The sequence below is a fragment of the Asanoa sp. NPDC049573 genome (assembly GCF_040676615.1).
In the GTDB taxonomy this organism is placed as follows: Bacteria; Actinomycetota; Actinomycetes; order Mycobacteriales; family Micromonosporaceae; genus Asanoa.
The window spans coordinates 285,130-340,003 of sequence record NZ_JBFAPI010000008.1; the positions used below are offsets into that span (position 1 = coordinate 285,130).

General features: G+C 69.3%; 54 protein-coding genes and 3 pseudogenes (1 of these 57 cut by a window edge). 24 read left to right on the top strand and 33 right to left on the bottom strand.

Annotation, left to right across the window (positions count from 1 at the left end; genetic code table 11):
- The 3 genes from AB0J74_RS20565 to AB0J74_RS20575 form a co-directional block, all read right to left on the bottom strand.
- Positions 1 to 236: the 5' portion of a DUF1062 domain-containing protein gene (locus AB0J74_RS20565; RefSeq protein ID WP_363450104.1), read on the bottom strand. 535 nt of this gene lie to the left of the window's left edge; only the first 236 of its 771 coding nucleotides appear in the window; its start codon is at positions 234 to 236; the stop codon falls past the left edge of the window.
- A gap of 663 nt (positions 237 to 899) precedes the next feature.
- Positions 900 to 1,295: a hypothetical protein gene (locus tag AB0J74_RS20570; RefSeq protein ID WP_363450106.1), complete on the bottom strand. Its 396-nt coding sequence runs from the start codon at positions 1,293 to 1,295 to the stop codon at positions 900 to 902.
- On the bottom strand, positions 1,292 to 1,744 hold the full coding sequence (locus AB0J74_RS20575) for a hypothetical protein (RefSeq protein ID WP_363450108.1): 453 nt from the start codon (positions 1,742 to 1,744) through the stop codon (positions 1,292 to 1,294). Before AB0J74_RS20575 ends, AB0J74_RS20570 begins: the two co-directional genes overlap by 4 nt.
- A 250-nt stretch (positions 1,745 to 1,994) precedes the next feature.
- Here AB0J74_RS20575 and AB0J74_RS20580 point away from each other — a divergent pair, with 250 nt between their 5' ends.
- Complete coding sequence (locus AB0J74_RS20580) at positions 1,995 to 2,378, top strand: hypothetical protein (protein ID WP_363450110.1); 384 nt, start codon at positions 1,995 to 1,997, stop codon at positions 2,376 to 2,378.
- Between the two features lie 125 nt (positions 2,379 to 2,503).
- Here the strand turns inward: AB0J74_RS20580 and AB0J74_RS20585 are convergent, their stop codons facing one another.
- The gene (locus AB0J74_RS20585; RefSeq protein ID WP_363450112.1) at positions 2,504 to 4,531 is read right to left on the bottom strand and encodes an FG-GAP-like repeat-containing protein; all 2,028 of its coding nucleotides are present in this window, start codon (positions 4,529 to 4,531) and stop codon (positions 2,504 to 2,506) included.
- Between the two features lie 120 nt (positions 4,532 to 4,651).
- Complete coding sequence (locus tag AB0J74_RS20590) at positions 4,652 to 5,572, bottom strand: LysR family transcriptional regulator (protein ID WP_363450114.1); 921 nt, start codon at positions 5,570 to 5,572, stop codon at positions 4,652 to 4,654.
- A 102-nt stretch (positions 5,573 to 5,674) separates the two neighbouring features.
- Between AB0J74_RS20590 and AB0J74_RS20595 the strand changes: the two genes are divergently transcribed.
- Positions 5,675 to 6,556 (top strand): NmrA family NAD(P)-binding protein, encoded by an 882-nt coding sequence (locus AB0J74_RS20595; protein ID WP_363450116.1) that lies wholly within the window; start codon positions 5,675 to 5,677, stop codon positions 6,554 to 6,556.
- A gap of 117 nt (positions 6,557 to 6,673) precedes the next feature.
- Here AB0J74_RS20595 and AB0J74_RS20600 read toward each other — a convergent pair whose 3' ends face one another.
- Positions 6,674 to 7,942 carry a glycosyltransferase family 2 protein gene (locus AB0J74_RS20600; RefSeq protein WP_363450118.1) on the bottom strand — a complete coding sequence of 423 codons (1,269 nt, stop codon included), beginning with the start codon at positions 7,940 to 7,942 and terminating at the stop codon, positions 6,674 to 6,676.
- A gap of 522 nt (positions 7,943 to 8,464) precedes the next feature.
- On the opposite strand from AB0J74_RS20600, the gene AB0J74_RS20605 reads away from it, so the two are divergent.
- Positions 8,465 to 9,586: a carboxypeptidase-like regulatory domain-containing protein gene (locus tag AB0J74_RS20605; RefSeq protein ID WP_363450120.1), complete on the top strand. Its 1,122-nt coding sequence runs from the start codon at positions 8,465 to 8,467 to the stop codon at positions 9,584 to 9,586.
- A 268-nt stretch (positions 9,587 to 9,854) separates the two neighbouring features.
- A complete protein-coding gene (locus AB0J74_RS20610; protein WP_363450122.1) occupies positions 9,855 to 10,319 on the top strand; it encodes a DIP1984 family protein in 465 nt (154 codons plus the stop codon).
- A 343-nt stretch (positions 10,320 to 10,662) separates the two neighbouring features.
- Here the strand turns inward: AB0J74_RS20610 and AB0J74_RS20615 are convergent, their stop codons facing one another.
- Positions 10,663 to 11,385: a DinB family protein gene (locus AB0J74_RS20615; protein ID WP_363450124.1), complete on the bottom strand. Its 723-nt coding sequence runs from the start codon at positions 11,383 to 11,385 to the stop codon at positions 10,663 to 10,665.
- A gap of 131 nt (positions 11,386 to 11,516) precedes the next feature.
- Here AB0J74_RS20615 and AB0J74_RS20620 point away from each other — a divergent pair, with 131 nt between their 5' ends.
- A complete protein-coding gene (locus AB0J74_RS20620) occupies positions 11,517 to 11,900 on the top strand; it encodes a VOC family protein (protein ID WP_363450126.1) in 384 nt (127 codons plus the stop codon).
- Here the strand turns inward: AB0J74_RS20620 and AB0J74_RS20625 are convergent.
- Entirely contained in the window at positions 11,872 to 12,960 is a 1,089-nt protein-coding gene (locus AB0J74_RS20625; RefSeq protein ID WP_363450128.1) for a hypothetical protein, read from the bottom strand. The genes AB0J74_RS20620 and AB0J74_RS20625 overlap by 29 nt on opposite strands.
- A 453-nt stretch (positions 12,961 to 13,413) precedes the next feature.
- On the opposite strand from AB0J74_RS20625, the gene AB0J74_RS20630 reads away from it, so the two are divergent.
- Positions 13,414 to 14,190, top strand: coding sequence for a histidine kinase (locus AB0J74_RS20630; protein ID WP_363450130.1), 777 nt, complete (start codon positions 13,414 to 13,416; stop codon positions 14,188 to 14,190).
- Positions 14,187 to 14,825 (top strand): response regulator transcription factor, encoded by a 639-nt coding sequence (locus AB0J74_RS20635; protein ID WP_363450132.1) that lies wholly within the window; start codon positions 14,187 to 14,189, stop codon positions 14,823 to 14,825. The genes AB0J74_RS20630 and AB0J74_RS20635 overlap by 4 nt, the downstream gene beginning before the upstream one ends.
- A 31-nt stretch (positions 14,826 to 14,856) precedes the next feature.
- On the opposite strand, the gene AB0J74_RS20640 is transcribed toward AB0J74_RS20635, so the two are convergent.
- The 3 genes from AB0J74_RS20640 to AB0J74_RS20650 form a co-directional block, all read right to left on the bottom strand.
- Positions 14,857 to 17,430, bottom strand: coding sequence for a helix-turn-helix domain-containing protein (locus AB0J74_RS20640; RefSeq protein WP_363450134.1), 2,574 nt, complete (start codon positions 17,428 to 17,430; stop codon positions 14,857 to 14,859).
- 89 nt (positions 17,431 to 17,519) lie between these two features.
- A complete protein-coding gene (locus tag AB0J74_RS20645) occupies positions 17,520 to 18,518 on the bottom strand; it encodes a hypothetical protein (RefSeq protein WP_363450136.1) in 999 nt (332 codons plus the stop codon).
- 210 nt (positions 18,519 to 18,728) lie between these two features.
- Positions 18,729 to 19,460 carry a hypothetical protein gene (locus tag AB0J74_RS20650; RefSeq protein WP_363450138.1) on the bottom strand — a complete coding sequence of 244 codons (732 nt, stop codon included), beginning with the start codon at positions 19,458 to 19,460 and terminating at the stop codon, positions 18,729 to 18,731.
- 563 nt (positions 19,461 to 20,023) lie between these two features.
- On the opposite strand from AB0J74_RS20650, the gene AB0J74_RS20655 reads away from it, so the two are divergent.
- Positions 20,024 to 20,770: a class I SAM-dependent methyltransferase gene (locus tag AB0J74_RS20655; RefSeq protein WP_363450140.1), complete on the top strand. Its 747-nt coding sequence runs from the start codon at positions 20,024 to 20,026 to the stop codon at positions 20,768 to 20,770.
- Positions 20,767 to 21,459 carry a demethylmenaquinone methyltransferase gene (locus AB0J74_RS20660; protein WP_363450142.1) on the top strand — a complete coding sequence of 231 codons (693 nt, stop codon included), beginning with the start codon at positions 20,767 to 20,769 and terminating at the stop codon, positions 21,457 to 21,459. Before AB0J74_RS20655 ends, AB0J74_RS20660 begins: the two co-directional genes overlap by 4 nt.
- A 34-nt stretch (positions 21,460 to 21,493) precedes the next feature.
- Here AB0J74_RS20660 and AB0J74_RS20665 read toward each other — a convergent pair.
- Positions 21,494 to 22,463 (bottom strand): annotated as a pseudogene (locus AB0J74_RS20665) (aldo/keto reductase).
- A gap of 144 nt (positions 22,464 to 22,607) precedes the next feature.
- Here AB0J74_RS20665 and AB0J74_RS20670 point away from each other — a divergent pair.
- Both AB0J74_RS20670 and AB0J74_RS20675 read left to right on the top strand, forming a co-directional pair.
- Positions 22,608 to 22,898, top strand: coding sequence for a hypothetical protein (locus AB0J74_RS20670; RefSeq protein ID WP_363450144.1), 291 nt, complete (start codon positions 22,608 to 22,610; stop codon positions 22,896 to 22,898).
- A gap of 882 nt (positions 22,899 to 23,780) precedes the next feature.
- On the top strand, positions 23,781 to 24,266 hold the full coding sequence (locus AB0J74_RS20675; protein ID WP_363450146.1) for a hypothetical protein: 486 nt from the start codon (positions 23,781 to 23,783) through the stop codon (positions 24,264 to 24,266).
- A 15-nt stretch (positions 24,267 to 24,281) separates the two neighbouring features.
- Here the strand turns inward: AB0J74_RS20675 and AB0J74_RS20680 are convergent, their stop codons facing one another.
- The 3 genes from AB0J74_RS20680 to AB0J74_RS20690 form a co-directional block, all read right to left on the bottom strand.
- Positions 24,282 to 25,223: an NADP-dependent oxidoreductase gene (locus AB0J74_RS20680; protein WP_363450148.1), complete on the bottom strand. Its 942-nt coding sequence runs from the start codon at positions 25,221 to 25,223 to the stop codon at positions 24,282 to 24,284.
- A 29-nt stretch (positions 25,224 to 25,252) separates the two neighbouring features.
- Positions 25,253 to 25,669, bottom strand: a complete 417-nt coding sequence (locus AB0J74_RS20685) for a GNAT family N-acetyltransferase (protein WP_363450150.1) — start codon at positions 25,667 to 25,669, stop codon at positions 25,253 to 25,255.
- 85 nt (positions 25,670 to 25,754) lie between these two features.
- Positions 25,755 to 26,192 carry a nuclear transport factor 2 family protein gene (locus AB0J74_RS20690; protein ID WP_363450152.1) on the bottom strand — a complete coding sequence of 146 codons (438 nt, stop codon included), beginning with the start codon at positions 26,190 to 26,192 and terminating at the stop codon, positions 25,755 to 25,757.
- A 528-nt stretch (positions 26,193 to 26,720) separates the two neighbouring features.
- Here AB0J74_RS20690 and AB0J74_RS20695 point away from each other — a divergent pair.
- Complete coding sequence (locus tag AB0J74_RS20695) at positions 26,721 to 27,377, top strand: TetR/AcrR family transcriptional regulator (protein ID WP_363450154.1); 657 nt, start codon at positions 26,721 to 26,723, stop codon at positions 27,375 to 27,377.
- Between the two features lie 277 nt (positions 27,378 to 27,654).
- Positions 27,655 to 28,083, top strand: coding sequence for an OsmC family protein (locus AB0J74_RS20700; RefSeq protein ID WP_363450156.1), 429 nt, complete (start codon positions 27,655 to 27,657; stop codon positions 28,081 to 28,083).
- A 795-nt stretch (positions 28,084 to 28,878) separates the two neighbouring features.
- On the opposite strand, the gene AB0J74_RS20705 is transcribed toward AB0J74_RS20700, so the two are convergent.
- On the bottom strand, positions 28,879 to 29,382 hold the full coding sequence (locus tag AB0J74_RS20705; protein ID WP_363450158.1) for a hypothetical protein: 504 nt from the start codon (positions 29,380 to 29,382) through the stop codon (positions 28,879 to 28,881).
- Positions 29,383 to 29,562: 180 nt separating this feature from the next.
- Between AB0J74_RS20705 and AB0J74_RS20710 the strand changes: the two genes are divergently transcribed.
- Positions 29,563 to 30,192, top strand: coding sequence for an RICIN domain-containing protein (locus AB0J74_RS20710; protein ID WP_363450160.1), 630 nt, complete (start codon positions 29,563 to 29,565; stop codon positions 30,190 to 30,192).
- A gap of 178 nt (positions 30,193 to 30,370) precedes the next feature.
- On the top strand, positions 30,371 to 30,946 hold the full coding sequence (locus tag AB0J74_RS20715; RefSeq protein WP_363450162.1) for a dihydrofolate reductase family protein: 576 nt from the start codon (positions 30,371 to 30,373) through the stop codon (positions 30,944 to 30,946).
- A 13-nt stretch (positions 30,947 to 30,959) separates the two neighbouring features.
- Here AB0J74_RS20715 and AB0J74_RS20720 read toward each other — a convergent pair whose 3' ends face one another.
- The 3 genes from AB0J74_RS20720 to AB0J74_RS20730 form a co-directional block, all read right to left on the bottom strand.
- Positions 30,960 to 31,451, bottom strand: a complete 492-nt coding sequence (locus AB0J74_RS20720) for a hypothetical protein (RefSeq protein WP_363450164.1) — start codon at positions 31,449 to 31,451, stop codon at positions 30,960 to 30,962.
- 64 nt (positions 31,452 to 31,515) lie between these two features.
- Positions 31,516 to 31,965: a DUF4440 domain-containing protein gene (locus AB0J74_RS20725; protein WP_363450166.1), complete on the bottom strand. Its 450-nt coding sequence runs from the start codon at positions 31,963 to 31,965 to the stop codon at positions 31,516 to 31,518.
- Between the two features lie 117 nt (positions 31,966 to 32,082).
- Entirely contained in the window at positions 32,083 to 33,213 is a 1,131-nt protein-coding gene (locus tag AB0J74_RS20730) for an alpha/beta hydrolase-fold protein (protein ID WP_363450168.1), read from the bottom strand.
- A 67-nt stretch (positions 33,214 to 33,280) separates the two neighbouring features.
- On the opposite strand from AB0J74_RS20730, the gene AB0J74_RS20735 reads away from it, so the two are divergent.
- Positions 33,281 to 33,844: a helix-turn-helix domain-containing protein gene (locus AB0J74_RS20735; protein WP_363450170.1), complete on the top strand. Its 564-nt coding sequence runs from the start codon at positions 33,281 to 33,283 to the stop codon at positions 33,842 to 33,844.
- 367 nt (positions 33,845 to 34,211) lie between these two features.
- The gene (locus AB0J74_RS20740) at positions 34,212 to 34,343 is read left to right on the top strand and encodes a hypothetical protein (protein ID WP_363450172.1); all 132 of its coding nucleotides are present in this window, start codon (positions 34,212 to 34,214) and stop codon (positions 34,341 to 34,343) included.
- A gap of 8 nt (positions 34,344 to 34,351) precedes the next feature.
- On the opposite strand, the gene AB0J74_RS20745 is transcribed toward AB0J74_RS20740, so the two are convergent.
- Entirely contained in the window at positions 34,352 to 34,966 is a 615-nt protein-coding gene (locus tag AB0J74_RS20745; RefSeq protein ID WP_363450174.1) for a dihydrofolate reductase family protein, read from the bottom strand.
- Between the two features lie 137 nt (positions 34,967 to 35,103).
- A complete protein-coding gene (locus AB0J74_RS20750) occupies positions 35,104 to 36,057 on the bottom strand; it encodes a LysR family transcriptional regulator (RefSeq protein WP_363450176.1) in 954 nt (317 codons plus the stop codon).
- An 88-nt stretch (positions 36,058 to 36,145) separates the two neighbouring features.
- On the opposite strand from AB0J74_RS20750, the gene AB0J74_RS20755 reads away from it, so the two are divergent.
- On the top strand, positions 36,146 to 37,120 hold the full coding sequence (locus AB0J74_RS20755) for a pyridoxal-phosphate dependent enzyme (protein WP_363450178.1): 975 nt from the start codon (positions 36,146 to 36,148) through the stop codon (positions 37,118 to 37,120).
- Between the two features lie 218 nt (positions 37,121 to 37,338).
- Here the strand turns inward: AB0J74_RS20755 and AB0J74_RS20760 are convergent, their stop codons facing one another.
- Entirely contained in the window at positions 37,339 to 39,273 is a 1,935-nt protein-coding gene (locus AB0J74_RS20760; protein ID WP_363450180.1) for a BTAD domain-containing putative transcriptional regulator, read from the bottom strand.
- Between the two features lie 576 nt (positions 39,274 to 39,849).
- On the opposite strand from AB0J74_RS20760, the gene AB0J74_RS20765 reads away from it, so the two are divergent.
- A complete protein-coding gene (locus tag AB0J74_RS20765; protein WP_363450182.1) occupies positions 39,850 to 41,811 on the top strand; it encodes a tetratricopeptide repeat protein in 1,962 nt (653 codons plus the stop codon).
- Between the two features lie 119 nt (positions 41,812 to 41,930).
- Here the strand turns inward: AB0J74_RS20765 and AB0J74_RS20770 are convergent, their stop codons facing one another.
- On the bottom strand, positions 41,931 to 42,752 hold the full coding sequence (locus AB0J74_RS20770; protein WP_363450184.1) for a hypothetical protein: 822 nt from the start codon (positions 42,750 to 42,752) through the stop codon (positions 41,931 to 41,933).
- A gap of 156 nt (positions 42,753 to 42,908) precedes the next feature.
- Entirely contained in the window at positions 42,909 to 43,664 is a 756-nt protein-coding gene (locus AB0J74_RS20775; RefSeq protein WP_363450186.1) for a class I SAM-dependent methyltransferase, read from the bottom strand.
- Between the two features lie 55 nt (positions 43,665 to 43,719).
- Between AB0J74_RS20775 and AB0J74_RS20780 the strand changes: the two genes are divergently transcribed.
- Positions 43,720 to 44,655, top strand: a complete 936-nt coding sequence (locus AB0J74_RS20780) for a MerR family transcriptional regulator (RefSeq protein ID WP_363450188.1) — start codon at positions 43,720 to 43,722, stop codon at positions 44,653 to 44,655.
- Here the strand turns inward: AB0J74_RS20780 and AB0J74_RS20785 are convergent.
- A complete protein-coding gene (locus tag AB0J74_RS20785; protein ID WP_363450190.1) occupies positions 44,609 to 45,073 on the bottom strand; it encodes a hypothetical protein in 465 nt (154 codons plus the stop codon). The genes AB0J74_RS20780 and AB0J74_RS20785 overlap by 47 nt on opposite strands.
- A 69-nt stretch (positions 45,074 to 45,142) precedes the next feature.
- On the opposite strand from AB0J74_RS20785, the gene AB0J74_RS20790 reads away from it, so the two are divergent.
- The gene (locus tag AB0J74_RS20790) at positions 45,143 to 45,439 is read left to right on the top strand and encodes a hypothetical protein (protein WP_363450192.1); all 297 of its coding nucleotides are present in this window, start codon (positions 45,143 to 45,145) and stop codon (positions 45,437 to 45,439) included.
- On the opposite strand, the gene AB0J74_RS20795 is transcribed toward AB0J74_RS20790, so the two are convergent.
- The gene (locus tag AB0J74_RS20795) at positions 45,436 to 45,729 is read right to left on the bottom strand and encodes a transcriptional regulator (protein WP_363450194.1); all 294 of its coding nucleotides are present in this window, start codon (positions 45,727 to 45,729) and stop codon (positions 45,436 to 45,438) included. The two genes, AB0J74_RS20790 and AB0J74_RS20795, sit on opposite strands and share 4 nt — an antisense overlap.
- Entirely contained in the window at positions 45,726 to 46,190 is a 465-nt protein-coding gene (locus AB0J74_RS20800; RefSeq protein WP_363450196.1) for a hypothetical protein, read from the bottom strand. The genes AB0J74_RS20795 and AB0J74_RS20800 overlap by 4 nt, the downstream gene beginning before the upstream one ends.
- Before the next feature lie 101 nt (positions 46,191 to 46,291).
- On the opposite strand from AB0J74_RS20800, the gene AB0J74_RS20805 reads away from it, so the two are divergent.
- Complete coding sequence (locus tag AB0J74_RS20805; RefSeq protein WP_363450198.1) at positions 46,292 to 47,554, top strand: hypothetical protein; 1,263 nt, start codon at positions 46,292 to 46,294, stop codon at positions 47,552 to 47,554.
- Here AB0J74_RS20805 and AB0J74_RS20810 read toward each other — a convergent pair.
- From AB0J74_RS20810 to AB0J74_RS20835, 6 genes and pseudogenes are all read right to left on the bottom strand, one after another.
- Positions 47,544 to 47,708 (bottom strand): hypothetical protein, encoded by a 165-nt coding sequence (locus AB0J74_RS20810; RefSeq protein WP_363450200.1) that lies wholly within the window; start codon positions 47,706 to 47,708, stop codon positions 47,544 to 47,546. The genes AB0J74_RS20805 and AB0J74_RS20810 overlap by 11 nt on opposite strands.
- Positions 47,709 to 47,760: 52 nt before the next feature.
- Positions 47,761 to 48,352, bottom strand: a pseudogene (gene prfH / locus AB0J74_RS20815) (peptide chain release factor H).
- A gap of 11 nt (positions 48,353 to 48,363) precedes the next feature.
- Positions 48,364 to 49,431 carry an RNA ligase RtcB family protein gene (locus AB0J74_RS20820; protein WP_363450202.1) on the bottom strand — a complete coding sequence of 356 codons (1,068 nt, stop codon included), beginning with the start codon at positions 49,429 to 49,431 and terminating at the stop codon, positions 48,364 to 48,366.
- A gap of 101 nt (positions 49,432 to 49,532) precedes the next feature.
- A complete protein-coding gene (locus tag AB0J74_RS20825) occupies positions 49,533 to 50,597 on the bottom strand; it encodes a hemolysin family protein (RefSeq protein ID WP_363450204.1) in 1,065 nt (354 codons plus the stop codon).
- Positions 50,594 to 51,934, bottom strand: a complete 1,341-nt coding sequence (locus tag AB0J74_RS20830) for a hemolysin family protein (protein ID WP_363450206.1) — start codon at positions 51,932 to 51,934, stop codon at positions 50,594 to 50,596. Before AB0J74_RS20830 ends, AB0J74_RS20825 begins: the two co-directional genes overlap by 4 nt.
- Before the next feature lie 95 nt (positions 51,935 to 52,029).
- Positions 52,030 to 53,925 carry an ABC transporter ATP-binding protein gene (locus tag AB0J74_RS20835; protein ID WP_363450208.1) on the bottom strand — a complete coding sequence of 632 codons (1,896 nt, stop codon included), beginning with the start codon at positions 53,923 to 53,925 and terminating at the stop codon, positions 52,030 to 52,032.
- Between the two features lie 157 nt (positions 53,926 to 54,082).
- On the opposite strand from AB0J74_RS20835, the gene AB0J74_RS20840 reads away from it, so the two are divergent.
- Positions 54,083 to 54,568 (top strand): GNAT family N-acetyltransferase, encoded by a 486-nt coding sequence (locus AB0J74_RS20840; RefSeq protein ID WP_363450210.1) that lies wholly within the window; start codon positions 54,083 to 54,085, stop codon positions 54,566 to 54,568.
- A 155-nt stretch (positions 54,569 to 54,723) separates the two neighbouring features.
- Positions 54,724 to 54,874, top strand: a pseudogene (locus tag AB0J74_RS20845) (RNA polymerase sigma factor SigF); the annotation flags it as partial.

The following is a 54,874-nucleotide window of genomic DNA, read 5'->3' on the forward strand; positions in this document are numbered from 1 at the left end:
GATCTGACGATGGTGGGCAGTCCGAGCTCGCTGACCACCCACAGCGCTTTGCGGTCGGTGCCAGGTCCGCGACCGTGGGCCGGCACGCGGATAGGGCGGGAACTATTCATGGCTTGGGCGATTCCAATGTCTTGGCAGGAGGCGCCCGGCAGCGCGATGGGTGCCTCCCGGATCCAGTGGCGGGCAGCCGGCGTCTCGGTGGGGAGCACGCCGGCTGGCGCGACGTCGCGGATCACGTCGCGTGAGGGAAGCCCGCACCGGTCATCCGGTGCGGGCTTCGAGTGGCACGGCGGTCACAGACGGGGAGGTGACTCGAACCCGCCTTCATCGCGCACGTGCGCCACTGGTCACTGACCCATGCGCGTCAGCATGGTCAACCCGCGGCCCGCCGGGCAACAGATTTTCCGCGTGGCCCCGTCGCCGGAGGGTGGGGAAACCCGCTGTCGGTTGTCGGAAGGGGGTGGTGCAAGGCCGCGGTGGAAAACCTCTGCAGCCTGTTGCGGCTGATGGGCGATCAAGCGCCTTCCGGGCGGCGGTCGCCGCGGCACCCAACCTCGACGCGCGGATGCCGAACTGTCCCGGGTGGACGTTTTTTCTCGACGTGGTGCAGCACCTCGGCGAGCGCCGCCGTGCGGGTGGGCTGAGCGGCGTCCTTCAGACCGCTGTGTACGCCAGCTTGGCACCGCGGATATGCACGACCCCCGTGCCGGTCGTGCGCGAGGTTGAGCCGCCCGCGGTGTGCAGACATGCTTGGCGTCGCCGACGACAGCCGGGAAGGTCAGCAGCCGGTAGTCGTCAACGCAACTCGGCGACCTTCTGGCTGTCCTCGGCGATCAGCACCTCGGTGATGCGCCTCGTGCTGGTCATCCGCGACCGCCCCGGAGGCGCTGAAACTGCGGTCAGGAGCTGATCGGTGCTGTGTACGTTCCCGACCGGTAGGTCTTGGTGCCGTCGGTCTGATCGTACGTCCAGTGCGTCCAGAAGACGGTGTGCCCCTCGGCCATGTCGAATGTGCACTCGTGCCAGGTCACCACGCCGTGCGAGTTGCGGCAGTAGCCGGTCCGGCCGTAGTCGGTGTACCAGTCGATCTCGGCAGAGGCGCTGTCTTGCTCCGCGTCATAGACCCAGAAGTCGTCACCGTCCTGCTCGAAGCAGGACACGACGAAAGCGTCGTACCTGCACTGCATGTCTGGTCCCGACGGAGGTCCACCCGGGTGGGCGGAAGCGGGTGTCGCCAGCCCGGCGGCCAACAGGGCGCCGACCGCGCCGGCCGAGATCATTTTGCGCATGCTCAAGTCCGAACCTTCTTGACCGGACCACAGATCTGGAGGTTCGAGGTGTTGTCGCACACCTTGAACGCGACCAGGCTGTTCTCGTGCATGTCCTTGTTGCACACGCCCCACCAGCCGTTGGGCGTGGCGGCCACACATTGGCCATTGCGATAAACGGTCGTGTCTTTGGGGTAGTAGTTCGTCCAGTAGACCACCGCGGTCGAACCGGTGGCGTTGTCCACGTTGCCGACCCAGATCTTGTCTCCGTACGCCTCCCAGCAGGCCTTGGCGAACTCCCACGGTTCGGCGAGGTCGGTCACGCAGGGCAGCGACCCAGGCGGCCCACCCGAGGTGCTGAGCACAGCATCGTCGTCTTCCCATGCGACCGCCGCGGCAGGCGCGGCGCCGAGGGCGAGCGAGCCGACAACGGCGACCGCGATCGCGGTCAGGCGCATGAAGTTTCTCGTCCGCACAGACGTCCTCCTAGGTGATTGCGAGATAGGAGAATCGTCGCGGCCGATGAGTCTGCACACCAGGTTTCCGGACGGAACCGAACGGACCCGAACACGGGCGGAACGGCCCGGGAACAGCCCGAGGATCTAACGGGTATGGAGAAGTACGCCGAAATCCACCGGCAGGCCGACGCGTTGGAGAATCCCTGTTCCCGGGGTATGGGTGGCTGCGGAGCGGGTGGACGGCGATCGTGCGAGGAGGAGCGAGCCCATGCGCAGACTGGCCAGCGGCTCGGCCCTCACACTGTCCATGCTGCTCTTCCCGCTGGGGCTGGTGGTACTGCTCGTCTCCGAGCCCGGGTTCCGGATCTGGGGCGCACCGATGATGCTCGCCGGGCTGGGCCTGGCCTTCGGATGGTGGTTCCTCACCGGTCAGACGGACGGCACGCGGGGCCGGGTTCCGCCGGTACGACACATGCTGCTCACCGTCGGCGCGATCTTCGCGGTCCAGTTCTTCCTCATCGGGCTGGGTTGGATCGCCACTGACCAGGGTGCGACCCGGGTCCTGGCGCTGCTCTGGTTCGGCGCCGCGGTCGCGCTCGGCGTCGCGTACTGGCGGGGGGTCATCTTGCACTATCCAGATTCAGAGGACTGACCTGGACGTCCAGTTCTCGTTGGTACGGCGACAGCGGCGCGGCCGGCCCGGGTCATGGACCCTTGGTTGGATCCCGCGTCGCGCAGGTCAACCGGGCGCCACGACCCGGGCAGGTGCGAGTGTGTCTAGTCCTTGCCGACGCGGACTTTCGCCGACGACGTCGCTGAGGTCCCCGCAGGCAGCTGCGGTGCCACCACCAGGCCGTAGTTGTAGTTGGCCATCAGCAGGTCCTTCAGGCCGTCGTTGTTGATGTCGGCTACGGCGAGCCCGCGCGGGGTGAACGAGCTCGCGGGCGGCAGTTGGGACCTGAGGAACTCGTTGCCCAGCCAGCCGTCCGGCCGTTGCAGCAGCACGCCGGCCGAGCTCCAGCCGCCGTGCGTGATGGCGACGTCGTCACGGCCGTCGTTGTTCACGTCGGCGATGGCGATCGCGTCCGGCACCTCGTAAACGGGATAGCGGGTCCACTGCCCGAGGGAGAGGACCTGCACCTGGGCGTCCGGTGCGTTGCCGGAGACGGTGACGACGACGTCGTTCCGGCCGTCGCCGGTCACGTCGCCGACGGCCATCGAGCCGACGGTACGCAGGTATCCGGCGGGAGCCTGGTACGTCACCGGGTCGGCGAAGGACCGGGGCGCCGTCTGGCTGCTGATCTGGATCACCTGGCCGAGCTGCACCACCAGGTCGGGGCGGCTGTCGCCGGTCATGTCGACGACGTCCAGCACGAAACCGCGATGGGCCGAGACGACCGCGGCGGGCGCGAACCCGCCGGCGCCGTCGCCGTACCGGACCAGCACTCCGTTGTCGGTGACCGCGACGATGTCGGTCCGGCCGTCGCCGTCCAGGTCGTTGAGCTTCAGGTCGTTGACGTCGTCGGCGAACGACACGTGCTCGGCAGCCGAGAGCCCGGACGCGGTACGACGAAAGACGTCGACGCCGTCGCCGGTAGCGACGACCAGCTCGTTGCTTCCGTCCCCGTCCAGGTCGGCGATGACCGGGTACATGCTGCCGCCGGCCGGCGTCGACATCGCCACCTGCTGTCGCAGCACGAGCTGGTTCTCCGCCTCCTGGACGAACAGGAAAGCCGAGTGGTCGTGTGCGTCGTCGGAATACTCGGTCGTCGTGACCACCACATCGGCGAGCCCGTCGCCGGTCAGGTCGCCGGCGGCGACGGCCTGCTCCCACGAGCCCAGCTCCAGCCATGACGGGGCGGCGAAGGCGACGGAGCCATAGCGCTGGGTAACCACGGGTACGGCATCGGCGGACGCGCTGGCCCCGGCCGGGTTGCCGTCGTTGCCCTGGAACTGGGCGTACACGGGCTTCGGAGTCCATCCGGCGCCGTTGACCATGGCGACCGCGGTCCCGTCGGTGCCGTCGACGTTCGCGAACGCGACCGCGCCGCCCGCGGACATGAACGCTACCTCTCCCATCGGAATCCGGCCGTCCGCGAACCGTACGCTCGCGATAAGCAGGATCCGCTGCCCCAACTCGACCGACCCGGGCGACACGGTGACCGTCGTGGTTGTGGCCCGGCCGGTGTACACACGCACTGCGTCGGAGGTTGCCGTCGCGCCGCCCGCGCCGATCGCCCGGATCCAATAGACATAGCGGGTGGCGGTCACCAGGCCGCTGTCCTGATACTCGGTCGACGTCGTGCTACCGACCACCGTCTCCACCGGCACCGCGTTGCTCAGCCGGACGATCTCGTACCGGGCGGCACCGGGCACCGTTTTCCAGCGCAGCGTCATGCTCGTCTCCGCCGCGGTCGCCCGGACCTCGACCGGCTTCGAGAGCGAGGTCAGCACCGACACCTCGACCGAGTCGGCCGACGCCCGCTTCCCGGAGCGAGACCGCACGACGTAGTAATAGACCGTCTCCGAAGCGACCGTGTTGTCCGCGTACGACGTTCCGGCCGCCGTCCCGACCAGGGTGTACGGTCCACCCGACACGGTCGCGCGCCGCACCTCGTAGCCGGTGGCGTCGGCCACGGCCTGCCAACTCACCTCGATCGATGTCGCCGACGTCGCCCTGGCGGCGACCGCCGTGGGCGGCCTCAAAGCCGCCGCGACCGCCGGTGTGGCCGATGCCACCATCGCGAGCACAGCTATCAGGAAGACAACGGCGATGCGGCCGAGCCTTCGGGTCTGCACCAACATTCACGCTCCAAATCCCCGTGGAATCCGTTCGCATTTAGCAGCGTCGGTACGCGCCGGAACGTCACTCTCGAGGGTGTCCATAAGAGACGGTGTTGCTGGGCTGGCTGGCGACATCCAGCCCTACAGCCTGTTCGGCGCCAGGCCCATTAAGCCTTCCGCGGCGGTAGGGCGGCCATGATCCGTTCCTGCGGTCGCTGCGACCGCACAGGCGGCGCGTACGAACGCGGCTACGGCCGGTGAGCGCGCGTCCTCGGGCCAGGCGACGGCCAGCGTGGCGTCCGGCAGGTCGCCGACCGGGCGGTAGGCGATTTCGGGCCGCTGATAGCGCCGGGCCACCGAGACGGGCGTGAGGAACACGACGGCGCCGATCTCGACGAGGCTGAGGATCTCGGCCAGGTTCGCAGGCGGCCTCTCCGCCTCAGAGCCGGACTCAGGGCTCGCGCCGGCCGCGGGCCCGCCGATGAGCCGGCGCCCGGCCAGGTCGGCCCGGCAGAACTCTGTTCGGGCGGCGAGGGGGTCGGTGGCAGCCAGCGCGGCCACGAGCGGCTCGGTCAGCAGCGGCTCGCTGTCCAGACCGCGGTCGTCGAAGGGGCACAGCAGCAGGGCCACGTCGGCGCGGCCGTCGCGCAGTGCCTGCGGCTGCGCGCCGAATCCGCCGAGCACCAGTTCGGTCGGCAGGGCCGCGTCGTCGACGCCGTACTCGTCAAGGATTCGCGGCAGCAGGCCGCCCTCGATGTCGGCCTTGAGCGCGACCCGCAGCCGCGGAGACCGGCTGCCGGCCTGCTGCGTCCGGCGGGCAGCCGCGGTGACCGCGTCGAGAGCGGTACGGGCGTCGCGCAGCAGGACCTCCCCGGCCGGGGTGAGAGCGACCTGCCGAGTCGTGCGCTCGAGCAGGACCACGCCGAGCTGCCGTTCGAGATGCCCGATAGCGCGCGACAACGCGGGCTGCGCCATGCCGAGCCGGTCAGCGGCCCGCCCGAAATGCAGCTCCTCGGCAACCGCGACGAAGTACCGAAGCTGGCGCACCTCCACGTCATTCATAACACCGAGGGTATCAACGGCGACCGAGATGGTCCTTCACCTGCGCCTTTGCTGGGGGGTTGGCTAGCAGTCGACAACGACACCCCGCTCACGGAGGTACTCATGATCGTCATCACCACACCCACCGGCGACATCGGCTGGCAGGTTCTGGGCCGCATCCTGGACAGCGGCGAGGCGGTCCGCGTGGTCGTCCGCGACCCCTCCCGGCTGGCTCCGGACGTGCGTACCCGTGCCGAGGTGGTCCAGGGGTCGCACAGCGACCCCGACGTGATCGTCAAGGCGCTCGCGGGCGCCGACCGGCTGTTTTGGCTGGTTCCCCCGGCATCGTTCGACAGCCCCGTCCCCGCCGAGCGGTATTACCTGGACTTCGCCCGTCCTGCCGCCGCGGCCGCGGCGAGCCAGGGGGTCGGGATCGTCGGCGTCACCAGCCTCGGCCACGGCTACCCGGCAGAGGCCGGGCTGCTGTCCGCCGCGCTGGACATGGACGCGCTGATCGAGGGCAGCGGCGCCGACTACCGGGCGCTGGCTCTGCCGTTCTTCATGGAAAACCTGCTCCGCCAGATCCAGGGAATCAAGGAGCAGGGAACCTTCTCCATGGCGAACACCGCCGACCGGCCCCTGCTGGCGATCGCCACCCGCGACGTGGCTCGCGTCGCGGCGGCGCTGCTGCTCGACAAGTCGTGGACCGGCCAGGCCCGGGTGCCCGTGGTCAGCCCGGACAACCTGACCCCCAACCAGATGGCCGAGGTCATCTCCGAAACGCTGGGCCGCCCCATCACCTACCGGCAGGTGCCGGTCGCGGACCTCGGGGCCATGATGCAGCGACGCGGCGCGAGCGAGGCCACGGTGCGAGGCATGACCCGAATGATCGGGGCCCAGAACGACGGCATCTATGACGCCGAGCCCCGCGATGCGGAATCCGTCGCTGCCACCAGCTTCCGCCAGTGGTGCCAGGACGTACTCAAGCCAGCCATCGAGAGCTGACGCCGTCGACCCCGAACCGTGGTCGGCTGATCCCGGCGCGACCAGCCAGTGAGACAAGCCTCGAGACGCCGATTCCACGAAACGCGCGGCTCACCTCGATGCGGTCCAGGCCTTCGATCAGGCATGGCCTTTCTCGTATTGCGTCAGGCCTTCGGCGAGGCGTAGCGGCACGAGGACGAGCTCGACGAACATCGCCTTCCAGTCGTAGTAGAAATTGAACATCTTCAGCGCGTAGAAGGACGGATACATCCACAACACCTTCAGTGGGTTGACGCGCCGCTTCACCATCGCGTACGCCAGCGGGGGACCCATGAGCGCGAGCTCTCCGAACGCCCACCACAGAAACACGTCCTGGGCGGCATGGTGGAGGACGAACAGCCACACCAGCGGTAGCGCCACGGAAAATGGCGAGATCAGGATTTCCAGAAGGGACAGCCCCACCCACAGTGCCAGCCATGGCTTGCGCCGAATCATGGACGTGGAGTGGCGGCGCACGTTCTGGAACCATCCCGACTTCCACCGCCACAGCTGTTTACGCAGGTACTTGGTCGAGTCGGGTTCCGCGGCGTAGGCGACAGCGTCGGCGACATAGACCGCGCGGAAGCCGGCGATCTGCTGCGTCCAGGTCCAGTCGATGTCTTCGACCATGGTCCGTTCCGGGAACCCGCCCGCCTCGATGAGCTGGCCGCGGTGGAACGCGGAGCAGCAGCCAGAGCAGACGACCGGCGCGTTGGTGGCGTTCTGGACGGGGCGGAACCAGTGGAACCCGAACAGGTACTCGATCTCGCGGCCCTTCTCCCAGATCGTCTTCTGGTAGCGGGTGCGGACGCACCCCGCCGCGACCATGACACGCGGGTCTTGGAACGGCTGCTTGATGCGTTCGATGTAGTCGTCCGCGAGGATCGTGTCCCCGTCGACCGGCAGGACCAGGTGGGTGGTGCAGTGTTGCAGCGCGTAGTTCTGGGCCCGCGCCTTCGAGCCGAGGTTTCGCGGCGGGGTGAGGACGGCAACGCCGTGCGCGAGTCCGATCTCGCGGGTGCGATCGGTCGAGCAGTCGTCGACGACAATGATCTCGTCGGGTGGGACCGTTTGCCGGTGCAGGGCGGCGATGGTGTCGGGGAGGCCGACCTCCTCGTTGTAGGCGGGGACGATGACGGTCAGAGACAGGTATCGGGTCCCGTAGGTCGCTATCGACGGCGTCGCCGGCCGAAGACACGTGCCGTGCCGCCAACGGCGATGGCGCCCAACCCCACGGCGAGGTAGATGAAAAGGCTGATACCAGTGACGGGTAGGCCGTACATCGGCGTCGCTCCTTGGGTCGCTTGGGTTGGGTGCACGGCCGATCGCGGTCGTGGAATGGTCTCCATGAGTGAGAGCGAGGCTCATCGCCGTCCGATCAGAACTAGGGCTCATCCCGCCGTCATTTGGGGGGCCGATGCGGCGACTTTCTCAGTCTTCTTGATTCGCACTCGGCGTTCCATCGGCAGCTCGGAGCGAACGTGACAGACGACAAGCGCTAGAGGACCGCGAGTGGCCTTGATTTGCTAACCCGCGCGGCTTACCCGCTAAGGGTGACCGAGCGCCAACCGGCATCCGGCCGCAAGGTGTGACGTGCGTGGTCAGCGGGGTCGAACCGTGCCGGGTCATTTCCGGCTGGCGAGCGGCGCGGGCTGCCATGGCACGGACCGGCCAGTGGCCACGAGCACTGGGCATGGGAGCGGCTACTGTCGCTGATCCACATAGGACACGCCTTACGCCCGCCAGCAATCCGGCAGCAACACCCGGCGCGAGGCTACGGCAAGAATCCGGGTTAGGGCCCCGCGGGTCGCGCAACTCAACCCCGACGAGGCATAGTGTCCCGCGGCGTCATCGGCCGATGTCGCCTGCGCGTGGAGAGGGTGGCAGGAAGTGACGACGCGCTTACGTGCCCGATGGGCCCGGGCCGCCGCATTGATAGCGCTGACCGGCGGGACGCTCGCGGTATTCGCGGCACCCGTGGCGGCCGCTGCGGCACCCATCAGCATTCTGAGCGTGTCGGCGGAGAACGTGAAGCCCGGCGACAAGGTTCGCGTTCAGTTCCGCGTCACGAACACCGGGAGCCGGGCCGAATCGGCCATCGTGGTGGTCGGTGGCGGCCTGAAATGCACCACCGGTTGCCGAGCGGAGCCGAACCTCAAAGCCGGCCAGAGCCAGGACTTCCAGGCCACCGTCGTCGCGCCCCAGGTGAACGCGGGCGAGACCCTCGGTCTCAACATCTCGGTCGCTGTGCGGCTCGGCGGGGAGAACAGCTACGCATTCAAGATGGTCTACGTCCACGGCCCAGGCGCGCCGCAAGCCGGTGCGCCAAAGCCGTCGTCGGAGGTGGCCGGGGTGTCCGGCCTGGTCCGCGACACCAGCGGCACGGCGGTCGGCGGCGTGGCGGTGACCGTCCGGGACAGCGCCGGGCACGAATACCGTACGACGAGCGACCGGAGCGGCCGCTTCTCGGTCAAGTCGGGCGCGGGCAAGACGATCGCCGAGGGCCGGATCACGATCGTCGCGGCCCTGGACGGCTACCGCACCACCCGTACGACCGTACAGGGCTCCGCCGGTCACACCGCGATCGTGCGGCTGACCTTGCCCGCCGTGGCCGCGCCCGCCAAGACCGCGCCGTCGCTCACCGCAACGGCGGCACCTGACGAGGCTCCCGAGCCGGAGGCCAGCGTGGCCGCGGCGGCACCCCCCGCCGTCAAAGCTGTCAGCGACGAGAGCAGCGGTTTGGTGCCGTTCATGCTGGGTGGCCTGCTGGTCGCCGCCGGCCTCGGCGCGCTGGCCCTGTTGGTGATCCGCCGCCGGAACACGCCGGACGAGCCGGATCCGCACGCGGCGACTCAGCTGACCGCGCCGGCCGGACCGGACATGAGCGACGCACCGACCGCGGTGCTGCACACGAGGCCGCCGGCTGACGGGTATCCCAGCCCGTACATCGGGCCCCCGCAGGGCAGCACCCAGCAGTTCAGCCACGACCCGTACGGCGGGCCGGCCCACTAATACTGTCACGGGGGTCTTTGCCCTCACGCGGGCTTGATTGCTGTTTCCCGTGCTCCGGGCGGGGCGGTAAGCGCTCCGTGGGCTGTTGCCGGCATTGGCGCGCTGCCCTCAGCGCGATCACGAGCAGGCCCGGCAACGCGACGACGGCGTTGGTGGTCGTCAGGAGCCGTCCTGACCCATGCGCGGACACACAACCGAAAACAGTCGCGGTGCCGTGGTGTACGAAATTGGAAAGCCGGGCGGATCTTGGCTGGTCATACTGGTGCCCATGAGGCTTGCTGAGGCTCTTGCGCTGCGCGCGGATGCGGCGCGTCGCGCAGAACAACTCCGTGCCCGCATCGTCGCCAACGCTCGTTACCAGGAAGGCGAGGCGCCGGCGGAAGATGCCGCTTCTCTGCTGGCGGAGGCGCGCGAGGTGCTCCAGGATCTGGAATCGCTGATTCGGCGGATCAACCGCACCAACGCCGCGACACCGGTTGACGGCGGCACACTCACCGATGCGCTGGCACGCCGCGACGTGCTTCGGTTGCAGCACAGCATGGTCACGTCCGCCGCGGACGCCGCCGTCGGGGAGGGAAAGCGCGCGTTTCGGCAGCTGCGGTCGGAGCTGAAGATGATCCCCGCGCTACCAGTGGCGCGCCTGCGCAGCCAGGCCGACGACCTCGCCCGGCAACTGCGCGAGGTCGACACATTGATCCAGCGTACGAACTGGGAGGTCGACCTACTGGACTGAAACATCGCGGAGCAGGTAGCCGACGTGGAGGCGTGCACGACCCCGAGAGCCGGCGGGTCAAATCCGGCTCACTCCTGGCGCGCCGCGGGCAGGCGCAGGGGTTCGACTCCCCAGCACACAACGCACGCCCAGCACAGCACACAGGTGACGGCGCACGGCGCAGGAATTACTACCGGGTGCAGATCCACGACGGCGAGGGTGGGACAGGGGCCTTCCGCAACGCGTACCAGCACAGCTCATTCGCCACAACTTCGATGTTCAAACGGACCTCCCGCTGCGGGTGGGCTGGCGCTGACGCAACACGGGGGCACGCGTCTTGGCGGGAGATCGCTCATCACCACGCCTACGGGGCCTCCCGACGCGACAGCTTGTCCAGGTCGCGCACGCAGAAGCCGTGGTGTGCCCATTCCTCGTTGAGCACGGTGCCGAGGCATTGGCGCACACGCCGACCCTTGGCATACGGGGGCCATCTGTCGTCGTCCGGCACCGGCGTGGGCCTTACGAGCTGCTCGGGTGTGACCTCGGCCAGCCACGCCTCAATCTCCGACGCCTGCCGATCGCGCACGGTTAGCACTTCGTCGAGGCCCGGCCGGGCGGACCTGTCCAGGCCAAGACCCTCCTGATCCGGCACAAACGCAGGTGCCAGGCCCATCGCCGTGAACGGCTCGGTCAGCCCGAGTACGCAGCGCCGGAACCACGAGTCGTGCACGAAGACGAGATGGCGCAGAGTCTCGACCATCGACCACTCGCCGTCGACACCGCGATTCTCGGTGCCCTCGGCCATCGACCCGGCCCGTTCGATGGTCGTCGCCCACGCCTTTCTCAGCTGTCGCCAGGCCTCGCGCAGGTCGGCCGGCTCATCGGAACGGATCAGCAGCCGCACAGGGTGCCGGCGGTCGAGCTCCGCCTCGACGTACGACATCACCTCCACGCCGTTGACCATCAGGTTGGTGACCAAACCGTCGATCTCGACGTCCTGCATGACCACGCCGACCAACCGCGCCCTACTCAGGTCACACTCGCGGAACTCCGCGCCCGTCAGGTCTTCGTCGTTGAAGCGTCGCATGCGGACAGACTAAGCCGCACCGCACGCAAGATTTGACCCTCGCGGGGACTCAAACGACTCATGCCGCCAACCGTGCGCGACGGCGATGCGCTGCTGGTGTCGAAGGTGGACGAGCGGGTAGAGATCTGATCGTGACGCATCGCAGCAGACTCTCGACGATCCTTATTGACGTGCCGACCAGTGAGGCGCCGGTAGCCGCGGCGTTCTGGTCGAAAGCGCTGGGCGTGCCGGCGACGAAAGTCTCCGGTGAGGAGCAGTTCATCGCGCTGCCCCGCGCGTTGCCGGACGTGGTCCTGTCGCTGCAGGCGGTTGACGACCAGGCCCGATACCACCTCGACGTCGAGACCGACGACGTCGACGCCGAAACAGCGCGACTGGTGGCTCTCGGCGCCGTCGAGATCGGCCGCTGGCTGGAGTGTCGCACTCTGCGGGCACCCGGCGGCCACCTCATCTGTGTCATTCCCTGCCACAGCGATCCTGAGCTCTTCAAGCGCCTCTCGCAAGTGTGGCCTTAGAGCCCGAGACCCGCGTCGGTGGCGAGTTTGAGTCGCCGCAGCGGGTGCATGGCGCCCGGCGGCGTAGTCGGTAGGCCACCGCGGCAGCGCCCAGCGCCGCACCCCAGATCGGCCAGAGCAGGCTCGGGCCCATCGTGGCCCAGTTGCCCTTGCTCGGGTCGAGGTAGAGGGCTCGCGCGAACATCAACCCGGCTGAGGTGACCAGCACCGCTACCGCCATCGCCGGCACCACGGCCAGCGCTACCGGCACCCGGCGCCCCCTGAGCACCGGTATCCAGCGGGGAAATGTCTCACCCCACGGACGGATCAGGCCGACCGTCAGCACCGAGCCGATCAGGCCCATGCTGCCCATGGCCGCACCGACCCACCAGATGCCCGGCATCTCGCGAGCCATCTCGCGGAGTTCAGCGGAGCTGAAGCCGAACGGGACGCCGAGGGCCCAGGCCCACCGGGTGGCGGCGTACAGCACAGGTACGCCGGCCGCGATCCACACGGCCACCTTGCCCCACCGGGCCGGGTCGTGGCCGTGGTCACGCCGCCCGCAAGCGGCGCAGGCGCCTGTGCGGGCCCGGCGGTGCGCCAGCGCCGCGAAGGCGAACAGTATCCCGCCGTGCATGCAGATGAACTGGTTGACGACCGGCCAGGGCACCTGCGACGCGAAACTCACGCCCTCGGGCCAGCCGAACGGCTTGCCCACCAGGAAGACGGGGAGGTGACCGATGGCCACCAGGGGGCGGTAGTCCGGCAGGATGATGGCGAGCGCGAGCGCGATCGTCCACGCCGCCGCCTCGAACGTGACACCGGTGCGGCCGGGCCAGATCCGCATGGCGAGAAGCCCGGCCACGACCGCGGCGGCCAGCGCACAGAACGCCATCACCGGTGCGGCGGTCGCCTGTTGCACACCACCAAGAATTGACATGCCCATTTCGATGCCGGGGTCAGGGTCGGCGGTGCCGAACGGAAAGCCAGCGCCACCGGTCGACCAGTAGAGCGCGAGCAGGCCGTATGCCAGCGCCCACAGCGCCGCCGCCACCGGCCACATCCTGATGCGTGAGGTCATGCGAGAACCGTCGCCCCGCCGGAGGAACCGGCGCCATCTCCCGATCGGCAGGTTGACGGCCCGCGGTCACGTCCCGCTCTGCCGTTCGGAGGACGGCAGGCACCTTCACGCGATGCTTACGCTTACGGGGTGATCCCGCCGGACGACGCCATCGGAGCGCTCGCGATCGTTCCCGCGGCGGTCGCAGGTTCCGCCGTTCTAGGCGCAGTGGCCGGCTGGCGGCAGCGACGCGCCTGGTGCGCCCGGTATGGCCTTGCGGCTGGCCTGGTTTCCCTGGCCGCCACCGTCGTCACCGTCACTTCGCGACCGGAGTACGGCGAACGCGCAGGCGTCGTAGGGCTTGCCGAGTGCGCGGCGCTACTCCTTCTGGTCGTCGGGTCGACTCGCTGGGCGCCCGCGGGGCAGGCCATCGCCGGCGGAAGCGCCGCCGGGCTCGCGGTAGCCGTATGCGTGTTGCGGTTCCTGCCATCCGACTCGCTCCTAGAGGCGGTCGGCGCCTGTGCGCTGTGGTCGACCGGGCCGGTCGTCGCCGTCGTGATCGGCGGCTACCCGCGCCTGGCCGAGCTGCGCCGGAAGCGATCCGTCGAGGCCGCACAGCGCGCACAGCGCGTCACCCTCGCCCGCGACCTGCACGATTTCGTCGCCCACGATGTCAGTGGCATCGTGGCTCTGGCACAGGCCGCACGGTTCGTCGCCGACTCGGACCCGGGCCGGGCGCTGGAGACACTCGCCCGCATCGAGGCCGCCGGTCTGCAGGCGCTGGACACAATGGATCGGGCCGTGCGCATGCTGCGCGACCTGACCGGTGAGCCGGGGGCCACAGCCGCCGCGGAGCCGAACCTCGCGGACCTGCCGGCGTTGCTCGAGCGCTTCGCCGACCCGGTGCGGGTCGCCGCGGACCTCGACCTGGACCTCGTGGGCCGCGTCCCGCCCGAGGTGGGCGCGAGCGCGTATCGGCTGGTGACCGAGGCGCTGACCAACGTACGCCGGCACGCGCCCACGGCCACCGCCGTGTCGGTATCGTTGCGTCGGGCACCCGGACCGGCGCTTGCCGTCACCATCACCAACGACGGCCCAGCCGGCCGTCGGCCACCGCGAGCGGCTCCTGGCGGCACGTCCGGCCTGGCCGAACTCGGGCAGCGGATACACCTGCTCGGCGGCTCGCTGACCGCGTGTGCCCACGGCGACGGCTGGCGGGTAGCCGCCCTCCTGCCACTGGAGCCAGCATGACCACCCGCGTCCTGGTCGTCGATGACCAGGAGAACGTGCGAATCGGCTTCCGGCTGATCCTCGACAGCCAACCCGACATGACGGTCGTGGGCGAGGCCGCCAACGGCGACACGGGGCTGGAACTGGCCCGACACCTCCGGCCCGACGTGGTCCTCGCCGACATCCGCATGCCCGGGATGGACGGTCTCGAACTGACCCGACGGCTGGCCGGCGCCGGCCCGCGGGTGATCGTCGTGACCACGTTCGATCAGGACGACTATGTGACCGCCGCGCTACGCGATGGCGCGTGCGGTTTTCTGCTCAAACGGTCGGGCCCGACGCTGCTCGTCGAAGCGGTCCGGGCCGCGATGGCCGGCGACACACTGATCAGTCCCCAGCTGACGCTGCGGCTGCTCCGTCGCCTCTCCACCGCGCCTCCCGCTCCGACCGTTGCCGATGCGGATCTGTTGACCGCTCGGGAGCACGAGGTGGTCCGGTCGGTGGCACGCGGCAGCACGAACGCCGAGATCGCGGCGGAGCTGTCCATCTCGGCGGGCACGGTGAAGACACACGTCGCCAACATCCAGGCCAAGCTCGGGGCACGGAACCGGGTCGGCATCGCCGCCTGGGCCTGGTCGACCGGTCACGCGGTATGACCCAGCAGCTCGCGGTACGCCCTGCGGCCAGTCATCTCGACGGGTCGCTTTCGAGTTCGTTGATCGAGTCGATCGCGTGATCGGTCGCGTCCTCGTCCCACCCGAGTTGCCGCGCTAGCTCGCGGGCCTGAGGTGCGTTCAACCTGCGGTAGAGCTCGTACGCTTCTGTCCGCAGGACTACCGCCGACGGATCGCCGGCCCGCTCAGCGACCTGGGCGAGGGCGACAAGGGTCCGAGCGCGCAGGGCGGGCACGTTCTCGTCGGTCCAGAATCGCAGCACCCGGCGGAGGCGGACGTCCGCGGCCGCGATGCCGCGGCGTGCCTGAGCTTCGCCAAGGCTGAGCTCGGCGAGCGCGAGGCCCCAGCTGTGACCACGGCTACGGAAGACCTCGGCGGCGGCCGCGAAGAGGTTCTCCGCCTCGACCAGGCGCGTCGGGTCGCCGGCCACCGCTTCCCCTTGGGTGCGCAGGCTCTGGGCAGCGCCGATGGGATCGTCGATGTCCTCGAACAGCTTGACGGCACGGCGTGCGGCTCGTTCGGCGGCGGTGTTGCGGCCCGCGGCGAGCAGCGCACCTGCCAGACCGCGCGACGCGTACGCCAAACCGAACGTGTCCCCACCACGGCGCGCGGTCATCAGCGCCGCCCGCACCGTCTCGATCGCCTCGTCGACGGCGCCGCGCTGGCGGAGGACCCAGGCCAGCTGGGTCATCGCGATCACCTTGACCGGATAGCGACCGTCCCGGTCCAGACCGTCGACCGCGGCGCGCAGCTCGTGCTCTGCCTCGTCGAGCTGTCCGGAAAGGCCGAGCGCGAAACCGAGTTCCTTGCTGGCCATGGCCATACCCGCGAGGTCTTCGAACGATTCCGCGAGCTCTCGCGCGGTGCGCAGGATCGACACCGCTTCGTCGTGCTGGTCGCACTCGATGAGGCAGGTGCCCAATCCCCGCAGCATTGCCGCTTCGGCGCGGCGGTCGCCGTCCTCCTGACAGGCACCCAGCGCGGCCTGCGTCGTACGCAGCCAGTCGTCGTAGTAGGCCCGAAGCTCGAAAAACTCAGCAGTGCACGCGGCAAGGCCTCGGGCGAGGTCGGCGCGGCGAGCCGTGCGGCAGGCAGCCACGAGCGCGACGAGGCTGTCGCGTTCGGCTTCGAACCAATCCACGGCATGCGATCCCGCGAGTACGGCGGCCGCGGGGTCGATGTCGCTGCCCGCGACGGCCGGGTCCTCCAGGTGGAAGCGTTCGCACTGCAGGCCTTCTCGCGCCAGGCGGGCCAGGCCGAGCCAACCTGTGGCAACGCGGGCGAATGAGGCGGCCCAGTCGGCGTCACTGATCTCGGCCTGGCGGCGTTCCCGCGCGTACAGGCGGGTGATCTCGTGAAACCGGTATCGCTGCTGGCCCACCTGGTCGAGGCCAGCCGATTCGAGCAACCGCGCATCGAGCAGCTCTTCGACTGCGGCTGATGCTTCTGGGCCGGCCGTGTCCAGCAGAGCGGCGACGGTCCACTCAGGAATCGTTCGAATCCCGGCGGCACAGAGGGAGCCGAGCAATGCGCACGCCCGCGCCGCCGTCGGGCTCAGCGCACGGTAGGTCACCTGCAACACGGGCCGCACGGAGAGGTCACCGTGGCGAAGCTCGTCGAGCCTGCGGCTCTCGTCGCTGAGCCGTTCGCCAAGATGACGCAACGTCCAGTGAGGCCGAGCGGCCAGCCGCGCGGCGACAACCCTGACTGCCAGTGGCAGATCCCCGCACGCGGCCATGAGTGCATCGGCGGACTGCTGCTCCGCCTCGACACGTTTCTCGCCCGCGACCTGGCGCAGCAACTCGATCGAGTCGCGGCGAGCCAGCGGTCGAAGGTCGAAGGTCGCTGCGCCGGGTAGCCCGGTCAGTGGTAACCGGCTGGTGATGATGGTCGCGACCCCCTCAGGTGGTAGGAGGGGCGCGACCTGTCGGTGGCCCGACGCGTCATCGAGGATCAGGAGCATGCGGCGGGCAGCGACCCGGCTTCGGAACAGGGCCGCTCGGTCCTCGACTCTGGCGGGGAGGGCGGAACCGTCCACACCGAGCATCCTCAACATGAGCGCTAGCACGCCTGCCGGCTCGGCGGCTTCGCCGCTCTCCCCGCCGAGCACGACGTAAAGCTGTCCGTCAGGAAACTCCGGAGCGAAGCGGTGACCGATGTGGATCGCCAACGCGCTCTTACCCACGCCGGGAGGGCCTGACACCGCGGCTAGTCGCCCCAGTCCCGGTGATGGGCGAAGCACCGTGCCGAGCAGGGCAAGCTCCTCGTCGCGCCCGACAAAGTCGACGATGTCTGGCGGCAGGTGCCAGGCCGGTCCCGCGGGGACGGACGGAGCCACGGCGGACGTGCCGCGGTTGCCCCAGAACAACGCCCGCCCAGCCTCGACGAAGGAGGCGCGCTCGTCGTCGCTGAGGTTCAAGGCGAGGGCGAGCTGTTCCAGGGTGCGCGGCTGTGGTCCTCTGCCGCGCCCGCGCTCCATCGCGCTCACGGAACGTGAGCTGATGCCGGCGCGTTCCGCGAGCGCCTCCTGGGTGAGCCGAAGGCCGAGGCGGTGACGTCGAAGCTGGGCTGCGAACCCGTCGTCCAAGACTCGACTCCCCATGATCATGTGTCGGCCGAAGATCAAGGCTGACCACCATTATCCAACGCTGTCGATCTGGCCGCTGCCGGGCCGGATCATCCGTCGGCGCGCCGCTCGGTCGTGGCAGGTACGCACGCGCGGCACTCGGGACGTCGTCGGTACCAGTAGGCCAGGGTGGCCGCGGCGAGCAGCGGCCCCCAGAGCGGGAAGGGCATCAACAGGACCAGGAGGTGATCCGAGAGGTCAGTGCCGGCGCCGAAGGCTTGTTGGACCAACGAGTGGCCGGCTATGCACATCATGAGGGAAACGATCAATCCGGGAATGACCGCAGCGCGGAGGGGCACTGGCCGACCGCCGAGAAACGGCAGCGAGCGTGGGAAGACCTCACCGCGAGGACGGATCAACCCGAGGGTCAGCCACGTGCCGCCCTCGCCGGCGACCGCCAGGGCCAAGCCGAAGATCCGGAGACCGGGGTGTGCGGCGAGGGTCTCGGCGCTTTCGCCGATGGGCCAGGGAGTCAGCCAACTCAGCCGAGTCACCACGTAGGGCAGCGGGCAGAGCGCGGCGGACCAGGTCAGGACACGCCCCCAGGACGCCGCGGAGGCCGGCGTCGTCCACGGAGCACCGGGCCGTCCGCAAGACTGGCAGCGGCCGCGATGGTGCCGCAGCAGGCGCACCAGCACTGCGGCCCAGCCGGCGCCGATCGCCAGGGAACCGAACACGACCAGCGGCCGGTACCCGACTGGTTCAGCGTCGCGCGCGATGTAGCTCAACCAGAACAGCAGCGTGACGAGGACCGCCGCACCGACGGCTATGCCCCAGACGCCCGCGGCTCTGCCATTGCCTGGTTTCGCGAACCTGACCAGGCGCGTCGTCAGCGCGGCGACGATCACCGCTGGCACTGCCAGCGTCATGAGATACGCGGTGATGGTCAGCACCTGGATGTCAGGAACCAGAAAGCCGAGCAACGTCGCCGCGACGGCAGCAGTCGCGATGCCGCCGACCCGGATCGCCGCACCGGCCCGGCCATTGAGCAGCAGACCGGCCAGCGCCACTCCGACGACGCCGACCGCCAGGGCGAACGCGACAGCCACATTCGAGGGTACGAACGTCATGAGGGAGAGGTCCGCGAATCGGTCCCGCGGGCCGAAAGGGTAGGTGTCCGGGCGCAGCCACCACAGGGTGGCGACAGCGACCAGTAGTAGGGAGCCGACCAGGACGCAGACCTCCGGCCAGCCGGCGGCGTACGGATGGCGCCGTGACGGCGGGGGGAACGATCGACGTGCGATAGGCATCACGGGAGCTCACTGTCCCCGGCTCGGCACCGCAGCGGCGGCGGACGGGCCGGCGGGGTATCGCGGGCACGGGGGTCTGGTGAGCCGGAAGTACGAGGCGGACGCCACGAGCAGCCCGATCCCCCACAGCGTGTAGCCGCCCAGTTCCAGCAGGAGGGGCCAGAACTGGCCGTCGATGTCACCGTGTATCCAGGCGCTCATGCCGGCGATGCCGAAGTACGCGGTCAGGCTGGCGCCCATGAACAGGCCGGCGCCGAGCACCAACCAGCGCGGCACCGGCCGCCCGGCCAGCGGACCCAGCCACGCCGGCCAGACCCGACCCCAGCGATGTGCCAGCGTCAGGGGCAGCAGCGTCCCGGCCAGGCTCATCAGCCCGAGAAAGATCACCATCGCGGTCACCGAGATTCCGTTGGCCCTGGTCGCGGCCGACGGCCACGTGCCCGCGACCACCTGGTCCAGCCACACGGTCATCCGGGCCAGGTAGCCGCCCACCGCCAGGTACGCGCCGGCGTAGGCCCAGCCGGGCGACCTCTCGCCGCGGTGCTCCGGCGACCGGCCGTGCGTCCGCCCGCAGGACCCACACGGCCGCGCGGCCACTCGTCGTTCCCGCGCGGCGACGATCAGGCACAGGACCCCACCGACGGCGCCGGCGCCCGTGGCCAGCAGGCGTGTCACGTCATCCGCGGCGGCATCCCCGAACAGGACCGAGGCGAGCATGACCGGAAACAGGAACGAGTACACACACAACCCGATCCCGGCAACGCCATTGAGAGCCGCGATCGCAAAGTGGCCTGCGGCGCTCAACGTCCCCGAGACGCCCACCACCGCTGCCCCGCACCCCACGAAGGCCGCCACCGCGATGCCCACGGGAAGCCAACCACCCGGAAAGTACGATTCGCGTACGCCCAGGCCATGTCCGGGGTCCATGGCCCACCACAGGTGCACCAGGGCGTACACCGCCTGCCAGGCCCACGCGACGACGCCGAACCTGACTCGCGGCGTTTCTGACGTCGTGTCCCCGGAGCCGCTATCGCTGTCGCTGTCGCCAAGCATGTGTCTCCTTAGGACAAGAGTCTGAAGGACAGACCCAGTCTCAGCACGTGCTGGTGCGAAGGACTCCCCCGGCCGAGCCACCCGCTTCCCCCGCGCAGGGGAGCAGTTTCGACGCTGCTTGTCGTAGCTTTCTGTAAGGAATTGCCGGGACGCCCCGGTTCACGTTCGCCTGCGCCGCCGAGGGAGCCGTGATGAGCACACACGTGACCACCTGGGATGCCGGCGACTACCCGGCCATGGCGCGGAGGCTGATGCCGGTCGCCGAGGTGCTGGTGGCAGCCGCCGCGATTCAGCCACATGACCGGGTGGTCGATGTGGCCACCGGCACAGGCAACGCGGCGATCCTGTCCGCACAATGTGGAGCTTCGACCGTCGGGGTGGATCTGGAGCCCGCGTTGTTGGACCTGGCCCGGTCGCGTGCCACGGACGGCGGCCTGACGGTCGATTGGCGGGTCGGCGACGCATGCCGGCTGCCCCTTGCCGATGCCTCGGCCGAACGGGTCCTGTCCGTGTTCGGCGTCATGTATGCGAACGACCACGAGGCGGCAGCCCTAGAGCTGAGCCGGGTATGTGTCTCCGCCGGACAGGTCCTGCTCGCGGCCTGGACACCGGGCAGTCTCCTACCCGCCATGGGGCAGGTCGTCGGCGGCTATCTGCCGCCGCCGCCGAGCGCTGGCGCCCCACCGAGCCACTGGGGTGACCGCACGCTGGTCGACGGGCTCCTGACAGCCGCCGGCCTGCGGATCACATCGGCGGACGTACACCGGTTGGATCTGACCTTCCCCAGCGCCGACGCGGCGACCAGCCTGCTGATCGACAGCGCCGGACACGTCGTCGCCGAACGCGGCCGGCTCGTCGAACAGTGCCGGTGGGAGGCTTTGCGCGCGGACCTGCGCACGTTCGTCGGCGACCGCGGCGTGGCCGACAGCGATGGCTTCCGGCTGGGGCTCGAGTACCTGCTCGTGACGGCCACACCGTCGTCGGCAGCGACAGCATGACGCGGGCAGATCTGGACAAGCAGCCGCCGGCGGTCGCCGCGATGTTCGACGGCGTGGCCGAACGGTACGACCTGGCCAACAGGATCATCTCGTTCGGCCAGGATGTCAGATGGCGGCGAGCGACCAGAGCGGCACTGAACCTGCTCCCCGGCGAACGCGTGCTCGACGTGGGCGCCGGCACCGGCGTCTCCACCGAGGAACTCGCTCGCTCCGGGGCGTTCGCGGTCGGAGTGGATCTTTCCACCGGCATGCTGGGGGTCGGCCGACGCGTCCGGCCCGCCGTGCCGCTAGTGGCAGGCGACGCGCTGTGCCTGCCGTTTCCGGATGGTGCCTTCGATGCGGTGACCATCTCCTTCGCCCTGCGGAACGTCGTCCATCTCGACGCCGCCCTGCGCGAGCTCGCCCGGGTCGTCCGGCCGGGTGGGCGCCTCGTGGTTTGCGAGTGCAGCCATCCGTCCAACGCCGCCTTCCGAACGCTCTACCTCGCCCACCTGCTTCGAGCGATACCCGTGGTCACCCGATGGGTGTCCAGCAACCCCGACGCGTACGTCTATTTGATCGAATCGATCCGTGCCTGGCCGAACCAGTCGGACCTGGCGAAGCGAATCGCCGCCTCGGGTTGGCAGCAGGTCAGGTGGCGCAACCTCAGCGGCGGTGTCGCCGCGCTCCACCGCGCCACCCGCGGCTGAGGTGGCCGCCGACACCCGGCAACGCGAGCGATGATCACCACCAGTAGTTGTCCTGGGAGAGGTAAGGGGCCTCCAGCGCGGCGATCTCGGCCTCGGTGAGATCGAGTTCGAGGGCAGCGACAGCGTGCTGGAGATGGTGCGGCTCGGTCGCCCCGACGATCGGGCAAGAGACGACGGGCTTGGAGAGCACCCAGGCCAGCGCCACCTGGGCCATCGCGACCCCGCGAGCCTCGGCGACGTTCTGGATCGCGTCCACCACCGGCTCGTCGACGTCACGGTCGAACGCCCTGGCCACGTTGTCCGACGACGACCGGGGCGTCTGCTGACCCCCACGGGCGGGCGGCCCGTCCTTTCGCCAGCGGTGAGTACGGGGTCAGGCCGACACCCTGATCGAGACACATCGGGATCATGTCGCGCTCTTCCTCGCGCTTGAGCACGTTGTACTGGTCCTGCATCGCCGAGAACGTCGTCCAGCCGTTCACCACGGCGGCGTGCTGCGCCTTCGCGAACTGCCACGCCCACATCGACGACGCGCCGAGATAGCGCACCTTGCCAGCCCGGACCAGGTCGTCGAGGGCCCGCATGGTCTCCTCGACCGGCGTCTCGGGGTCGAAACGGTGTATGTAGTAGACATCGATGTAGTCGGTGCCCAGCCGCCGCAGCGACGCGTCGGCCTGCTCCAGGATCGCCTTGCGGGACAAGCCGCTACCGCCCGGGCCGTCGTGCATCTTCCCGCTGACCTTGGTGGCCAGCACGATCTCCTCCCGCCGGGCGAACCGGGAGATCGCCCTCCCGACGAACTCCTCCGACGTCCCGCCCTGGTAGACGTTCGCGGTATCCCAGAACGTCACACCCAAATCGACGGCCTGCCGGAAGTACGGCGCAGCGGCGTCCTCGTCCAACGTCCACCGGTGCATGCCGGCCGCAGCCTGACTGTAGCTCATGCACCCCAACCCGATGCGGCTCACCCGCAGCCCGGTCCGACCCAGCCGTGTGAACTCCATCGCAAGACCTCCCAGATCAGCCAGCACTCGGCACGCCGCGGCGACACTGCCCAGCCAGGCACGCGAAGCCGGACGTCACCGGCAGCGCCGACCTCGGCTCCGTCACAGTGGAACCGCGGACCGTTGCGGGTCCACACTGGGCGGATGAAGGAATCGTCAGGGCTGGTCACGCGATCGGGCCTCGGTGGCCGGTTCTTAGGCTGGATCGGCATCGCCGGACACGTCGTCGTCTTGTTCTGGTACGTGATGAGCGGGCTCGCGATGCCGGCATGGGCCGTGGGCGTTCTGTTGCTCGTATGGGCAGCCCTACTGGCGGCCGCGATCGCCCTGCTACGAACTCGTCCGGCCTGGACGCCGGTCGTGCCGCTCGGAGCCGTGGCCATCTGGCTCGCGATCGTCTCCGCCGGCGATGCGTGGCTGGGGTGGACCGCTTAGAGCCCTTTCCGCAGGACCGGGTCCGTGGGTGGAAGGCTCCAGTTCATCGCCGCCGACCGGCCCGACACCACGGTGCGGGTCCTGCCCACGGACGCGCGAAGGCGGCGCAACGGACCGCCATCGCTTACGGAGACGGAAGTGCTTCGGGTCGCGACCGCGAGGACGGCCAACGAGACCTCCGGCCCGTCCGGGTCCGTCGAGTTGCCTGTCGGCTCTGCCATCGAGGCCAAGGCCGGCGCCGCGGAGCTCCGCGGCATCGACCAGATCAAGATCGACGAGGCCGCGAGCCTCCGGCTCACCGCGGTCGACGGCCACGCCGAGGTCGGCCGGGTTGCCGGCACCGCGCGCATCAGTACCGCACGCGGCGACATCCGGATAGGCGAGGCGGCCAGGCGGGTCGGTCGTCCTTGCCACGCAATCCGGCGACATCACGGTCGCAGCCGCCGCGGGGGTCTCGGCCGCCCTGGACGCCGGCACCGACTACGGCCGGATCAGCAACGCCCTCCGCAACGACGGCACCGCCGGACTCAGCATTCGCGCCACGACCTCCCACTGCAGCATCACCGCCCACAGCCTCTAGAAGACGCCGAACCCACCGCGATCGAGACTCTCTCGGCGCGGTGGGCCACGCGGGGACCGCAGCGGATCCCCGCCTTCGCGGCGGCTCGGCCGTGGTGCGCCCGCTCGGAAGCCGCCGTGGACATTGTTCCGACTTCGTTGAGCGCTCACTGACGCGTGTTGTTGACCGCGGTAGCCGAGGGACCGGCGCGGTGATTGAGGCGGCGAACGGCGATTTCCTGATAATGGCTAACCGCGGTGTCGACCAGCCGACCGGCGTGCTGTTCTAGGGTTGAGTTGGTGTGTGACCTGAGGGGAGCCGGCATGGTCACGATTCACATCCAGCAGTCCACGACCGCGACACCCGAGCAGTTCGTCGCCGCGTTGACTGACTTCGGGCCCGGGCGGTCCGAGATCTTCAGCCGCAGCGACGACGGGTTTCTCAAGGTCCACGAGCGGGGCGCCGATCAGGCCGACGTCACCGAGGGCTCGGGCGGGGTCTGGGAACGCCTGCACTACGACTGGTCCGACATGAACCGCGTCGTGGTCACCACCACGGATTCCAACACGTGGGGTGGCAAGTCGGGCTTCACCTATACGCTGAGCCAGCGGCCCGACGGAACCACCAATGTGGACCTCGTCGAAGTACGCGACGGCAAGAACTTCAAGGGGCGCGCGCTCGGCTTCGTGATCGGTTTCATCGGGCAACGGGTGCTGGGCAAGGAACTGGAACACGCCGTCAAGGCCATCGAGGCCCGCAACGACCGCGGCGGCAGCGACGGACAGTCACCGTCGATGTCGTCGACGTGAAGTGCGAGTAGCTCGTCAACGAACGCGGATGACCGTCTTCCCATTGATTTTGGTCGCCGGGTTGAAGGCATCCACGGCATCATCGAGGCTCGCGACCTGGCCGATGTTCGTCCGCAGTCGTCCGTCCCTCACCCGCCGGGCGATCTCACCGAGCTGCGCGCGTTCGGAGACGACAACGAAGTCGATCGCCAGACCGTCGGCTGGCCGTGCCGGTGGCGGGCCGGCGACGGTCACCAGTGTTCCGCCGCTTCGAACCAGACCCGCCGACCGCCTTCCGATGTCGCCGCCGAAGACATCGAACACCAGGTCGACTCCGCCGACGCCTTCCAGCGCGTCACTCTCGAGGTCGACGAACTCCTGCACGCCGAAATCGAGCGCCGTCCGACGGTGAGCAGCGCGTCCCGTACCGATGACGTACGCGCCGGCCTCCCGCGCGAGCTGTGTCGCCATTGAACCGACCGCACCAGCCGCGCCGTGCACGAGAACACTCTGCCCTGCCTGGAGGTGGCCGTGATCGAACAGCCCTTGCCATGCGGTCAGGCCGGTCATCGCGACGCCCGCGCCCACCGTGAAGTCGACGTCGCCCGGCAGCGGCGCGAGGTTGCGCGCCTCGACGACGACGTACTCCGCCAATGTTCCGTCGCGGGTCCATTCGGTGAGGCCGAACACCCGTTGCCCCACCGATACCCCCGTTGCGCCGTAGCTGAGGGCGGTGACGACACCGGCAACCTCGTGGCCGGGGATCGACGGCGTCCGGTCATGGCCGCGGCGATCGACCCAGGTCGAGGGCCACTCCAGCTCGTTCCCGGTGAATCCCGACGCGTGAACTTCGACAATGACGTCGCCGTAGTTGGCGCCCTCAAGGCTGCCGAGCAACGCCGCGTCTGGCTCGGGCCGGTCCGTCAGCCTCATCCCGGCCGTGCCCGCGGCCCGGTCCGTCACCACGATCGCTTTCATCTGTCTATCCCCTCAGTCACAGCCCTCGGTCAGATCTTCTGTGCGGGGAGCACCGGGGTAAGCCCTGGGTGCTCCGGGTCGATGAGGTCGGTGTACTCGGGGTTGTTCGTCATGAAGGTGTGCACGATCGGGCACATGGTGGTCACCGTCTTGCCTTGTTCGCGGATATCGTCGAGCACACGTCGGATCAGCTCGGTGGCGATGCCCCGTTTGCGGAACTCGGGGAACACCGAGGTGGCCCGCAACACGAGTCGGTCGTCGCCCGCGACGTCGTAGGTCAGCCCGGCCACCTCGCGGTCCCCGGCGATGGCGGCGTAGATGCCGGCCTGCCCGTCGTTGACGACCTCGAAGTCGAACGCGGGGACGTCGGGACCGTCGGTTGGTTCATCGATGGGGACGGTCTGGTCCTGGCCGAGGGTGCCTTTCGGCTCGCTCGGGTCTGTCATGGGAGTATCCCCTTCATTGATGGCCGCCAGATGCCATCGGCGTGATTCTCGTGCTTTGGCTCGGAGACTGTCGTGTCCCGAGTGTTCAGGCGGGCTGTCGCACCGCGGTCCCGAGATTGTTGTCGATAATGTAGCGCCAGAATCCATCCGCACCCCGGCGCACGACATCACAGGCCGAGCCTCCGACGTGCACCTGCTCGCCGTCGCGACCTGTGCCCTCAATTGACCAGTCCAGCACGATCTCGGCGATATCGCCGGCAACGAACACATGGCGAGCCTTGGCGTGCAGCGGCAGGCCGTGCTTGAGGTCGGGCTCGAGTTGAGCAGCGATCTCGGTGTGACCAATGACGGTTCCGCCGTCTTGCACGACAAGCACTGCCTCCGGCTCGTACAAGGGCAGCATCGCGCCGACCTCGCCGGAGTTGAAGCGCTCGACCAGCGACGGTACGACGCCTTCGGCTTCGGTGGGTAGAGAATAGGAATCGGACATCTCGTCGTCCTGTTCACATAGGGTGTCGGTCATTAACTGGACTAACTCGTCCAGTATAGCAAGGGTCGTTCAGCACCCGACCGCGGCGAGTTCGCACCCTGCTGGATGTTTGCGCACAGGGAATGCACCCCCGATGGCCGATGGGTCGCGCCGACGGGGCATCGACAGTCAAGCCTCGGCCGTCGAGACCAAAGCGTCCAGATCTGGCCCGACGGCCGCGCTTGGCCACGAGTGTTACGGCGGTGCGCAGAAGGGATCGCGGCCGCGACTCTCCCGCGGCATGCCACCAAGAAGCCGGGCTTCGGCGGCGCGGGCGGCCGTGACCGGTTGTGCCTCACGACGCACCCCTGATCAGCTCACGAGCACCAGCTCCCGCGAGGACTGGACCAAACAGTCCAGATGACCACTCGTCCCACTTGGTGGTCTCGCGTACGCAGTATCCGTTCGAATGCGGGCGTTCGCCCTTCAGCAGCGCGCAAAGGCGACCTACGTGACACGGGATGGACTCCATGGTCCCATCCAGCATGGCTTATCTGGCGTGACGATGGATAGACTTCACCAATGGGCGACGAGCAGGTGGTTGCGCCGACGAAGCAGCGGAGGATAAGTCAGCGGGGGATCGCGACCCGCGAGCGGATCCTCGAGGCGGCAAACCGGCTGATGCTCGTGCGCGGAGTGAACGCGACCACGCTTGACGACGTCCGCGAGGCAAGCCAGACGAGCAAGTCTCAGCTCTACCACCACTTCGCCGACAAGCAGGAGCTTGTGCGCGCGTTGGTCAAATACCGAGGCGCGCTTGTGCTTCAGCGCGAGCGCGGAGGCCTGGAACGACTAAGATCGTTCTCAGGGCTGGTCCGGTGGCGAAACGCGCTGGTCCAGGCCAACTCTCTGAACAACGGCAAATACGGGTGTGGTCTCGGGTCCATGGCTGTCGAGCTGTCCGATCAAGACGAGCAGGCTCGATCGGTGCTGTCGGAGACGTTCGCGAGCTGGGAAAAGCTGATCAGTGATGGTCTGCACCGGATGCGGGACAGCGGTGCACTGCGCCAGGACGCCGACCCGGAGAAGTTGGCCACGGGGCTGATGGCGGCTCTGCAAGGGGGCTACCTGCTGGCCAACGCCGCGCACGACGTCGCACCCATGGAAGTGGCTCTGGACATGGCGCTGGAACACATCAAATCGTTCCTCGTGGAGGGCGAGCAGCCCCGAGATCGATGAGGGCGAGGCGCCAGCTGCGCCAGGCCCCGCACCGACGTGACGACTCTCGCTTACAGGGGGCGCACCGAAGGTGCAACGATGGTCGCGGTGCCACGGACCGATTGGTCCAGACTTTTCGGCCGGAGCATCTCGATGCCGAGGATTCGACGGGTGAACGGCCATTGGCATCGAGCGCAGACTGGACTGTATAGTCCGCGAAGACTATTACTGCGGTAGTACCAGGTCATGAGGCCGCACCCGGACCGTCGCTACCAGGATCTACAGGAAGACGCAGCTGATGAATCCCGATCGTGATCGTGTCGTCGCATCCGCCCGAGCTGTCCTTCCGGCCACCGAGCGCCGGCGCACGGACATGACCACCCGTGGCTTCTCGTTCGTCGCCGACGAACCGCACAACGGCGCAGTCGGCGAAGGCCCCACGCCGACGGAGTACCTGTTGATGGCCCTCGCGTCGTGCACCGCTCAGACGCTGCGTCAGTACGTCGACTATAAGTACGACACCGCCGGTGACATCACCGTCGAGATCGACTACCACGAACCCGAGCAGGAGGGGGCAGAGCGTTACCTGCAGCGCACGATCACGCTGAGCGAAGACCCTGACCCCGACGACTTGAAGGTGATGCATGAGATTGCCGACAAGTCGCCGGTGACCCTGCTGATTCAGTTCGCATGGAGCGTGCGGACCGAGTTCGTCGGGCCGCGCTGAACTGACCACGACCGCTTTGGTTGGCGCCCCACCGGCATTCGGCGCCGAAAGTAGGGAGCGGCCGGACCCGGCGTCGTTCACCGCGGCGACCGCGACGGTCGCGTGCGATCCGGGCGGACCGACGGCCAACGACGCGGCGTTGGCACCCGGCAGGTTCCCGGTCCAGAAGGAGTCGGCGACCGCGTCCGAGCGGCGCATGTTCTTGTCAGAACCGTGTCGCCGCACGGTTTGGCGTCGTGGTTACCGCGGTGGACGTCATCACCTCGCCCGAAAGGCCTGGATACTCGGGCAGCGGCGGATCCCCGGGGACGCTCGCCGCGGTCGCCGCCGTGTCCGCCGCCGGAGTGCCAGGCGCCGCTGAGCCTGTTGTCGGCACCGCGGCCAGCACCGCGACCGGTGCCAATGACCAACGGGCCAAGCAACCGCCCCGTCGAGCATAAGAGCGCATGTACGTTCCCTCCCGAGTAACGGCGGGCTACCGCTCGCCTGTCGAGAGTGTGGAAGCCGCCCCTGACGTGCGGCTGGAGACCCAACTCCTGTAGTTGACCCGTACCGCCATAGCCGGCATGACGGCCCCTCAACGCCGGTTGAACGCCCCCTCAATGACCTGGCGGGAGATGAGTTCTCGCGATCCACTCCTACCGTGCCGGCAGTAACGAGCAGCGTCGCAAGATCTATCCGCCATGTGCTACCCGCCGTTGCGCGGCCCGTCTCGCCCGGCCGGCACGACCGTGTTCCACCAGGTCGCACCCATCCCGATCGGGAGTGCAATGCCAAGGGCGGACGCCCGTCGGCTTATGTTGGCGGGATGAAGGTCGACGGCTTGGGGTCGGCCGACTGGCTTCCGACGACCAGACTCGGGGCGACGGCGTGAAGGCGACGCCCATCGCCGAGCACGATGTCGGCCACTCCGGTGAATTGCCCTCGTGCCATCGGCAAGGTGAGGTCCTCGGTAGGAACTTCCGACCGTCCGGGCCCGAGTTCGTACCCACTTTGGTGCTTGACAGGGATCCGAATCCTGAACCGGCTGTGTCCCTCAAGGCGATGGGGCACCTCGTCCCCAGCTTCGCCCATTGACCACGATCGTCCTGTTCGGAACGTCGCGATCCAGGCCCGCACCTCCACGATGGTGATTGCGCCGCGACCCTTGTTGTAAACAGTCACCTCAACCGCGTTGGCGTCGTAGTCCGCCACCGCATCGGCCTCCACCCGCGGGCCCGCCTGGCGGTAGGCGAGAAATGCGACGACAAGGGAGCAGGTGGCCACGATGGCCGCGTAGGTCGCGATGGCCAGCGTCATCCCGACATGGTGGACGAGCGACGCATCAAACGCCAGCTTGCCCTGTCGTAGTCCTGTTAGCGGGTGGTTTGGTCGACTTCGGCCGCGATGATGCGGGCCAACTGCGGGTTTGCTTCGTGTCGCTCCAGCGGTCCGCGGCCGATGCTGAGGTCATCGCAAACCCCATGGATGGGAGAGCACATGACCAGAATCCGTCGGATCCGCCGGCTGGGGATACGGGCACTGCTCACCGCCGTGCTCGTCGGCGCGGGGACGTTGGTGGTGGCGGCACCCGCACAGGCCGCGTTCGTGCCGCGGAGCGACACCACGTACAAGATCGAGTTGGTCGGGTCGGCTCTGAGCTATCAGAAGTGCCTCAACGTCGAGGGTGCCAACACCGCCAACTACACCGAGGTGCAGATGTGGCAGTGCGACCTCGGCTGGAACGCGCAGTGGTCGTTCGAGCCCTACGGCGTCATCTACGGCCGGCAGACCTACCGGATCAAGTCACGGCAGTCGGGCAAGTGCCTCGACGTGCGCGACGGGGTCCACTACCAGAGCCGGATGCAGATATGGAGCTGCGGATCGGGCTGGAACCAGCGGTTCGTCTTCGACGTGAGCCCGCATACCGACCCGGCAATCGTCAAGATCGGCGCGGTTTACACCTACGACAACAACCCGTCGTACCCGCCGTTGTGTGTGACGGCGCTCTCGTCGCTCGACCTCGACATCGGCGTACGCAACGGTGACCGGACGGTCGCCTCGGACTGCAACCAGGACGCGTCCGTCAGCGCGTGGCTCCAGTCGTTCTGGATCCACCCGGCTGCCTGACCGCTAACGGGGGTGGGCGGCGCACCGAGGCCGGTGCGCCGCCCGTTTGGTGCTCCGCGCCGCCGCTGCTGCACAAAAATCGCAGCCGCGGCGTGTCGGATCCGGGCGGTGGTGTTCGTAGCGGGGGTGAGGCCGCCACGAGGCGCGGCGCGACCAACGTCCCGCAAGGAGACACACCTTGACTGCCACGTACACCTTCGACGTCTTCTCCACGCTCGACGGCTTCGCCAACCACAACGGTGACTGGTGCGGCTACTTCGGAAAGCAGGGCCCCGAATTCCTCGCGCATCGTGCCGCTGCCTACCGCGACCCGCTGCGCATGGTGCTCGGGGCCAAGACCTACTCGTCGAACGCGCCGTTCCTCAGGGCAGATTTTGACCGCAGCGTGTTCGACGAGTGGATCACGCGGATGTTCGACTCTCCGGTCACGGTGCTCTCCAGCCGGCTGACCGAGCCGATCGAGTGGCCGGACACGACCATCGAGTCCGGCGATCCGGTCGAAGTGGTCACCCGTCTCAAGGCCGAATCCGACGTGCCGCTGCGCTCCCACGGCAGCCTGACACTCAACCGGGCGCTGCTGAACGCCGGCCTGATCGACACCATCGAGCTGACGGTCTTCCCATTGATCTCCGGGAGGACCGGCGTGGACCGCGTCTTCTACGGTGCCGACGACTTCGACCTCGAACTGCTCGAGGCCCGGACCTTCGACCGCCACACGCAGGTGCTGACCTACCGGCCGACCCCCCACCGTTGATCGGCGAAGGGGGTCATCCGTAGACGAGTCCCATGGCGTCGGTATGGCCCGGCCAGCTGAGGTTCAGGTGCCAGCACCCATGTTGGGGAAGGTCGATGATGGAGGGGCCGGGACCGCCCGGAACGCGGCGCGTCACGGATACGTCCGAATCGTCGAGCTTCGCCTCGATCACGAGATCGCCGGGCGGGGCTTCGACCTTCGACACCCAAAGAATCTTGTTGGACGAGCCGTCCGGCCTGGAGACGGCAAGCGGGTACCCGAAGATCGCCGCGACGATGTCTCCCCGGTCGCCCATGGCGTGCGGCATGCTCGAGTCTCCGGAGAATCCGGCTCTGGCCCACTCGGGCAGCGGGCCGAAATCGATCGGGGACGCGCAGGTCGTGCGAGTCGGGCTTGGCGTCGCCGGCGCGGGCGACGCCACACCCGCCGACGAGTCGCTGCTGGTGCACCCAGCAAGGAGAACAACGGTCGAGACGAGCAGGCCGATAGGCAGCAGAGATCTCACACACTCAAGAGTCGCCGTGGAGGCATCAAGGTTCCCGCTTGGCGGGCGGACGCGGGTCGGAGAATCAGGTCGAAGCGATCACACCATCGTCGTCATCCGGCCGTAGCTGCGACTCGCTTACGGACCGGGGCCCCGGGCTGGAGATGTCGACAGCGATCCGCCAGCGACCGTCTGCCTCCCGCCTCCACAGCGTCAGATACCGGAAGGTTGTCACCCCTTCGCCTATGGCGACGACGACCCTACCCCGCAGGTAGCCCAGGTCGCCGTCGCTGCCCGTATCGTCCACATGCACCGTGCGTCGTACCCCGGCCGCGGTCGCTCTTTCAGCGGCGCGCAGCCAGAACCGCTCGATCGCCGGGCGCCCCTCGATCGTCTCCATTTCCGTCCCGATCAGGCGGGCGTCGTGCGTGTAGTACGCGGCGACAGCGCGGTAGTCGCCCTCGTTGAAAACCGTCTCCCAGTAGCGGACGAAATCCCGCACCGTCTTGGCTTCCAGATCCGCGAGACCTGACATCGACCTACCCCTCCGTTCGACTCACCATATGTTGACCGCTCGCCCTGTTCGAGGAGAAGCGACGAGATCGCGGCCGCGGTCTCGCCGCGCACTGTCCTCGACCGCACTAGACAGCGGTCATCCGAGCGCGGCGACCAGTCCGTCAGCCAGGCCGCCGCGCCAACAGGCGAGGTCGTGTCCACCTTCGTACTCTCGGTAAAGGACCTCCTTCGCGGAGCCCGTCAGGGCGTCGCGGAACGACCGGGCTGAGTCCAGGAGGGCACCTTCTGTCGAGCCGGCCTCCAGGAAATAGCGCGTGCTGCCGTTCGCCGGCCGCTCGACGTGGCTGTCGATGACGTCGCGCCCGGACAGCCCACCGCCGGCGTCGCCGGGCCACCACAGTGCCGGCGACTGGCCGATCATCCAGCCAACGAGTTCGGGACGTGAACGGGCCAGGTGCGCGGCGGCGATTGCGCCGAGGCTCTGCCCGGCGACGATCAGGTCTCCCGGGCGAGCCGACACCGACCAGCTCGCCCGCAGCCAAGGGAGCAGTGTTTCCCACACCAACGGCTCGAACACGCTCGGGTACGTCAGTTGGCGCCATCGCTCGGGGCCGCGTCCCGACTCGATTCCCGCGACGACGATCGGCGGTATCCGGCCGGCGGCGATGAGGTTGTCGAAGGTGGCCGCAACGTCCACATTGGCCCACATGCCGGCATCGAACATCACCAGAACTGGGTACGCCACGGTGGCTCGGTGCCCGCGAGGCAGGTAGAGATGCACCTGGGTCGGGGTGCCCGCGGACGAGACGACAGCATGTCGGGACGTCGAACCCGCGGGTACGCCCGCCTGCCGAACCTGCCAGGGCTGCGTCGGTGCCTCAGGAAGTTCGAGGACCGACGCCTGGCGGGCGTTGCCAAACGTCACTCCGGCGGGGAGGGTCTTCGGGTTGGTGGGGTCAGGCAGGCCGCGATGGCAGATCTCGGCCCACCGCTCGGGTGAGGGCTGCCCCACCCGACCGTCGTCCGGGATCGGGCAGATCTGATACGAGGTCCGCAGTGCCGACGGCAGCGTCAACGTCAGCTCCCAGCCCTCGCCGTGCTCGCCACGGTCCATCATGTAGCGATCGAGGTCCCCGGTGTCGAAGGCGGCGTCGGTGTGCGAGACCAGGCGCACCAGCACCGCTCGAGAAGGCTCGACCGAGCTGTGGTCGCGCCAGGTGAAGGTCACGTCGTGGAAGCCGGGCTGGTTACTTGGCTCGATCCGCATGCCGAATCCCTCGGGTTGGAAGGATACGGTCGTAACATGAGACAAGGTGTTTCATCCAGGCTCACTCGTGGATAGCCGGTTACTGCAGACCGCGACCGCCCTGCTCGCCGAGAGAGGCTGGTCCGCGCTGAGCATGGAAGCCATCGCCGAGCGTGCGGGCGTGTCGCGCGCGACCGTCTGGCGGCATGGACTGACCCGCGGCGCGGTCGAGCGGGTGCTTCGCCAGCGCCTCGCCGCCGACTACCAGGATCTGGTCTGCCGGCAGGTCTCCACGGACCGGTCGGCCGAACAGCAGCTGACCTCCGCGTTGATCAGCCTGTGTGCCGTCGCCGAACGCAACCTGCCGTTGCTGGCCCACACCGAGACCGCGTTCCACGGCCCCGACCTGGATGCCGCGGGCATCTCGCTCGACTATTTCGGCCCGTGGTTGCGGATCCTCGAGCAAGCCGCCGCTGACGGGAGCATTCCCGTTCCCGAGGATCGCGTAACGTTCATCGCCACGGTGACGAACATGGTGTTGCTCACCTATGTCCACACCCGCGCACACCACGCCGACGCCTACCCCACGCCCGAGCACACGGCGCGGTCGATTGTGGACCTGGCCACCCGCGGCTTCCTTCCGTCGTCGTAGGTCGACGCGAAGCCACGGCCCTGGGTCGCTCGACCACATGATCGCGCGCGCGAGCATCTAACTCACCGCGACCAGCTTCCGGCTCCCTGGCGCGATGCGGCAGTGGTCGGCACCTACACGCTGCGGCTCGCACCCTCTGAGAGCTCGCGATCGGCGCGCGCGACGGTCGCTACGTTCCCGCGTGAGCTCCGTCGGCTTGGTCCCAGCCGATCGACAGCTTCCACCATCTCGGACGACGGCAGATTGAGGACGCACTCCCGGTTCGGATCAGGATCTCCGTGGTCTCGTCCAGACCAACACGGGAATCGATGTCAAGGCCGATCACGCATAGCCATACGGCTTCCGCGGCCGATAGGAAGCGTTCAAGATGCCGATATCGCCGGCGCTGGGCATCAGGTCGGCGGCCGCCACCGCGCTGTCGATGTGGCCGTTCCTCGTGGCACCGACGACCGGGGCGGTGCTGTTCACGACCCACGACAACGTGTCGATGTCGTTTTGAGGCGCGTTTCAGGCCGGGGGAAGCATGCCGTAAGCGGGCTTTCCCTGCCATTCGTACGCGGCGAACAGCACACCGGAGTCCGTGGTGCTCGAGTCGGTGAGCCGCAGCCCGGCCGGGGTGGTTCCGTCCGCGAACAGCCGCTTTCCTTCGCCGAGGACCACCGGGAAGATCAGCAGGCGGTACTCGTCCACAAGCTCGGCTTCCTGCAGTGTTCGAAGAAGGTCGCTGCTGCCCTGCACGAGAATCTCGCCGTCGGTGGTGGCTTTGAGCTCGGCCACCGTCTGCGCCGCCTCTCCGACAAGAACTCGTGTGTTATTCCATTCCGCCTCCATCGGCGAGCGCGTGGCGACATACTTCGACATATTGTTGATCTTCGCGCCGCCGTCCTCGTCCGACACCTTCGGCCAATACGAGTTGAGGATCTCGTAGGACTTCCGGCCCAGCAGCATTCCGTCGGACCGATCGAATACGTCACCCATGATTCGTCCGAATCCCTCGTCGACGTGCGGGGTCAGCCAGCCGCCGTGCGGAAAGTCGTTCGAGTCGTCCTCCCCTCGCCCGCCCGGACCTTGCATGACACCGTCCAACGACAGAAAGGTCGATACCACCAGCTTGCTCGCCATCGCGAACCTCCTCGCGTCGTGCCAACACCGAATCGAGCCACCCGCGAACCGGCCGGCCGTGACGGGGGCCCACGGAGTCTGGCCAGCCGCGGCACATGACAGGCACATGGTTGGCACATTCTGACGTTGCGCCGGTGCTACGTAGACGGGCCTCCGTCGCGGCGCCGCCGCACCGCCGAAACACCTGATCGCCGATCCGATGTCCGGGCGAGCTGGCGAAGCAGAAGCTGATGGAACGCTAAGAGAGCCGGAGAACGGTCGGCGGCACGTGTCGTCGCGTAGACCTCGCGGAAGAGCCGAGCCGGCCTTTCGATCGGCAGAAGCGTCACCGCCCGTGGCACGCTCGCCGGGGCCGGCAGCATCGCGACGCCGAGGTCGGCGGCAACCAGGTGCAAGGTGACCGCCGTGCTGTCGACCCGCGACGTGATGTCGGGTTCGAAGCCGGCCGCCCGACAGGCCAGTTCGGTCATGGCTTGGAACTGCGCGTCTGTGCGGGTTGCGATCCACGCCTCGGCCGCGTAGTCGACCAGGCGTGCCCCTGTGGGTTGTGCCGGACGCAGCCGTGGCGGGACTGCGAGGAACAGTCGCTCGCGGGCCAGGGGTCGCTGTGACAGCGCGTTCAGGTCGGGCCGCGTCAGCGGCGTGTACTGGCTCGTCACCGCCAGGTCGACGGTGCCGGCTCGCAAGGCTGGAAGGGCGTCCTCGGGTTCCAGTTCGCTGAAGGACAGCCGCACGCCGGGATGCTGCCGGCGGAATGCCGCCAGGGCCGGGACGACGAAGGTCGCGGACGTGGCATACGCGGCCACCCGCAGACAACCGCCGCTCAGCTCGGCGGCGTCACGGGCGGCGCGTTCAGCCTCGGCGAGCTCCGCCAGGACACGGTGGGACCGCTCTGCCAGCACCAGTCCGGCTTCGGTCAACCGGACGCTGCGGGGCGACCGCTCCAGCAGCGCCACACCGACCTCGCGCTCAAGGGCCTTCAGTTGCTGCGACGCCGCCGCGGCCGTGCACCCGGCACGCTCCGCCGCGGCGGCGATCGTCCCGGCGGCGGCCAAGTCCCGCAGGAGACGGAGCTTGCGAGCGTCGAGCATAAGAAAACCTTAGCCTCACCCTGACTTTCCCTATCTGGTTGCGCACATCGTCGGGCCATACGGTGGGCCCACGAACGGGAGGGCTGTCATGACCTTTGCTGAAAGAACGGTGGGATCACCGGACGCCCGCGATCTGGCCAGAGCCGCGACGCGAATCCGCTCGCTCCTGGCGCCGACGCCGTTGGTGGATACCGACGCCGCTTCAGGCGCCGCTCTCAAGCTGGAGTGCTGGCAACCCACCGGCTCGTTCAAGGTGAGAGGGGCGTTGTGGAGCCTGACCGAGCTGAACGCCGCGCAGCGAACCGCGGGCGTCGTGACGGCGTCGGCGGGCAACCATGCCTTGGGCATCGCGTATGCCGCCGAGAGGCTCGGGGTCGAGGCGACGGTGGTCGTGCCGACAACCGCGTCCCCGGCCAAGGTTCGAGCCCTCCGCGGACGCCGGGTTCGTCTCGTCGAACACGGCACCGACTTCGAGGCGGCCGAACGCCACGCGCTGGATCTGGCAGCGGAGGGTCGGACCTACATATCCGCCTACAACGACACCGCGGTCATAGCCGGACAGGCGAGCATCGCCTCGGAACTGCGGGCACAGGCTGCGGGTCCGTTGACCGTGGTGGCACCCGTGGGTGGCGGTGGGCTGGTCGCGGGACTGTGTCTGGTCGCCGCCCAAGACCCGGAGATGCGGATCGTTGGCGTCGAATCCGCGTCGTCCAATGCGTTGTCGGCAGCGGTCGCGGCGGGCCGGGTCGTGCCGGTCGAGGTCGGTGCCACCGTGGCCGACGGTCTGGCCGGCAACCTCGAGCCAGGCAGCGTGACCCCGTCCATCGTCGCCGAACATGTGTACGCGCTCACCGCGGTGACCGAGCCGGAGATCGAGTCCGCGATGCGATTCCTCGCCGCGCACCACGGCCTGATGGTGGAAGGCGCCGGCGCCGTCGCCCTGGCCGCGGTGCTCGCCGGCAAGATCGACGGGGTCGGTCGCGTCGTCGCTCTGGTCACGGGCCGCAATGTCGCGTTGCCGGTGGCGGCCCGCGTCTTGAGGGGCGCCGGGGGCGCGGCATGACAGAGAGCCCCGGCGCCCGGACCCGAGAACCTGTTCTGACCCTCCTGGACGACGGCTACCTGACCGACCTGCGTACGGCCGCCGCCGGCGCGATCGCCGCCCTGGCGCCCTGGCCCTGCCGGACAGCTCCACCGCCACCGTCGTCGGGACCGGTGGACAGGCCCGCTACCAGGTCCTGGGCCTCCTGCACGTGCGCCGGCCACACGGTCTCGAGTCTGTTAGGCGACGACAGCAGAGCTGCGACCTAGATCATCTTTTCGTACGATATGCGCCCGGCTGGCGACGAGCCCACACCGACCTTGCGGGTCGACCAACGCCATCGGCTGCTGAACGGCCGCGGCGTAGTACGCGACGACACGCCCTACCGCGGCCGAGATGTCGTTGCGCGACGCTTCCGCCGCCGCCTCCGTCGCGCACAGCCCGACCAGGTCGTAGCACGAGAAGCGGCCGGAGTCGTCCACCTCCAGCAGGTGTGCGTCTGCCAGCCGTTCGAGGACCCGTTCGGCCCGGTCCGCGGGCCGGCCGAGCAGCGCGGCGGCGGTGGCGACATCGATCGTGCGGAGCCGAAGGACGCCCATCAGCATCAGCGCCCGCGCCGCCTCTTGATCAACGTCATCGGCGCTGCTCAGCAGTGCGCTGTGGGAGACTTCGATGCTGCTTCGCAGGCAGACCTCACCCACGGCGAGTTCGGCAAGGCGCCGGTTGGGATCGCACAGCCGGTCCACCAGGTCCGCGACGGTCCAACCTGGACGGTTTCTGAGTCGGGTTGCCGCGAGATGGATGGCCAACGGCAGGTGATCGCAGAGCGCGGCGAGTTTTCGCACCTGCGGGCCCAACCCGCGGCCGTCGACGAGCCGCTCCACCAACAGTCGTGCGTCGTCGGGCGCGAGCGGCCGCACCTCGAGGTGGGTCGCGCCGGGCAGAGTAGCGAGCCGACGGCGGCTGGTGATGATCACGTTGGTGCCACCACCGCCCGGCAGGAGCGAACTGACCTGCCCGACCGAGGAGGCGTTGTCGAGCACGACGAGCATGCGACGGTTCGCGATCAAGCTCCGGTAAAGCGCCGCGGCCTCCTCCGTGTTTTGCGGTACGTCCGCGACGGAAACGCCTAACGCGCGCAGGAACCGGCCGAGGCACTCCGCCGCGGTCAGCGGCGCTACGCCTGGTGACGCTCCGTGCAGGTTGACGTAGAGCTCGCCATCGGGGAAACGCGACACGTTGCCGGCCGCGCGGATGACGAGGGCCGACTTGCCCGCGCCGGCGGGGCCGTGTACGACGACGACCGGGCTGCCTCGGGCCAGGATCCGGTTCAGGTCGGTCAGCTCGGCACCGCGTCCCACGAACGTCTCGACATCGAGCGGGAGCTGGTGCGGCACCGTCGCGGCGGTTCCGCGAGCCAGCAGGGAAGGGTCCGCCTTGAGTATCCGGCTGTGCAAGTCGCGCACCGGAACGCTCGGCTCCATGCCGATCTCGTCGGTCAGGCGCTCTCGCAGCCGCTGGTAGGCCCGCAGCGCCTCGGCCTGCCGGCCGTCACGGTAGAGGGCGAGCATCAACTGTTCCCACAGTCGCTCACGCAGCGGGTGACGGGTCACCCAACCACGGAGTTCACGTAGCGCTTCGCTGTGCCGCCCGGCCGCCAGCCTCGCGGCCAGGAGATCCTCGACCGCGCCCAGACGCAGTTCCTCGAAGCGACAAATGGTGGCGTCGAGAAGGTCGCAGGATGGCTGGACGTCTTCGAACGGCCGACCGCGCCAAAGCGTCAACGCCGACTCGAGCAAGGAGACGCGCACATCCTCGGCGCCCCGCCTGGCGGCGTCTCCGGCACGGGCGATCAGCCTCTCGAACCGAATCGCGTCGACGCCATCGGTGTCGATGTCGATGGCATAACCGTTCGGCGCGGTACGTATCGGCGCCTTCGACGGCGCATCAGGCGATAGCGCGGCCCGTAACGCCGACACGTAGGTCTTGAGGTTGGAGCGGGCCGACGGCACGGGTGAGTCGCCCCAGAGGCAGTCGATGAGCCTCTCCGTGGACACCACGCGGTTGGCGTGGATCGCCAGGAGCGCCAGCAGGAGCCGCACTTTCGGTCGACCAACCTCGATCGTCCGCCCGCCCCAGCCGACCGACAGCGGCCCAAGAACCAGCAACTCCACGGCATCAAGATCCCATCAGCCCGATTCTCAACTCTGAATACGCGCGATGATGATGATCGTTGCGCAGGTCGGCTCGGGTAGCCAGGCGCTCGAACGAATCCGAACGACTTCGGACTGCTCCGGAATGCACTGGAGACATCGGATCACGCGGCCTAATGTCGGATCGTGTCGGTAACGAATCAGCCCCTCGAACCGGCGGAACAGCCTGATCCGTCGACCGTGACGGACGTCGCGTCTTTCGTGCGCGATCTGCGACGCCTTCGCGTCTGGGCTGGTTCACCGTCGCTGACCACGCTGCAACGACGCACCGGCATCCCCCGCACGACCATCCACGACAGCCTGGATCCTCGACGGCGGAAACTGCCGCCATTCGAGTTCGTGGGTCACTTCGTGACTGCCTGCGGCGTAGACGAGGACCAGGCCAATCGGTGGACCGAGGCCTGGCGTCGCGTCGGCCTCGGCTCGGCGAATGAACCCGACAGGCCCGACGACCATCCGCACATTCAACAGCAGCTTCCCCCCACACCGCGGACGTTCGTCGGCCGTGCGGCAGAGCTCGCTGCCCTTTCGGATCTGATGTCCGGCGCCGCGCCGGCGCCCATCGTCGTCATCTCCGGCCCCGGCGGGGCTGGAAAGACCTGGCTCGCGCTGCGCTGGGCGTACGACCATCTCGATGATTTCCCAGACGGGGCCATGCACCTGTCGTTGCGCGGTTTCGATCCCGGCGGCCAACCGGTGACGGTCGAGGCCGCCACCCGGACGCTGCTGCAGTCGCTGGGCGTGGCGCCCGCGGCGATTCCGACGGACTGCGACGCGCGCGTCGCGCTCTATCGCAGCCTTCTCGCCGGCCGGCGGATGGTGCTGGTCCTCGACGACGCCCGCGATGCCGCGCAGGTGCGGTCGCTGCTGCCGGGCACGTCGTCTTGCACGGTGCTGGTGACGAGCCGGCGCCCGCTGCAAGGCCTCGCAATCTCCGCCGGCGCTACCGCGTTCCCGCTTCCGCTGCTCGACGACGCCGCGGCGGAGGCGATACTGACGGGAGAGGCTCCGGAGGGTTCGACGCGCGCCGAGCACGCCGCTCTGACCGCCCTGATCAGCTGGTGCGGCGGCCTGCCGCTGGCCCTGGGCATCATCGCGGCCCGACTGCGCGGACCTTCTGCCCCGTCGCCGACCGCGCTGGCCGACGAGTTGCGCGACGCGTCGCTGCGCCTCGACGCACTGGCCACCGACGACCTCGACACCAACCTGCGTACGGTGATCGGCTGTTCATTCCGCGCCCTCAGCGGCACGGCGGCCCGACTGTTCGCTCTCATCGGGCTCGTCCCGTTCGACGAACTCGGCGTGGACGCGGCATCAGCGCTCCTCGGAACCGGCCACACCGGCACGCTCGCCGCCCTCCGAGAGCTCGTGACCATCAACCTGGCCGACGAACCTCGACCACATCGATTCCGCATGCACGACCTCGTCCGGCTCTACGCGAACGAATGCGCGGACACGTTGCCCGCGGAGGAGGCGGGCGCGGCACGACTGCGGCTGGTGCGCTACTACACGCTCACCGCGTACGCGGCAGAGCGGCTGCTCGACCCCCGCCGTCCCGCGATCACCGCCCCCCGAGCCCTGCCCGGCGTCGTGCCGACCCCGCTCACCGACGAGCATGCGGCCTCGCGGTGGCTCGACCTGGAGCATCGCAACGTCGGCGCCGTGCAAGCCATCGCGGCCGGCGACGGCCAACCGTTGACGGCAATACAACTGGGCTGGTCGCTGGTCAACTATCACCGCACCCACGGGCAGCGACAGGCACAGGTCGACCTTTGGCGGACCGGCCTGCGGGCAGCGGTGCAGCTCGGCGGCCCCACCGAGCAGGCACTGGCACACCGCTACCTCGGCCACGCGCTGGCCGGCGTCGAGCGATACGCCGAAGCGACCACCCACCTGGACGAGGCACTGTCCAGATTCGACGGTCTCGGTGACGTCACGGCGCTCGCACATACCCACCACGCCTACAGTTGGGTCCGCGGACAACAGGGAGACGACCGCAGCGCGCTGGAGCACGCCGAACAGGCGCTTGCCCTGTTCAAGAAGCTCCACGACCCGAGTTGGACCGCCGACGCTCTCAACTCGGCCGGCTGGTACCACGCCCAACTCGGCCGCCTCGATCGCGCTCAGGACTACGCCGAGAGCGCACTGCGGATCAGCCGTCACATCGGCTACCGCGAGGGCGAGGCATACACATTGGACACGATTGCTTTTCTGGCCCTGCGGCGCGGCGACAACGCCGGCGCGGCATGTCACTACGAGCAGGCGCTCGCGGTCTTCATCGAGCTCGACAACCTGGTGATGCAGGCAGACGCGCTGGGCCAGCTGGCCGACGCCTACGAGGCTCTCGGTCGCGGCGCGGCCGCACGCTGCGCGCGACACGAAGCCGACCGCCTGGGCGTGGTGCTGGGGCGCGGCGCCCGGGTCGACCGGCAGGTGGACGAAGCGGACCCGCTCGACGAGGAAGCGGCCCACGCACCCGACGGCACATCACCGGCCTGACGGCATGGGCCGCACGGGGTTCCTGGGTTGCCGGGACAACGCTTGCGCACACCCCGAGCAACCCGAAGCGCCCTGGTTGAGGACTTGCGGTCCACAACCAGGGCGATCTTCGTGCGATCTCAGACGGCCGCGGGGTGGATGACGATGTCGTCCTTGCGGGTGCGGGCGTAGATCTTGACGAGGCTGTCCTGCGCGGGCACCGAGTTGCGCACCGAGCCCTTGGTGCTCTCGGCGTCGACCGAGGCGCCTACGCCGGCGACCACGCCGACCTCGATGCCGCCCGCGGCGTTCGTCAGCTCCGCGTAACCCTGGGCCAGCTGGCCGATCCGGATCGGGCAGTTGGCGGCCTTGATGATCACGTCGCCCTCGGCGCGGTCGATCTCGAAGCCGTCGGCGCCGGCCCCGGTCAGGTGGACGTCGGAGCGGGCGTGGCCGATCCACACCGGGCCGGACGAGCCCGTGTAGGTGACGAGCCCGGCGACCTCGCCGATCCGTACGCCGGCAGCCGCCCCTTCGATGTTGGCGGTGCCGGCCACGTGCCCGATCGCGACCTCACCGGCCGCGAGTTGACCCCGCAGCGCGGCGACCCTGTCGACCTCGATCCGGCCCGATGCGATGTTGAGCTCGCAGCTACCGAACGTGCCGTCGGCCCGCACCTGCGACCAGGCCGTGTTCAGCACGAGCTGCGAACCGGCCGGCAGCTCGACCGTGATCGCGACGGAGCCGTCCTTGTCGCCCGCCTTTTTCGTCTCGATCGACAGGCGGCCGGCGGCGAAGTCGACCTTGGTCTGCTCGGCAACCTTCACGTGCGACTTGTTGGTGCGGTCGATCGGCTCGACGCGCACGACCGTGTCGGACCGCTCGCTCGCGGCGACCCGCACCTGGGCGCCCGCGGTGGTCAGAGTGGCGGTGATGGGCTGCGGGGTGGCGAAGGCGGTCATGTCAGTCTCCCTTGTCGTTCATCGTGGCTGATGGAACGACAATCGCCGGCCCGCCTGACACGCCGCCGACACGGCGCTGACACCGGCCTGCCGTCACGGCCGAGCAGCTCGCGGTGCCAGCTCTCCGCGCGGCGGGCAGGTAGCTCGGCAGGTCGGTCATGGCCGGCCCACGATCAAACGCATCGAACCGGCAAACTCGGATTGGGTACGCAGGTGCCCGTAACGGGCGTCCCAGGCACCGGACGCGAGGTCGGCGCCGAGCCGGTCGACCGCCCGCGTGATCGCCGCCTCGTCGACGAAGCCCCAGGCCGACTGCGCCGCCCGGACCTTCGGGTCCAGGAACATCTCCGGGCGCGCGTAGTAGGCCTCGGTGAACCCGTCCACGCAGTCGATCGGGATCGGCACCTCGACCACCGCGGCGGTGGAGCCGATCGCGGCCGCGATGGTGGAGATCGCCGGGTAGCGGCGGCGTTCCGCGGTCATCAACTCCGGGGCGTAGTCGGCCAGCCAGAACCGGTCCAGGGCGACACCGTCGAAGGTCAGCACGAGCACCGGGCCGCGGCCGACCCGGCGGAGTTCGGCCAGGCCGCGGGCGGTGTCCGCCCACTGGTGCACGGTGACGCTGGCCAGCACCGCGTCGAAGGAGTCGTCGTCGAACGGCAGGTGCTCGGCGCTGGCGTCCAGAGCGGGCACCGCCGTCGCTGGCCGCTGTGCGCGCATCCGCGCCGACGGCTCGACCGCCACGACGTAGCGGTCGGTGGGTTCGTAGGAGCCGGCGCCCGCGCCGACGTTGAGGACGGTCCGGGCATCGCCCATGGCCGCGTGGATCATTGCCGCGATCCGAGGATCCGGGCGCCGCTGGACGGCGTACCCGTGGCCCTTGGTCTCGTAGTCGAAGTCGCCCTTGAGCATGCCGCGACGCTAAACCCGCACCCTTGGGTACAGGTCAAGGGTTTAAGGTCGCCGGGTGCGGGTTGGTGAGCTGGCGCGCCGGACCGGAACGACGCTCCGGGCCCTGCGTTATTACGAGTCGGTCGGGCTGGTGGTGCCGCGGCGGCTGGGCAACGGCTACCGCGAATACGACCCGATCGCGGTGCGCCTGGTCGATCAGATCCGCGAGCTGATGGCGCTCGGGCTCAGCGTCGAGGAGACCCGGCCGTTCGTCGAGTCGATCGCCGCCGGGGCCGACGAGGCCGATGTGTGCGCCGCCGCGCTGGCGACCTACCGGAGCACGATCACCGGGCTCCAGGAACGGATCGGCAAGCTGACCGAACAGCGTGACGCCCTCGACGCCCGCCTCGACGCGGTCGCCGCGCGGGTGGTGACCGGCCGACCGGTCGCCGGAGCGCAGCCGGCCAACCTGGTCGGCCAGCCATTGCCGGCGCTGGTCTTCTACGCCACCGACGGGCGCCCGGTCGACCTCGGCGCGCTCGGCCCGGGGCGCAGCGTCATCTTCGTCTACCCGCTCACCGGGCGGCCCGGCGTCGACCTGCCCAACGGCCTGCTCGAGGTGCCGGGCGCCCTGGCCGGCACCGAGCCGGCCGCCTGGTTCCGCGACCACCACGCGGAGATCCGCACGGCCGGTGCCGCCCGGGTTTACGGGCTGTCCGCGCAGTCGACCGGCTATCAGCGCGAACTCGCGCACCGGTTGCGACTGCCCTACCCGCTGATCCCCGATCCGCGGCTGACGCTGGCCGCCGCGTTCGGCCTGCCCACCTTCACGGCCGGCGACATGACGTTGTACGAGCGGCTGACGCTGGTCATCGCCGACGGAGTGGTCGAGCACGTCTTCCACCCGATCCCGGAGCCGGCCTCGCACGCCCTCGACGTGATGCGGTGGCTGACCCAGCAACGGTCTACTGCTGGAGGCGAAGGCTCCAGGTCGCGTCGCCGGGCGAGCTGACCTGGACGGTCAACTCGGCGCCTTCGGTCAAGTCGATCTGGTTGCTGGTGGCGTCACCGGTGCTGGAGCACGACACCGTGAAGTGGTCCAGCGGCTTCAACTCGACCTCGATCTCCGTGCCGGCGGCCGCGTGGCAGGTCACGATCGCCCAGAGCGGCACGCCGGGGCGGACCCGGGCCCGGCCGACGATCGACGGCCCCTGGGTCGGCTCCTGGTAGAGCAGCGTCTGTAGGCCGGGCAACTCCGTCGCCTCCGCCGGGATCGGGCTGGAGCGGTCGTCGGCCGGCGTGGTGGCCGGCACCGAGGCGGGCACGACGGCGACGGCGGGAGGCGCTTGTTCGGCGGGGTCGGAGATGCACGCCGAGGCTGCGGTGGCGAGCGCGGCCAGCGCGAGGAAGCTTCCGATCCAGCGGCGCATTGACATCCCCCCGGGTTGAGTGGATGCACATCGTAGGACCCCGATCTTCCGGCGCGCTACGGTCGTGGGATGCGCGTACCTACCGCGGCGATCACCGCAGGGTCTCTCATCGGGGGCTGGCAACTGGCCCGCAAGACCGGCAACCGGCCGCTCGGCGGCGTGGTCCTGGCGGCCGGCGGGGTGCTGGCCGGCCGCGAGTGGGCCCGCCGCACCAACCCGACAGTGACCGGGGCGTTGGTCGCGACCTACCTGGCCGCCTTCGGCCTGTCGCACCCGCTGGCCAAGAAGATCGGCTCGTGGCCCGCGGTGCTCACCGTCTCGGCGCTCACTGCCGGCGTCTCCTACGCCGCCGCCGACCGCCGCTAGGCCCCGGGGCCGTCGAGCAGGGCCCGCAGCGCGGCGCAGTGGGACCTGTAGGCCTGCTCGCCCTCGGCCGTCATCCGGTAGGTGGTGCTGCCGCCGCGGCCATGGCCGTCCTTTATGGACTTCACGTAGCCGGCCGACTCGAGCGTCGACATCTGCTTGGACAGGTCGGATTCGCTCAGGCCCAGGTGGTCGCGGAGAAACCGGAACGAGGCCGACGGCGCGTTGGCCAGGATCGCCATCGCGGCGAGGCGTTTGGGCACGTGGATGATCGGGTCGATGCCGCCGATCATGCGAGCCGCGACCTCACCTTGGCGGCCGCGACCGCGTAGCGCCGCTCGTACGCGGCCAGGCCGGCGGTGACCAGTACGAAAGCGACTGCGGCGGCGCTCGGCGCGCCGGCCAGCCACCAGGTGAGGCCGACGACGAACGCGACTACGGGCACCGCGATGCCGTAACCCCGCCAGACCGCGGCGATCTCGCGCGGCGGCGTGCCCCGGCCGGGCATCGGCAGGGCGCCGTGCCGCCGGCGCATCCAGCCGATGAAGCCGGCCTCCAGCGCGATCAGGAGAACCAGGAGCCCGATGGCGAGCGGAAGGTTGGCGCGCCACCAGGAGAAGACACCGATCATGGCTGCCGCCCAGGCTCCGATGGCCGGCGAATACCACCACGGGGTCGCCGGATAGTCGATGTAGGGCGCCGCCTCGGACCGCCGCACGATGTCCAACTGCTCCCGGGCGACATAACTTTCCACACCGGAAACTTTAGGCGATCACTTTCCAACCTGGCAAGTGCAGGCTGTTTTGAGGCTTTTATGACGCGACGAGCGGATCGTCGGATTAGCCTGTGTCCACTATGCGCAACGTCTCCAGGCGTGCCCGCCTGACCCTGATCCCGCTGGCGGTCGCTCTGCTCGCCACCGCTCTGGCCGGCCCCGCGGGGGCCGCACCCGACGACGGCTATTCCGGCGCGGGCTCGGTTATCACGGTCACCACCACGAGCGTCGGCGCACCGGGCAACCCGGCGGTCGCGGTCGTGCCGTTCACCGATGCCGTCTACCGGTCGTGCGCGCAGGCCCCGCCGAAATCGCGCGGCTGCCTGGAGGTGGGTCGGGTCGGGTACCCGTACCAGATCGGGCAGATCGAGGTCACGGTCGAGCAGTGGGTGGCGTTCCTGAACACCGCCGACGCCACCGGGCGCGACCCGCACGACCTCTATGACGTGACCGAGAGTTCCACCGCGTGGCCCCGGTTCGGGCAGATCAACTTCGCGCCCCGCGCGGCGCTCGGCCGCCACTATTCGGTCGCTTATCCACAGTGGGCGGACAAACCCTACGGGTTCGCGACGTTCCTGCGGGCGGCGCGCTTCGTCAACTCGCTCGGCAACGGCCGGATTCTCGGCACCTCGTCGAGGAGCGTCGGCCGGTTCCGCTACACCAGCTATCGGGTCAAGCTCTCACCCAACACCGAGACTGGCATGTACGACATGGCGCGGCGCGCACCGATGCGTACGAAGAACACGGGGTTCGTGCTGCCCAGCCAGAATGAGTGGATCAAAGCGGCCTACTACGACCCGCGGCGGGGCGGCACCTACTCGTACTGGAAATACCCGACGAACGCCGGCGTATTCGGCGACGGCGACGACACCGCTCCGGCGCCGACCGTTCTGCACCCGTCGACCGGCGACGTCACCAACGCGACGACCCAACCGCTGGCGTCGTATCACGCCAGCGACATGCCGGCGCCGGCCTGGTGCCCCGGGCAGGTGTCGCCGGAGGCCTGCACCACGGTCAACCCGCTCGGGCTCGACCCGACCACCTACGCGTCGCTCTACCAGGGCAGCCTGAGCACGGTCGGGCAGGCCCGCACGCTCTCCCCGTGGGGCACCCTCGACCAGGGCGGCAACGCCGTGGAGTGGACCGACACGGTCGCCGCACCGCCCGCCGGGCAGGACGGCGAGCGGGTCTGGCGGCGCCTGCACGGCGGCATCTCCAACGCGCCGGCCTTCCAGATGTGGCCGTCGGCGGTCGGGTTGCAGCCCCAGGACAATGCGTTCTTCGCGCACAGCTATCCCTGGCTGGGCCTGCGGATCGGCGTGCTCGGCACCCTCAGCTCTTGAGGTTCTGCCGAATGGCGGCCCAGTAGGCACCGATCAGGACGGCGCCGATGGCGGCCACGGCGCCGGTCGCCTTGCCGCTGCCGAAGAAGACCGCGATCAGGATCGCGACGACGTAGAGCATCGGCACAAGGGTATCCAGAGTTCGTCGATTCATGGCCGCCAGCCTAGATCCATTCGCGTTTCGGGGAGTCCCCTTATTCGCGCGCTCAACCCGGCCGTTCGACGCGGGTGGGGTTGCCGCGGACGAGTTCGTCGTGGATGTGCCAGCGTGCGGTGACAACGGTGCGGCCGGGCGGCCTCGTCGCCGCGTTCGAGGCGCTGCCGCAAGCGGGCGAGGGCCAGGCGGCGGTTCTGGGTGAACTGGCGTTCGGTGTCGACCACCACCACGATCCCGGACGGGCGGTGGGTGGCCCGGACCGCGGTGCTGGCCTTGTTGCGGTGTTGCCCGCCGGGGCCGCCGGTGCGGATCGCGACGACCTCGACGTCGGCCGCCGCGAACCGGGTCACGGGCGCGTCGACGGCACACGGCGCGGAAACGACGTACCAGTTCTTCCGGCCGACCGTCCGATACGGACTCGGCGCCTGCCAGCACAGCGTGCCGGTCCACGAAGCCACGAATTCAGCCGCGCCCGACCCCGTGATGTCGAACAGCACCGAGAGAAACGTCGCCGAGCGCGGGCCCGGCACCGACTCCAGGCGCCGGATCGACAGGCCCTGGCGGGCGCCGGTGGTCTCCAACCGGCGGGCCAGCGACGCCACCGCCCACGCGCACTCCGACGGGCCGCGGCCCGCCGACATCAGCAGTGCGGTCACGACCGCCGCCGCGGTGCGTCGCGGGTCTTGTAGGTGACCAACGGGACCGTCGTCGCGATGGGAGTGGCCAGGTCGTGGTCGGTCAGGTCGGCGATCACCTGCTCGATCCGCTTGTAGGCCGTCGGCGCCTCCTCGAAGAGCAGTTGCCGGTCACCGCAGACGACGATCGAGCCCAATGGCGTACGCCGTAGCTCCTCGATCGTGTGTTTGGCCTTCCCCCGGCGCAGCGCGTCGGCGCGGGACATCTTGCGGCCCGCGCCGTGTGCCACCGAGCGGTTGGCCTCCGGGCCGGCGTGCGCGGCCACCAGGTAGGAGTTGGTGCCCCGGGTGCCGGCGATGAGCACATCGCCCCCGTCGCCCGGTGCCGCGCCCTTGCGGTGCAGGAACACTCCGTCGCGGACCTCGACCAGGTTGTGGCACCGGTCGACGATCGGCTCGGTCGGGCGCGCGCCCAACGCCTCCAGGACCCGCTCGGCGATCAGCCGGCGGTTGAGCGAACCCCACCGCACCGCGTCGTCGTGCGCGGCCAGATAGGCCGCCGGATCCGCGGCCGGGCCGGCGCCGTGCACATCGGTGTGCGCCCGCAGGATCCGTTCGCCGAAGCCCCGCGAACCACTGTGGACGATCAATACCAGGGAGCCGGCGGCGAGCCCGAGGCGGGCGGCGTGGTCCGCGGACAGCACCGTGCCGATCCGGGCCAGTTCCACGAAGTGGTTGCCGCGGCCGACGGTGCCCAGGCTCTCGACATAACCGCCGGGCGGCGCCGAGGACGGTGCGACCGGTCGGTCGAGGTCCGGGAAACGGCCGGCCAGTTTCTCGGGGACCGCCCGCTTGAGGCCGACCGGGAACACCGCGATGCCGCAGCCGATGTCGGAGCCGACCAGGTGTGGGTAGAGCACGGTCGAGGCCATCGCGGCGCCGATCGGGGCACCCTTGCCGGGGTGCAGGTCGGGCATGCCGGCGACGTGCAGCATGCCGTCGAGAGCGGCGACCTGGTGGCACTGGTCGACGGCGGCGGACTCGATCCAGCTGCGCGGAGACGCGAAAACGGTGACGGAAGACATGACGTCCTTGGGGAAGGAGAAGGGGCGGCCGGAGCGCGTGGGTGCCCGATCAGAACGTCATGGGCCAAGGATCGTGGAGATCACCCGGCACGGCAACGGATTTACCGCCCCGCGCGCGCCACCGCCCCCACGATCCGGTCCGTCTCGTCGTCGAACTCGCCGATCAGCTCTTCCAGCAGGTCTTCCAACGCCACCACACCGACCACCTCGGCGCCGTCGCTGACGACCGCGAGTTGGGCGCGGTGCTCGCGCATCAGCCGCACGGCGCCGGCCACCGGCACCGACCCGCCGAGGCTCAACGGTGACGACATCAGGTCGGCCGCCGTCTGCGGCATGCCCGAGAAGGTGGTCGACCGAGCCGCGTCGCGGACGTGCACGAAGCCGAGGACCTGGCCGCTGCCGGACACCACCGCGAGGCGCGACCGGCCGGAGCGCCGGCTGGTCAGCTCGACCGAGCGGGCCGAAGCCGACGGCGGCACCGAGACAACGGCGGTCAGCGGAGTCATCACCTGCGCCACCGTCGTGTTCTGCACCGCCAGCATCGCGGTCAGCAACTCGTGCTCGGCCGCCTGGATGGTGCCGTGCTCGCGCGACGACTGGAGCAACAGCCGCAACTCGTCGGGGCCGTGCACCTGGGCCAACTCGTTCTGCGGGCGCACCTTGACCAGCCGCAGGCAGGCGTTGGCCAGCTCGTTGAGGGCGAGCAGCGCCGGCCGGGTGAGCCAGGTGAACGCCCGGAACGGGCGGGCCAGCAACAGCGCCGACCGCTCCGGGTGGCTGATCGCCCACGACTTCGGAGCCATCTCGCCGACCACCACGTGCAGGAAGCTGACCACCACGACGGCGAGCAGGAACGCGAAGACGTAAGAGAGCCCCGACGGCAGGCCCGCCGCGCCGAAGACCGGTTGCAGCAGGTGGCTCACGGTCGGCTTGGCCAGGGCACCCAGCGCCAGCGTGCACAGCGTGATGCCGAGTTGGGCGCCGGCCAGCATGACCGACAGTTCGCGTACGCCGGCGATCGCGGACCGGGCCGACTTGTTGCCGTTGGCCGCGGCCTGCTCAAGCCGGTGTCGCTTGGACGCGACGAGCGCGAACTCGGCCGCGACGAAGAACGCGTTCGCCACCAGCAGGAGCAGCGAGAAGATCAGGGACCAGGTCGTGCTCATGCCCGCACCACCCACAGCGAGACCTCGTCCGGCACGTGCCGGCGCACCGACTCGACGCGCAGCCGGGCCCGGCCGGGCGACACCGGTTCGGCGTCCGGCGACAGCACCGGCGGCAGGCTGGCCAGCACCTCGTCGCCCGGCGCCGGCACCCGGCCGAGGTGTTGCAGCACCAGGCCGGAGAGGGTGTCGTAGCGGGGCGAGGTCGGCAGCACCACACCGGTCGCGTCGGCCACCTCGTCCAGCCGCCAGCGGCCGGGTAGCGACCAGCCGTTGTCGGTGCGGCGGTGTGCCGACGGCTGCGGCAGGTCGTCTTCGTCGTGGATCTCGCCGACCAGCTCTTCCGCGACGTCCTCCAGGCTGACGATGCCGGCGAAGCCGCCGTACTCGTCGATCACGCAGGCCAGCTGGCGGTGTTCTGCCCGCAGCCGTTCCAGCACGGCGGGCAGCGGCAGGGTCTCCGGCACCAGCACCGCGGGGGACGCGAGCGAGCCGATCGTGACCGTGCCCCGCTGCGACGGCTCGACGTCGACCACGTCGGTCACGGAGACGATCCCGCGCACGTCGTCGACGGCGGCACCGAGCACCGGGAACCGGCTGTGTCCGGTGTCGAGGAGCTCGATCACGCGTACGGCCGGCTCGTCGGGGTGCACGGTGACCACGTCGACCCGCGGCACCATGGCGTCGCCGGCGGTGCGGGTGCGGAAGTCGAGGCCGTGGTCGAGCAGCCGGGAGGTGTCCTGGTCGAGCACGCCCGAGGCGCGCGAGCTCTCGATGATCGCGTCCAGGTCTTCGGTGGTGGCGCCCTGTGGCAGCTCTTCGACCGGCTCGATGCCGACCGCGCGCAGCAGCCGGTTGGAGGTCGCGTCGAACAGCTTGATGACCGGGCCGGCGACGGCCAGGTAGGCCAGCGTCGACCGGGACAGCGAGCGGGCCAGCGCGTCGGGCTTGGCGATCGCCAGGTTCTTCGGCGCGAGCTCGCCGACCACCATCTGCACCACGGTCGCGACCAGCAGCGCGATGGCCACCGAGATGGTCGCGCTGACCGCGGTCGAGGCGCCGGTGAGGCCGACCAGGTCGGCGACGCCCTCGCCCAGGTAGGGCTCGGCGACGTAACCGGCGAGCAGCGCGGTGACGGTGATGCCCAGTTGGGCGCCGGAGAGCACGAACGAGAGCCGGGACGTGACGTGCAGCGCGCGCTCGGCGGCGGCGTCACCCGCTTCGGCGGCGGCCCGGAGCTTGGCCCGGTCGACGGCGACGTAGGCGAACTCCTGGGCCACGAAGAACCCGGTCGCCACGGTCAGGACGATGATGATCGCCAGGCCCGCGAGGATCAACATGATCTGGTCAGCCGGTCCGAGACCGGCCGGGTACTACAGCCTTCAGTCACCTGCCAAGATTATCCGCACTCGCTGGACGTTCGCTGGGAGACCGCTCAGGCGAGGTAGCCGCTGGCCTGCAGGTGGAACAGCTCCTGGTAGAGGCCGCCGGCGGTGACCAGGTCGTCGTGCGTGCCGTGCTGCACGACCCGGCCGTGGTGCAGCACGTAGATCTGGTCGGCATGCCGCACGTTGGCGAGCCGGTGTGTGATCAGCACCACGGTGCGGTCCGGGCGCCTGCGTAGCTGCTGGAACATCGCGTGCTCGGCCCGGGCGTCGAGCGCCGACGACGGCTCGTCGCAGATCAGCAGCGGGGCGTCGCGGTAGAAGCCGCGCGCCGCGACCAGTCGCTGCCATTGACCGCCGGACAGGTCGTGCCCGTCCTTGAACTCCCGGTTGAGCAGTGTCGCGTACCCCTTGGGAAGTTTCTCGATCATCTCGTGGGCCAGTGCGGCGCCGGCCGCGTCGATCACCGACGGTCCGCCGCCCCGCTCCCGGCGGCCGACCGCGATGTTCTGGTGTGCGGTGAACGGGAACTTCCACCAGTCCTGGGTGATCACCGCGACGTGGGCCGCCCGGCTGTCGGAATCCAGTTCGCCGATGTCGACGCCGTCCCAGGTGATCTGGCCGCCGGTCGGTTGGTAGAGGCCGCTGAGGAGCTTGGCCAGGCTGGATTTGCCCGAGCCGTTCTCGCCGACCAGCGCGATCACCTGGCCCTTACGCAGGGTCAGCGAGACCTCGTCGACGGCGGGCTGTTCGGTGTCGGGGTAGCGCAGGCTGACCCGGTCGAGCCGGATCTCCTCGAAACCGGACACCGGCCGGCCGCCCGGTTCGGGCGCCCGTTCCCGGGCCCGGTCGACGAAGTCGCGGAAGTCGCCGTAGTAGAGCGCGTCCTCGTAGAGCTGGTTGGTCGCGTAGACGGCCGTGTTGAGGCCCATCTGGGCGGCCTGCAGGGCGAGCAGCGCGGTCGCCGCCGCGGCCAGCGGGATGGCGCCGTCGACGAGCAGCCAGCCGAGCACCGCGTAGAGCGCGAGACTGGCGAACCCGCCGAACGCCGCGCCCAGCGTGCGGGTGCCGGTCTGCGCCCGGATCAGCCGCATCTCGGCGACGGTCTGGATCTGCATCACCCGCGAGTATTCGCCGAGCAGGAAGTCGCGCATCTGGTAGCTGCGGACCTCGGCCGCGGTGTGCCGGTTGGCCATGATGCTGCCCAGCAGCCACATCCGGCGCCGCCGGCTGATGTAGGCGATCATCGCGAGATACTCCCGCCGGGCCATCCGCACTGCCGTGATCGCCGACGGGATGGCGGCGGCGATCAGGCAGGGCAACAGGATCGGCTCGATCACGGCGATCGCGGCCGCCGTTGCGGCAACCCGCACCAGGCCGGTCAACAGGTCCACACTGGAGTTGACGATCGACGCGGCCTCGGTCATCCCGCGCTCCTTGGCCCGGTCCATCTCCTCGGCAAAGCCCGAGTCGTCGAACGCGGCCAGGCCGACAGCGGTCGTGGCGCCGAACAGCCGCAACTCGACCGCATAGTTGATCTGGGGCGCGATCCGGGCCTGGGCCCAGCCCGCGGCGATGGTCAGCCCGCCCCGCATCGACACCGCGACCGCCGCCGCGATCAGGGCGGGCAGCGCAGCCCTGATCCGGTCGGGCGTCGGGCCGGCCGCGAACAGTTCGGTCAGCACCGTGCTGGTGGCGAGCAGGCCGAACGTGGTCGCGACGCCGGCGAAGATGTTGAGCCCGATCGCCGCTACGGTGTCGCGCTTGTTGGCCTGCCAGGCCAGCGACAGCGCCTCCCGGACGATGGCGGGGAGGCGCCGGGCGACCGACCAGAAGCTGGTGGCCGCGAACGTGTCGACGTGGTGCAGCCAGGCCGGCGATCCGAGTTCGGGTAGGACGTCGTCGTCATCGGCGAGCGGGGTCTGCCGGACGGTGGTCTGCTCCACTGGGCCGCTCCTCGGTCACACACCGGATCGGGCAGGTAGGCAGCGGACCCGCGCATGACGCCCCGGGTCACCGCCCACTTTAGTCGCTCGGTGTATATCTCGGCATGACCCTACGAGGTGTAAGCCTTGACTTTGACCCGGCCGATAGCCTCGGCGCGTGGAGATTCGCGACGCGTCGCCGGCCGACTGGCCCAAGATCTACCCGTTCTTCGCGGCCATCGTCGACGCCGGCAACACCTACGCCTACCCGACGTCACACTCCCTGGAGACGGCGCGGCCGTGGTGGATGGAGGAGCCGCCCGGGCAGACGGTCGTGGCTGTGCACGACGGGCTGATCCTGGGCTCGGCGAAGATGGGCCCCAACCGGCCGGGCCGCGGTGCGCACATCGCGACGGCGAGCTTCATGGTCGACCCGGCCCAGCAGGGTCGCGGCGTCGGCAAGGCGCTGGGCACCTACGCGGTCGAGTGGGCGCGGTCGCGGGGTTATGTCGGGATGCAGTTCAACGCCGTGGTGGAGACCAACATCGTCGCCGTGCGGCTCTGGCAGCAACTCGGCTTCACCATCATGACGACGATCCCGGAAGCCTTCGACCATCGCGTGCACGGTTTGGTCGGCCTGCACGTGATGTACCAAAAGTTCTGAGCGGCTCTTGCCGGCCTTTGTCCCTTTTGGAGGCTAAAATCACTCATACTTTCGGCTAGCTTCCCCGTGCCGATCGGCCTAAAGTAAGCGTCGATCGGTCGAAGCGTGCTCTATAGCAAAGATCGCTATCGGGGCACCACCGCTGGGAGGCCACCATGACGACGCAGACAGTTTCCGAGTCCACTCCCGACACCGTCCTGGCGTCGGAGAGCGCGACCGAGCTGCTCACCGCGATGGCCGCGCTGCCCGCCGGCCACCCGACCCGGGCACGACTACGCGACCGCACGATCGAAGCCTGGCTCCCCC

Excerpts from the sequence above, each read along its gene's own strand:
- AB0J74_RS20795 (WP_363450194.1), bottom strand. The coding sequence starts at position 45,729 with ATGATCGGCGGCATCGACCCGATCATCCACGTGCCCAAACGCCTCGCC.
- AB0J74_RS20755 (WP_363450178.1), top strand. The coding sequence starts at position 36,146 with ATGACCTTTGCTGAAAGAACGGTGGGATCACCGGACGCCCGCGATCTG.
- AB0J74_RS20785 (WP_363450190.1), bottom strand. The coding sequence starts at position 45,073 with ATGCGCCGCTGGATCGGAAGCTTCCTCGCGCTGGCCGCGCTCGCCACC.
- AB0J74_RS20740 (WP_363450172.1), top strand. The coding sequence starts at position 34,212 with ATGCCGATATCGCCGGCGCTGGGCATCAGGTCGGCGGCCGCCACCGCG.
- AB0J74_RS20655 (WP_363450140.1), top strand. The coding sequence starts at position 20,024 with ATGCCGGTCGCCGAGGTGCTGGTGGCAGCCGCCGCGATTCAGCCACAT.
- AB0J74_RS20830 (WP_363450206.1), bottom strand. The coding sequence starts at position 51,934 with ATGTTGATCCTCGCGGGCCTGGCGATCATCATCGTCCTGACCGTGGCG.
- AB0J74_RS20770 (WP_363450184.1), bottom strand. The coding sequence starts at position 42,752 with ATGACCGCCTTCGCCACCCCGCAGCCCATCACCGCCACTCTGACCACC.
- AB0J74_RS20710 (WP_363450160.1), top strand. The coding sequence starts at position 29,563 with ATGACCAGAATCCGTCGGATCCGCCGGCTGGGGATACGGGCACTGCTC.
- AB0J74_RS20580 (WP_363450110.1), top strand. The coding sequence starts at position 1,995 with ATGCGCAGACTGGCCAGCGGCTCGGCCCTCACACTGTCCATGCTGCTC.
- AB0J74_RS20695 (WP_363450154.1), top strand. The coding sequence starts at position 26,721 with ATGGGCGACGAGCAGGTGGTTGCGCCGACGAAGCAGCGGAGGATAAGT.
- AB0J74_RS20600 (WP_363450118.1), bottom strand. The coding sequence starts at position 7,942 with ATGAGCCTCGCTCTCACTCATGGAGACCATTCCACGACCGCGATCGGC.
- AB0J74_RS20590 (WP_363450114.1), bottom strand. The coding sequence starts at position 5,572 with ATGAATGACGTGGAGGTGCGCCAGCTTCGGTACTTCGTCGCGGTTGCC.
- AB0J74_RS20680 (WP_363450148.1), bottom strand. The coding sequence starts at position 25,223 with ATGAAAGCGATCGTGGTGACGGACCGGGCCGCGGGCACGGCCGGGATG.
- AB0J74_RS20790 (WP_363450192.1), top strand. The coding sequence starts at position 45,143 with ATGCGCGTACCTACCGCGGCGATCACCGCAGGGTCTCTCATCGGGGGC.
- AB0J74_RS20690 (WP_363450152.1), bottom strand. The coding sequence starts at position 26,192 with ATGACCGACACCCTATGTGAACAGGACGACGAGATGTCCGATTCCTAT.
- AB0J74_RS20805 (WP_363450198.1), top strand. The coding sequence starts at position 46,292 with ATGCGCAACGTCTCCAGGCGTGCCCGCCTGACCCTGATCCCGCTGGCG.
- AB0J74_RS20700 (WP_363450156.1), top strand. The coding sequence starts at position 27,655 with ATGAATCCCGATCGTGATCGTGTCGTCGCATCCGCCCGAGCTGTCCTT.
- AB0J74_RS20825 (WP_363450204.1), bottom strand. The coding sequence starts at position 50,597 with ATGAGCACGACCTGGTCCCTGATCTTCTCGCTGCTCCTGCTGGTGGCG.
- AB0J74_RS20615 (WP_363450124.1), bottom strand. The coding sequence starts at position 11,385 with ATGCGACGCTTCAACGACGAAGACCTGACGGGCGCGGAGTTCCGCGAG.
- AB0J74_RS20625 (WP_363450128.1), bottom strand. The coding sequence starts at position 12,960 with ATGACCTCACGCATCAGGATGTGGCCGGTGGCGGCGGCGCTGTGGGCG.
- AB0J74_RS20775 (WP_363450186.1), bottom strand. The coding sequence starts at position 43,664 with ATGCTCAAGGGCGACTTCGACTACGAGACCAAGGGCCACGGGTACGCC.
- AB0J74_RS20595 (WP_363450116.1), top strand. The coding sequence starts at position 5,675 with ATGATCGTCATCACCACACCCACCGGCGACATCGGCTGGCAGGTTCTG.
- AB0J74_RS20705 (WP_363450158.1), bottom strand. The coding sequence starts at position 29,382 with ATGACGCTGGCCATCGCGACCTACGCGGCCATCGTGGCCACCTGCTCC.
- AB0J74_RS20725 (WP_363450166.1), bottom strand. The coding sequence starts at position 31,965 with ATGTCAGGTCTCGCGGATCTGGAAGCCAAGACGGTGCGGGATTTCGTC.
- AB0J74_RS20585 (WP_363450112.1), bottom strand. The coding sequence starts at position 4,531 with ATGTTGGTGCAGACCCGAAGGCTCGGCCGCATCGCCGTTGTCTTCCTG.
- AB0J74_RS20635 (WP_363450132.1), top strand. The coding sequence starts at position 14,187 with ATGACCACCCGCGTCCTGGTCGTCGATGACCAGGAGAACGTGCGAATC.
- AB0J74_RS20685 (WP_363450150.1), bottom strand. The coding sequence starts at position 25,669 with ATGACAGACCCGAGCGAGCCGAAAGGCACCCTCGGCCAGGACCAGACC.
- AB0J74_RS20660 (WP_363450142.1), top strand. The coding sequence starts at position 20,767 with ATGACGCGGGCAGATCTGGACAAGCAGCCGCCGGCGGTCGCCGCGATG.
- AB0J74_RS20820 (WP_363450202.1), bottom strand. The coding sequence starts at position 49,431 with ATGTCTTCCGTCACCGTTTTCGCGTCTCCGCGCAGCTGGATCGAGTCC.
- AB0J74_RS20610 (WP_363450122.1), top strand. The coding sequence starts at position 9,855 with ATGAGGCTTGCTGAGGCTCTTGCGCTGCGCGCGGATGCGGCGCGTCGC.
- AB0J74_RS20765 (WP_363450182.1), top strand. The coding sequence starts at position 39,850 with ATGTCCGGCGCCGCGCCGGCGCCCATCGTCGTCATCTCCGGCCCCGGC.
- AB0J74_RS20675 (WP_363450146.1), top strand. The coding sequence starts at position 23,781 with ATGGTCACGATTCACATCCAGCAGTCCACGACCGCGACACCCGAGCAG.
- AB0J74_RS20810 (WP_363450200.1), bottom strand. The coding sequence starts at position 47,708 with ATGAATCGACGAACTCTGGATACCCTTGTGCCGATGCTCTACGTCGTC.
- AB0J74_RS20730 (WP_363450168.1), bottom strand. The coding sequence starts at position 33,213 with ATGCGGATCGAGCCAAGTAACCAGCCCGGCTTCCACGACGTGACCTTC.
- AB0J74_RS20750 (WP_363450176.1), bottom strand. The coding sequence starts at position 36,057 with ATGCTCGACGCTCGCAAGCTCCGTCTCCTGCGGGACTTGGCCGCCGCC.
- AB0J74_RS20670 (WP_363450144.1), top strand. The coding sequence starts at position 22,608 with ATGAAGGAATCGTCAGGGCTGGTCACGCGATCGGGCCTCGGTGGCCGG.
- AB0J74_RS20745 (WP_363450174.1), bottom strand. The coding sequence starts at position 34,966 with ATGGCGAGCAAGCTGGTGGTATCGACCTTTCTGTCGTTGGACGGTGTC.